Below are 40768 nucleotides of genomic sequence, written 5' to 3'. Positions count from 1 at the left end.
CCCCGCAAGCCCACACGTCGCCGAACTCCTCGCCGTCGCCCGCCAAATCCTGACCGGCCTGATCAACGACCAGGTCGACCTCCTCGCCGACCTGCGCGAGCCCGTCGGCCGGCGCCGAAGGACAGGCTGACCGCCGGACCGAGGTATCTGTCGCTGGGTGTTCTAGAGTTGGCGGACAGCGATCGAGCGGGAGGACCACCGGGTGCTGACCAGCGTCTGCAGCGAGTTGTTGCCATGACTTCCGGCCCGCACGACAACAACCGACGATCAGCGCTTGACGAGCTAGGCCGGTTGCTGGCCGAGATGCCGACGACGCCATCGCTCGCGGTGTGGGCTGTCGAGGCACCGGTGCCCGGCTTCGTCAATCGGACCGAGCTGGTCGAGGAGATCAGCAGTCTCGCCAAGTCCGAGCGCCACGGGCCCGCCGTGGTCGCAATCCACGCGCGGGCCGGGACAGGCAAGACGGAGCTGCTTCGGCGCTGCGCGGCGACTCTGGACGACCTGTTCGACATCGCGATCTGGGTCGATCTCGGTGGCACGGTCAACCAGGGCAGGCTCGCCCCGGAGGACGTGCTGGGCGGCGTACTCGTGGATCTGTGGCAGGAGCCCGGTCAGATCCCGCATGACCTCCGCGGCCGGCACCGGCGATTCCTTGCGCTGACGGCAGGAAAGCGTGTCCTGGTCCTCGTCGACGGCGCGACCGATGCCGCACCGGTTCGGATGCTGGTCCCGAACTCTGCCCAGGCGCTGGTGATCGTGGCCGGCGAAGTCCGTCTCGACGAACTGGCTGGGGCGGTCGTACGCCCGCTGGTCGGTCTCGACGACATGCATGGCTTGGAACTCCTTGCCGCGCGCGTCGGCTCGGACCGGATCACCGCCGAAGAGGCAGCGGCGCGTCGTCTGGTCAAGCTCTGCGACGGTTCACCGCTCGGCCTGACCATCATCGCGAACCGCCTGAACAGCCGGCCGCGGCTCAGACTCGCTCAACTCGTCGAGGAGCTGGATTCGGCCCTGTTCGCGCAGCGAGCAGCGCGACCGTCGCTGCCCGGCACCTTGACCTCGATGACTGCCGTCTTCGATACCGCCTACCACTGGCTCGACGAGAACTCGGCCAGCCTGTACCGCACGCTCGGCCATGCCCCCTCCGACCAATGGCCGGCCGAGGTCATCGCCGCCGTACCCGGGATCGACACGGACGAGGCAGTTGGCGTCCTGACGCAACTCGATCTGCTGCACCCGGTCGACGGCGGCTACTCGATGCCGTCACTGGTCGGCCTGCACGCTTCCCAGGCCGCGCTCGCCGAGGACGAGCAGTCCCTTCGCGACTCCCGCCGTACGGCGATCATCGACGCTTGGCTCGCCCTGGTGCAGGCCGCCGACCGGGCGGTCACCGCCGAGCGATTCCGTGTCTCGCCAACGCCATCCACCGCGCCGACGACGCCGTACCGCACACCGGGCGAGGCGATGGACTGGTTCGATCAGTGGCATCGCGCGACCGTCGAGGTCATGCGTGAGGCAGCAGCGCAAGGCCTGAACGCACAGGTCTGGCAACTCTTCGAAGGATGCTGGCCGTTCTACAGCAGCCGTAGCTACTACCAGGAATGGCTGCAAGCCGGCGACCTGGCTGTCACCGCCGCGAAGCTCTGCCAAGACCCAGCCGCAGAGGCCAGGGTGCGTTGTCTGCGCAGCCGTGCCTGGATCGAACTTGAGCAGTACGACGACGCCGCAGCCGACATCAGGGACGCACTGGCACTGGCTCGGCCGACCGTCGACAAACCTCTCATTGCCTCGGTGCTCGACTTCGAGGGTCAGGTCCTGTACCGAAGCGGCGACCCACTCGCCGCCCTGCCACGTTTCGAGGAGGCACTTCGCCTCAGCGAGGAGCTCGGAGATCGACGGGGCATCGCCCTGCAATCCCAGTTCTGCGGCCGTTGCCTCACTCAGCTCAGCCGGTACGACGAAGCATTGACGATGCTCGACCGTGCACTCGATCTGATCCGGCCGTTCGCCGACGACCGAGCGGTTTCGCGGATCGAACTGAGCCGGGCCGAGACGCTGCGTGGGCTCGGTCGGTACGACGAGGCCCAGGCCTCGCTCCTTCAAGCCGTCGCAAGTGGAGCGGCACTGGGCAAGACCGACCTCGTCATTCCCCCGCTCGAACAACTCGCCGATGTCGCCCACGCGAACGGCGACCAGCACGCGGAACGCGAGTACCTGCGCCGGCTCCTGGACGTGCTCACCGACATCGGCGACGTCGACCGCGGCGACCAGGTCCAGGCCCGGATCGAGGCACTCTAGGTCAGCTGAAACCGCAGCCCGACCGGCGGCTCTTGAGCACCGATCCGGACCTCGACGTCACCGACCGCCGCCCGGTGCAGCCACACAGCACTCGCGACTACGACCTCAACAGCGCCGCCCGCGACTACACGCACCCGCCGGCCTTCTCGTTCGGTCCCGACGAAGCCGTCGAAGACGGCACGGCACCCTGGATACCGATCCAGCAAAGCAGCGGGTGAGTGATCCGAGGTAGTGACAATGGCCGACGCGTTCTGCAGGCTCACCTCGTCGGCGTCGTCGAACGCGATGAGATAGCGCGATCCGAGCGGCCGCCCCAGTGCAGCCAGCGCCGCCGGGAAACGGTCGACGCCGAGGAGGTTGTGGCCGGATGGTGTGACTTCGACATGGAAAGCGCGAACGTCGGCCGCTGCGGGTCGCCAATCAGGAAGCCGCAGGCGCACCGGCGCCACGGTGGGATCGAGGCGCAGTACGTCGTACAGCTTCTCCTGCAGGAGGTACAACGACCGACCGGGCGCCGCGAACACGTCCGCCGAGGTCTCCTGGAGCAAGCTGCGGTCGACTCCGCTGATCGCGTCGCGGATCTGCGCCGCCAACGGCTGCTGGCCGTCGAGCCACGGCACGCCGTGCGACAGCCGCCGTACGGCGGAATCGTCCGGCGTGCTGTCAGTATCGAACCCACCCATCAGCAGTGGGAGCCCGAGGCCGGCCGCGTACACCGAGAGCGATCCCTGATCACCGACCACGGCATCCGCCGCAGCGAGTCCGAGCTGCCAAGGACCAGTCGGCGGGATCAGAATCAGACCGCAAGTAGTGGCCGTGCGCAACCAATGCCGAACCTGCCAGGGACTGTACGCGGCCCAGATGTTCGGGTGCAGAACTACTGCCACCCGATACTCGTCCCACGGCAGCTCGGCCATCAGCTGCGCCGGCAAGGTCGGCCATCGCGCCAGCAGTGAGCTCGGGCCCCAGGTCGACGTCACCGTCACGAGCTTGTGACGCGGCTCGAGACCAAGGGCGCTGCGGGTTCGTTCCCGGCGGTCGCGAAGCTCGGTCATGGTGTCGAAGGCAGGATCACCGGCGACGAACGTGCGATCGGCCAGCTCCGGCACCAGGACACGCTGATTCTCGTGCGACAGCCCGATCCACTCGGGAACGACCTCACCTTCGTGCCACAAGGCGCTGCGCGTCAGACCAGCAAGCTCCTTGACTGCGTACGGCGAGTACTTCTGGAATCCAGCCCCATGCGGCAGAAGCACCAACGGCCCACGCAACTCGTGCAGATCATCATGGTCGCTGGCCGCGATCACCAGATCGAACTCCTCGGCGACCGCTTCCTGCCAATCGATCATCAGTACTCCGAGGCCCTCCAGCACAGCAGGCACCTCGGCACCGAACCTGGAACCACGGCTCACCACGAACACCAGCTGTACGCGCGGATCGTCGGCAAACACCCCGACGACCTCGAGGACCCGGTTCAGCGAAGTGACCGTCCGAGCGACCGCCAACACCCGGCGCTCCACCCGCACGGTCTCCCAGCGCCCACTCACCTCACACCAGCCAACGGGCGTCCGACGGACGAGCGGCACTGACGACCGGAGCGGCAGCTAGCCGCGCGGAGGTATGATCGGCTCGCTCTCGGCACGCAACGAACGATACCGGCCCGCGATCTCCAGACTCCGCCGTACTTGCACAACCAACCGATCCAGCGCCTCGGCCAGTGCGGCCCGGGCCTCAGCAACCGCCGGCCGCATCCTCAGGTCGACGGCGTCTGCCCGTCCCGGCGACGTCGTCTCCCGAATCTCAACGGTCATTCGGGCCAGCTCATCAGCAGCGTGCACGACTTCTCTCAACGAATCACCGACCTTCTCGTCGGCATAGAACGCAACCCGCCGCGCCGGCCGCTCGAGATCGGTCAGCAACACGTTCGGTTCGCCGGCCGTAGCAGGCCACACCGGCAGCCTCAGTAGCTCCCCAACAGCGTCCTCGACCTCGAAGACCGCCAACTGCAGCGCATCCCGATTGAGCCGCCGCCGCTCCGTCCGACGGTTCATCATCGACAACCACCATGGCACCAATGCCCCGAACGCCACTCCGGCAAGCCCGATCAGACTGCTACCCCACCACGGCGCCCCGGTCTCCATAGTCGGCAAAGACTATCTCGATCGGTGAAAACCGTCACGGTGCCGGGTTGTTGATGACTCAGGAATGCTTAGGTTAGCCTCACCTCGTGTTTCCGCCGCAAGCCCGGCCGTCCACCGGGGCTTTTCCGGTGTCCGCTGCTGCCGATACCGACCACCCTGCCCTCATCGATGGCGTCGGGATGCTGACCTATGCAGAGCTGACCGAGCGCGTCGATGCGCTGGCGGGCTGCCTGCCGGAGGTCCACACCGGGCGCCGGCTGGTGCATATTCCGCTCACGGCTCGGCGCGACGTGGTGCTTGGCTACCTCGCTGTGCTCCGGGCCGGGCACGTCGCGTTGGTCACCCCACCCGAGGACGCCCAGATCACGGCCGCCTACCCACCGGACGTCTGGCTGCGTGCTGACGGCACCTTCAGCGAAGGTGTCGAGGCACAGCATGAGTTGCACCCGGAGCTGGCGCTGTTGCTCAGCACGTCCGGCAGCACGGGCTCTCCCAAGCTGGTGCGACTGAGCCACAGCAACCTGGCCAGCAACGCGGACGCGATCGTGGCGGCGTTGTCCATCAGCCCGGCCGACCGGGCTGTCACGTCGCTTCCGTTGCACTACTGCTTCGGCCTCTCGGTGCTGCACGCCCAGTTGCGGGCCGGCGCTACGGCGGTGCTCTGGGATGGTTCGGTGACCGATTCGGCCTTTGCTGACGAGTTGCGCAGGTGCCGGGTCAGCTTGCTGCCGGCCACACCACATGTGGCCGATCTTCTCGACGTACAAGGGGTTCTCGACGAGCTGCCCTCGCTGCGCCTGCTCGCCCAGGCCGGCGGTGCGCTCCCCGCTGCGAGGGTCCGCGAGCTGGACGCGCGTGGTCGTGCGGGCGGGTGGGCGCTCGCGGTGATGTACGGACAGACCGAGGCGACCGCGCGGATGGCCGTTCTGCCGCCTGAGTTGGCCGGTGCGTACCCGGACGCCGTGGGCTGGCCGATCGCAGGTTCCGCTTTCCGACTGGACACGGCGGGTGTCGAGCAGGCCGACGGAGCGGTCGGAGAGCTGGTGTTCACCGGGCCCGGCGTGATGCTTGGGTACGCCGAACACCCCGACGACCTCGCACTCGGCCGGATGCAGACTGAGCTGCGAACCGGCGACCTGGCCACCATCGACGACGCCGGACTGGTCCGGATCGTGGGCCGACGCTCCGACCACGTCAAGATCATGGGGATCCGGATCGATCTCGGTCAGGTCGAGCGTGCGCTGCGCGCTGCGGGCCTGCACTGCTGTGTCACCGGCACCGATGATCAGCTGCAGGTCACCTACACCCCGTGCGGCCGGACGCCGAACGCGGTCCGGGACAGCGCCGCAGCGGCCTCCGGACTCGGCGCCTCGGTGGTCTCGGTACATGAAGTGCCCCAGCTGCCGATCCTGCCCAACGGCAAACCCGACCGGCGCGGCAGTGCCGCGTTGCACGAGCCAACGAGCGTGGCGAGCGATTCGGTGCTGAGCGTGCTCGCACCGCTGATCGGCCGTGGAGACATCGACCTCGATCGGTCGTTCGCGGAACTCGGCGGCGACTCGTTCAACCACGTCGCCGCGTCACTCGGCCTGACCCGACTGCTCGGCCACCTGCCCACCGACTGGCACCATCGACCGGTCCGCGAGCTGATCGATCTCGCGGCCCAGCGCGGTGCCGAGCCGAGACGGCGCGCTCTGACCCAGCGCGTCGAGACGACGGTGCTGCTGCGCGGCGCGGCCGTGATCACCATTTGCGGCAGCCATGTCGGGCTGTTCCGGCTCGCGGGTGGCGCGCACATCCTGCTCGCGGTGGCCGGGTTCCTGTTCGCCAGGTACGTCCTCAGTGCCCAGGAAACGACCGAGCGGGTACGTCGAACCATCCGCGGCGCGATCGGTATCGCCGTACCGTCGGTTGCTGTCGCCGCCGCGATGGTGTTCGGGTTCCAGTGGATCCATTGGTCGAGTCTGGCGTTCGTGCATTGGCTGGTGCGGCCCGGTGAGATCAACATCTTCTGGTTCGTGGAGGCGCTGCTCATCGCCTCCGCCGCCACCACCGCCGTACTGGCACTCCCCCGCGTGCGTGCCGCCTATGCGGCCGATCCGTGGCGGGCCGCGATGGCGGCGCTGGTGCTCCTGCTCATTCCCCGCTACGTGGTCCCCGCGCTGTTCGACGGCCCGGTGCGCGGTCTGCCCGGCACGGTCGCCTGGCTGTTCGTCGCGGGAATCGCGCTGGCAGTCGCCAGCACCTGGCAGCGACGCCTCGTCGCGGCAGGCGTCGCGGTGGCCGCCACGGTCGGCTTCTTCCCCGTCTGGGAGCGGACCCTGATCATCCAGGCAGGCCTTGTCCTGCTGGCCTTTGTGCCGACCGTGCCGGTGCCGCGACCGCTGGTCCGGCCACTCGGCGTGCTCGCGGCGGCGTCGTTGCACATCTATCTCGTACAGTTCCAGGTCTTTGCGTTCTTCGACTCCCCGGTCGCCAAGTTCACCGCCGCACTCGGCATCGGGCTCGTGTTCTGCCTCATCAGCACCGCTGTCTTGCGCCGGCTCCCTGCATTCTCCGAGAAAAGGACTGCCCAATGCGTCGTCGTACCTTCCTGACCGGCCTCGGGGCCCTCGGCACGATGGGCCTGGTGGGGTGCGGCTCCAAGTCCGGGGACGAGTACACCGCCGACCCGGGCTCGCTGCAGGTGTACTCCGCGCAGCACGAGAACCTCACGAAGGCCTGGGCCGAGGCCTTCACCAAGGCAACCGGGATCAAGGTGCAGGTCCGCAAGGGGTCCGACTCCTCGATGGGGCACCAGATCGTCGAGGAAGGCTCCGGCTCCCCCGCCGACGTCTTCCTCACCGAGAACAGCCCGGCCATGACGCTGGTCGAGCGGAACAAACTGCTCGCCCCGATCGAAGACGCGACCCGGGCCCAGGTCCCGGCCGGCCTCAGCCCGTCCTCGAAGGCCTGGATCTCGATCGCGGCCCGTTCCACGGTGCTGGTCTACAACCCTTCCAAACTGGCCGAGGCCGAACTGCCCAAGTCCCTGCTGGACCTGCAGAAGCCGGAATGGAAGGACCGCTGGGCCTGCGCGCCGGGCGGTGCCGACTTCCAGGCCATCGTGGCCGGAATGCTCGCGGGCCAGGGCGCGCAGAAGACGAAGGACTGGCTGGACGGCCTCAAGAACAACGCCCGGCCGCTGCAGAACAACATCGCCACGATGAAGTCCGTCAACGCCGGCGAGATCCCGTGCGGCGTGATCTACCACTACTACTGGTACCGCGACCAGGCCGGAACCAAGGAGGGCAGCGGCAACACCAAGCTGCACTACTTCAAGCACCAGGACCCGGGAGCCTTCGTCTCACTGTCGGGCGGCGCGGTGCTGGCCGGTGCGAAGAAGCCCGACGAAGCGCGCAAGTTCCTGCGGTACATCACCAGCCCGGCCGGGCAGAAGGTTCTCGTCGACTCGCAGTCGATGGAGTACGCGGTCGGCATCGGGGTCTCCTCGGCACCTGCGCTGCCGCCACTCAGCACCCTGCAGGCGCCTCCGGTCGACCCCTTCACCTTGAACTCCGACGAGGTCAGCAGATTGATGACGGATGCCGGCATTCTCTGACCTCCAAGCCGAACCGACCACGCCGTACGACGAAGCGCCGGCCGTGCAGGCCCACCGGTCCGTGCGGGCGCCGTGGCTCGTGATCGGCGCGGCTCTGCTCGTCGCCGTACTGGTCGTGTCGCCTTTGCTGGTCGTCTTCGGTCAAGCGGCAGCCGCGGGCACAGCTGAGGCGGCGCGCCTGTTGATTCGGCCGCGGACCGCGGAACTTCTCCGAAACACCCTGGTCCTGGTGGCACTCGTCGTACCGGCGACCGTCGTCCTCGGATGTGGCGCGGCCTGGCTGGTCGAGCGGACCACGTTGCCCGCGCCCGGAGTTTGGCGCACCTTGCTGCTGATGCCGCTGGCGATCCCGGCCTTCGTGAGCAGCTATGCGTGGACCTCGGTGCTGCCGTCGGTCCAAGGGCTCAGCGGCGCCGTCTTCGTCACCACGCTCGCGTACTACCCATTCGTCTTCCTCCCAGCGGCCGCCCTGCTGCGCGCGCTGGATCAAGGACACCTTGATGCCGCGCGCTCACTGGGTGCATCGGGACTGACCGCACTGCTCCGCGTTGTGCTGCCGCAGCAGCGTCCGGCCATCGCCGGTGGTGCACTGCTGGTCGCGCTGCATCTGCTCGCCGAGTTCGGCGTGCTGCAGATGATGCGGTACCCGACATTCACGACGGCGATCCTGCAGCAATTCGCCGTCGGGTTCAGCAACGCCGCCGGCAGCCTGCTCGCGGCGGTCCTCGTCCTGCTCTGCTTGGCTCTGCTCGCGGCCGAGGTGCCGCTGCGCGGCCGGAGGCGGATCGCCCGGCTCGGGTCCGGAGCCCGGCAGCGGCCCGTCGCCCACCGGCTCGGCCCGTGGTCGGTCCCGGCGCTCGGCGCGCTCGCAGTTCTGGTCGGTCTCGCCGTCATGGTGCCCGCCGTGATCGTGCTGCGCTGGCTCGAGCGCGCAATCGCCGAGAGCGCCGTGGATCTCGGATCGTTGCTCGCGGCAACCGGATCGAGTGTCGGGCTGGCCTTGCTCGCCGGACTGGCGACAACACTCGCCGCGCTGCCCGGAGCCTGGCTGCTGCATCGCTACCCGTCCCGGCTCGCCCTGGGCCTGGAACGCGTGACGTACGTCGCCAGCGCGCTCCCCGGCGTGGTGATCGGCCTTGCCCTGGTGACGCTTGCGGTGAACTGGGCCCGGCCTGTCTACCAGACCGCCGCGCTCGCCGTCGCGGCGTACACGATCCTGTTCCTGCCCCGAGCGATGGTGGCCTGGCGATCCGGCCTGGCCGCGGCACCAACCGAGCTGATCGAGGCGTCGCGTTCGCTCGGCGTACCGGGGCCCGGTACCTTTGCGCGCGTGGTGCTGCCGCTCGTCCTCCCGTCTGCCCTAACCGGCTTCGTCCTCGTGTTCCTCGCGACTGTCACCGAACTGACCGCGACGCTGCTGCTCGCCCCGACCGGGACCGAGACGCTCGCGACGGCGTTCTGGTCGGCGAGCGATGAGCTCGACTACGTCGCGAGCGCACCGTACGCCGCAGCGATGATCGCCCTGTCCGCCCCGCTCACCGTGCTGCTGCGCCGTCAGATCCTGGACCAGCGATGACCAGCGCCGGCATCACGATCAGCGACCTCACCGTCGGGTACGGCGGCCCGCCCGTCCTCGACGGCGTCAGCCTGCAGGTCCGCCCCGGCGGCACCCTCGCCGTACTCGGACCGTCAGGCAGCGGCAAGACGACACTGCTCCGCGCGCTGGCGGGATTCGTCCGGCCGGCCACCGGCCGGATCGAGATCGGCGACAAGCTCCTCACCGACGGGCAGGTGCTCGTCGCACCCGAACGACGCGGAGTCGGCTACGTCCGCCAGGACGGCGCGTTGTTCCCACACCTCGATGTCACCGGCAACATTCTCTTCGGACTCACCCGGTCCGAACGCCGCCGCGCCACCCAGGTCGGCCCGCTGCTCGAACTCGTCGGCCTGTCCCCAGACCTGGCCAAGCGCCGACCGGACGAACTGTCCGGCGGCCAGCAACAACGCGTCGCACTGGCCCGCGCGCTCGCCCGCGAACCCGCCGTCGTACTCCTCGACGAACCGTTCTCATCCCTCGACACCGCGCTGCGCGCTGCCACCCGTGAGGCCACGCTCACCGCCCTCCGCGAACGCGGCGCCACCACCGTCCTGGTCACCCACGACCAAGCCGAAGCGCTGTCCTTCGCGGACCAGGTGGCCGTCATGCTCAACGGCCGGTTCGCCCAGATCGGCAGCCCGGAAGAGGTCTACGACGCCCCGGTCACAGCCGAGGTCGGCGCATTCCTCGGCGACATCATGCTGCTGCCCGGATGCGCCGACGGCCGAATCGTCGACTGCGTCCTGGGCAAACTCGATCTCGCCGAACCCAGCACCGGCGAGGTACTGGTCATGGTCCGGCCCGAGCAACTCACTCTCGGGACCCCGTCAGGCCTGACCGCACGGGTCGTCTCGGCCGCCTACCACGGCCCGGACGCCATGCTCCGCCTCGACCTGACCGACACCGCAACCCGCCTGGTGGCCCGGGTACCGGGCCACAACGCACCCCACCCCGGCGACCTGGTCGGCATCGCCGTACCAGGCCCGGTCCGCTCATTCCCCAAACCCGGCCTCCTTCGACCTCAGCACGCTGCGGATGAGAATCCTCAAGCCTAGTTGGGCTATCTCACTCGCCACAGGCGTGATCCCAGCGCCGCGAGGCCGAGGAGCGTGGGGATCGCCAGTGCGACTGGCAGGGCCCCGCGGGTGTCCAGGCTCTGCCGCTTGGCCACCGTCACGTGGACAGGCGAACTGACGGTCAGCGGCCCGCTCTTCGGGATCACTACGACGTACACGGCGAAACGGCCGCTGTTGACTGCCTGGAACTCCCAGTCGAGTTGTGCCCGCGACTCGGCGGGTACCGGTTGGGTGACGTCCTGCGTCCAGTCCTCCAGGTCGACGTACACGCCGTCCAGGCTGGTCACGTTGAGGTGCGCGATCGACCCGGCCGGTGCACTGATCCGGGACTCCAGCATCAGTTTCTGGCCGGTGACGGCGCTGAGCTGATCCGGGTTCATCGTGATCACGGGTGCCGGCGGCACCGCGAGCATCAGCACGGAAGCGAGCAGAGCCAGCGGGATCATGTCGAACTCACTCCTGCGTTCAGCTTGATGATGTTCGGGCCGGTGACGATCAGGACCGCACAAACGGCCGCAGCGAGCATGGCCGGCGAGGTCAGGTAGCTGAGGTCTTGGGTCCAGCTGCGGTGCTGGACCAGGACCTGAGAGATGTAGTGCAGAGCGGATCCGATCGGATTGGCCCGGGTCAGCAGCTCACCGATGCCGGTCTTCGGTAGCGCCGGTATCTGGGTCGGAGCGAACAAGCTCAGCAACACCAGCAGGCTGATCGCCAGGCTCGTCTTGTTCGAGTTAGCGCCGGCGCTGATCAGCAGACCGAGGCCGCCCAGCCCCAGCGCCACCAGGGTGCCGACACCAAGCGCCAGTACTGCAGCGGTTCTCGCAACGGCGACCCCACGCCCCAGGACCCACAGGTAGGGAACAGCGACGGCCAGACACGCCAGCCACAATGTCATGGCCGCGGCCAACTTGCCGGCCACGATGTCGCGCCTGCCCACCGGGGTGAGCAGCAGGGCCTCGAGCGTGCCGCGTTCGCGCTCACCGCTGATCGCGTCGGCGCTGACCAGCAGGGTGAGCAAGACGCCGACGGACAGCGCCACCTGCAGCGTGAGGTTGACGGCCTCTCGTTGTTCGAGGAAGTTCATCGCCCGGTTGGTAGCTGCCAGATACGTCATCGCACTGAGCAGGACGCTGAAGGCGAACAAGAGCAGCGGCCCGCGTCCGCCAACCCACAGATCGCGGCACTCCTGGCCGGCGACAACCCGCCAGTTCCCCGACCGGCTTCGGATCTCGCTGACGGGCGCCTTGCTGGTGGTCAAAGCCATGGCTGACCCTCCTCGGTGAGGCTGAGGAACGCATCGCTCAGCCCGGTGGTCCCCGCGGTAGCAACGACATCGGAAACGGTGCCTTCGGCAAGCAGTCTTCCGCGGTGCAGGATCAGCAGGCTGGTGCAGATCTGCTCGACCTCGGTCAGGGTATGAGTGGACAGCACAACGGTCGCGCCGCGCGTGCGCGCGATGTCCCGGACGGTCACCAGTACTTCGCGCTGACCGGCCGGGTCGAGGCCGAGCGTCGGCTCGTCGAGGAAGACCACCTCTGGATCGTTGACCAGGGCCCGGGCGATCCCGAGTCGTTGCCGCATCCCCCGGCTGTACGTCGAGATCCGCGATCCGGCCCGATCACTCAGGCCCACGTCAGCGAGCAGCCGGTCCGAGACGGTCGCGGCCTCGCTCCGTCGGAGCCCGAACAGGCGGGCCGAGTAGCGCAAGTACTCCCGGCCCGTCTGCCGTCCCGGGTAGCCCGCGCTCTCGGGAAGGACGCCGATCCGTTCGCGGATCGCGCGCTGGCGATCGCCGGGGACGCCAGCGACGGAAAACGAACCTCCGCTGGGCCGCAGGATCGTGGTCAACAGCCTGATCGTCGTCGTCTTGCCTGCCCCGTTGGGCCCGAGTAGACCGATGATGTCACCCTGCCGGGCAGTGAAGCTCAGCTCGTCCACGGCGGTCCGCGCGCCGTACCGCTTGCTCAGACGGACTACCTCGAGACTCGACATGGCCCGACGGTAGGACTTCGGTCCTGAACCCTGCCTGAACGCCTCATTCAGCCGCCGTTCAGTCAGAATGAATCAGAATCACCTCCAAGGAGGAGGTACCCGAATGCGGGCGTTGGTGGTCGAGGACGAGCTCCGGCTGGCCGCAGGTCTACGGACCGGACTCCAGGCCGAGGGCTTCGCCGTCGACCTCGCGCTGACCGGTACGGACGGGCTCTGGCTCGCCCGTGAGCACAGCTACGACGTGCTGGTGCTCGACCTGATGCTCCCGGAGATCGATGGTTTCGAGATCTGCGCCCGGTTGCGGAGCGAGAAGATCTGGACACCGATCCTGATCCTGACGGCCAGAGACGCTGACACCGACCAGATCAAGGCCCTCGACATCGGCGCCGACGACTACCTGACCAAACCCTTCGCGTACGCCGTACTGGTCGCGAGGTTGCGCGCCCTGGTCCGGCGCGGCGCCGCCGAACGCCCGGCCGTGATCGGCGCCGGCGATCTCCGGCTCGATCCGGCCGCCCGGCGGGCCTGGCGCGGCGACGCCGAGCTGGAGCTGACGGCGCGGGAACTTTCGCTGCTCGAGTTCCTGATCCGGTCGCAGGGGGTGGTCGTTTCGAAGCGGACCATCCTCGACCATGTCTGGGACTACGACTTCGAGGGCGACCCAAACATCGTCGAGGTCTATGTCCGGCGGCTGCGCAACAAGCTCGACCGGCCGTACGGGAGATCCTCCATCGTGACCCTGCGCGGCTCGGGATATCGGCTGACGGCCGATGACGACTAGCGAGCCGGTGCGATGACGGTCCGCGTGCGCGTCACGCTGGCCGCCGTACTGGTGGTCGGTCTGGCGCTGGTTGCCGGGGCGTTCGTGCTTGTCGCCCTGCTCGGGTCGGTGCTGACCGATCAGGTCTGTGCCGATGCCAGCGAGCGAGCAGCCCAGCTTGCGTCTGGTTCGGCCGGACTTCCCGGTACGGCGGGCAACTCGCGACCGAGTGAGCTGGTTCAGTGGGTGGATCGCTCCGGTGCCGTCGTCGGTGCGCCCGGTGATCTCAAACTGGCCGACCCCGGAAATCGTTGCGTAGCAATCGAACCTCCGGGCTTCCACGACGACTTCGTCTTCGCGGCGGCCGCCGTACAGTCGGGCGACGCTTCGGGGCCGGTTCAAGTGATCGTGGGTAGACCGCTGGTCGACGTACTGGACTCGACCAACTTCGTCACCCGGGTGTTGCTGGTCGGCCTGCCGTTGATGCTCCTGATCGTCGGTGGCGTCACCTGGGTGGTGGCCGGCCAGACCCTCGCACCGGTGGCCGCGATCCGGCGCGAGGTCGACGAGATCTCCGCCACCGAGCTGCACCGGCGCGTCCCGTCGGTGCACACCAGAGACGAGGTCGGCCGGCTGGCCGCGACGATGAACCGGATGCTCGACCGCCTGGAGCGAGCCCAGGACGGCCAACGACGATTCGTCTCCGACGCGTCCCACGAACTTCGCTCGCCGATTGCGTCGATCCGCCAGCACGTCGAGGTAGCACTGGCCCACCCCGACCGGTCGACCCTCGCAGATCTGGCCGGGACAGTGCGCGCCGAGAGTCTCCGGATCCAGCGCCTGGTCGACGACCTCCTGCTGCTTGCCCGCGCCGACGAGCAGAATCTTCCAGTGCACAAGGCCCCAGTCGATCTGGACGACCTGCTGTTCGACGAGGCACAGCGGTTGCGCACGGCAACGACACTCACGATCGACAGCACGGCCGTGTCAGCAGGTCAGGTGATGGGCGACGAAGCGTCATTGCGGCGAATGATTCTCAACCTCGGTGAGAACGCCGCCCGGTACGCAACGAGCCGGATCCGCCTTGCCCTCCAAGCAGATGGCGCCGAGGTGGTACTCACGGTCGCCGACGACGGGCCGGGAATCCCACCGCCGGACCGCGACCGCGTCTTCGAGCGCTTCGTCCGGCTCGCCAACGCCCGCCAACGAGACGACGGCGGCACCGGCCTCGGCCTAGCCATCGTCGCCGAAGTCGCACACATGCACCACGGCACGGTCCAGGTCCACGAAACCCCCGCCGGCGGCGCCACCATCGCCGTACGCCTACCTGCAGTCTCCTGACAACCTGCCACGGCGGCCGACCGGCCTGGCTGGGTGCCCGGGCGGTGTGGTCGGCGAGTGTGGGCAGTGGGCGGTCGAGTGCGGCCTCCGTGTCGTTGTCCATCGTTTACCGACGGCCTTCTCCTCGCAGTCGAGGCGGGGCTGCCTGTGTGATGCGTCGACCGAAGCCACCGTGGCGCGGATGATTCGGTGAGCGGGCGGCGGACCGCCAGCACTCACCAACTCCGCGGAGCCTGCTTGATTCACGCTCAGCACACCCTCCCCGGACGCCCCAGGAACGAGTTGGTGAGTGGCACAGGTCCGCCGCAGGCAGCGTTATGGAGTTCGATCACGCAGATCCGGCTCGAGGTCGAGGCGTGTGGTTACGGTGCGTGTTCGGCCTCGGACACACAGAATCACCAGGATCCGCGAGCGCTCCAGCGCCTCCCGAAGCCTTCTTCATTGGTACGGCGCGCCCCCGCTCCGGGCACGCCCGCTCCTGCGGCGCGGACACGCGGCGTGCTGTACTGGGTTGCCGTGGCCGGCCGAGAGTGCGCGGCAACATAGTTGACGGCGCCTGTGACGCTGCCCACAGCGGTCACCAAGAGACAGACGCGGCTCGCCATGGCCCCTTCCCTCCCTCCCCGGTGGGCGACAAGTCATCCAGCGATTCGGAAATGTAGCGTTCACCCGACCGGCCATTGTGCAGCCAGGCAACGGAAGTTAGCGTGAACATCTCCGCCCTTCCATGCAGTGTGAGCCCTGGGGAAACCACTCATGCGCAGATCGATCCTTGCCGTCCTGACAACCGTCGTCCTGACCGCGGCCGGTGTCACCGCCACTGCTCCGGTGGCCGAGGCTGCGGTGAATTCGTTTTCGGTTCTGACCTACAACGTGGCTGGGTTGCCTGACGGGATCTCGTCGGGTGATCCGGAGACGAACACTCCCCTGATCAGTCCGCGGCTGGCCGAGTACGACGTGGTGACTGTGCAGGAGGACTTCAACTACCACGCCGCGCTCTACGCGGGTGACAATCATCCCTACCGTACGGCGACCAGTGGCGGCGTCCCTTTCGGGGACGGGCTCAACACCTTGTCGCGGTTCCCGTTCGACGACTTCGACCGGGTCAAGTGGTCGAAGTGCAACGGCACGGACTGTCTGACTCCCAAGGGATTCAGCCTCAACCGGATCCGGCTGGCCGAGGGGGTGTACGTCGATCTCTACAACCTGCACCCGAATGCGGGGACCGAGCCGGCCGACCTGGTGGCCCGCCGGGCCAACATCACGCAGCTCACCCAGTTCATCGCCGCCAACTCGGCCGGCAACGCGGTGATCGTGATGGGTGACACCAACACTCGGTACACCAGGACCGAGGACAACATCCGCGAGCTCGTCAGCGGCGCCGGCCTGACCGACGCGTGGGTTCAGCTTGTCCGCGGCGGCCAGGCTCCGCCGCTCGGAAGTCCCCCGCTGGTGTGCGACCCGAACGCGGTGACCAACTCCTGTGAGGTGGTCGACAAGGTTCTCTACCGCGGCAACAGGTTCATCAACCTCACCGCGACCCAGTACAACAACGAGAATCAGAAGTTCCTCGACAGCGCCGGCAAGCCGTTGTCGGACCACTATCCGCACCTGGTGCGCTTCAACTGGTCCCTCAACGACCAGCTCCGGATGAGCGACCAGTACGGCGGCCCGCACGGAACGCCGTTCACCGACGTGGATCGCGTCGCCGGTGTTCGATCCGTGCAGCTGAGTGGCGGCGCGCGCCTGGACCGGGTCGGGCTGACGCTGGCGAACGGGACCGTCCTGAGCCACGGCGGCAGCGGCGGGACGCCGGTCGAACTAACGCTCGCCCCGAACGAACGCATCGTCCGGATCACCTTGACGCAGGGCAAGTACAACCAGCGCACCCGGCTCTTCTCGGCGGCCATCCTCACCAGCACCGGCCGCACTCTGTCGGCCGGCACTCCGACCAGCGACTCGGTCACCTACACAGCTCCGGCCGGATGGCAGATCACCGGTTTCACCGGACGATCCGGTGACGGAGTGGACAAACTCGGCGTGATCTACCAGCCCTGACGGGCGAAAGGGCACCTATCCAGATGACTGACACGACCGATTCCCGCGCAGCGACCGGTAGTCCACGGCGGACCTTCCTGCGCGGCGCGGGACTCACAAGTGCCGGTGTGGCCGCAGCAAGTTTGCTCGGCACACCGGCCGAGGCGGCGCCGCGCGAGGCCGGCCGCCGGCCGCGACGCGGTGGCTACCTCTGGCTGGCCGGTGACCATCACCTGCACAGCCAGTACAGCAACGACGCCATGTTCCGGGTCGACGACCAGGTCCAGCGCGCGATCGATCACGGCCTCGACTGGATGGTGATCACCGATCACGGCAACGCGGCCTTCTCGTCGTACAGCGTGCCGATGCTCGCCGCCGACGTCCGGGCGGCGCGCAAGGCCAATCTCGACGACATCCTGGTCTTCCTCGGCATGGAGTGGAACATGCCCGGCGCCGAGCACGCCACCTTGATGCTTGCCCCGGGCAAGGACGAGGCCGCGTTCCTGAACCAGTTCGTCAGCAAGTACGACGCTCGCGTCACGAACAGCCGAGACGGAACTCCGGCCAACGAGGCCCTGGCGATCGAAGCCATCAAGTTCCTGTACGGCGGCGTGCGCGACGGGCGGATCCCGGACGCCCTCGTGCTGGCGAACCACCCGTGCCGCCTCGGCATCGACTCGCCCCACGAGCTTCGCGCCTGGCGCGACGCCGCTCCCGGCATCGTCCTCGGCATGGAAGGCGCGCCCGGTCACCAGGCCGCCGGGCTCCCGGCTCCCGGAATGGGGCGCGGCCGCGGCCTGTACGACAGCGCGCCCAGCACCTACTCGTTCCCAGGCCTCCCCAAGGAGGCGTACCGCACCCACGGTGGCTTCGACTGGATGACGGCGACGGTCGGTGGCGTCTGGGACTCACTGCTCGCGGAGGGCAAACCGTTCTGGATCACCGTCAGCTCCGACGGCCATCAGGCCTGCGGCGACTGGGTGCGGAACCCGGTGGACCCACTCGACCAGAGCTCCTACGACACCACGCCGTACGACGAGAGCGGCCGCACCTTCATGACCACCGGCAAGTTCCCCGACCCGGTCGGTGTCGGCCGGCCGGTCACGACGTACAGCGGCTTCCCGCCCGGCGCCTACTCCAAGACCTGGGTCGGGGCGACCGGTCGCGGGCATCGCGAGGTGATGAACGGGATCCGCGCCGGCCGGATCTGGGCGTGCCACGGCGACCTCATCTCCGGTCTCGACGTCCGCCTGCGCTCCATCAGCACCGGCCAGGAGGCCCCGCTCGGCGGAAGGATCAGCGCCAGGCGCGGGTCCTCGGTCCGGTTGTCCGTCGAGATCGAGCTCACCGAAGGCGGCAACTACGCACAACTCCATCCGGCCCTGGCCCGCGTCGACCTCATCATGGGCACCGTGACCGGCCCGGTGACCGACCCCGACACCATGACCGCGCCCGGCGCGCGCGTCATCAAGTCCTGGGACGTCACCCAGACCGGCGGCACCCTGACGCTGTCCCACACCGTCGAGGTCGACGGGCCTTGCTACTTCCGGCTCCGCGGTACCGATGGCAAACGCAACGCACCCGGCCCGTACGGCGCCTCTGTCGACCCCGCCGGACCGGTCATGGACGTCCTCGGCAACGCCAACCCCTGGGAAGACCTCTGGTTCTACGCCAACCCCATCTTCGTCGACACTCGAAGGGGTTAGTTCCCGCGGCAACCTTTTGCAGTGCCTGTGACCACTAAGGGGCGGATCGGGCCGCTCCGGCGTCTGGATCCGTCTTCCTCCGGTGAATGACAGGCAAGGAGTACATCCCCCATGGACAACCCCACGCGCCGCGGGCGTTACCGCGGCCGCTGGACCGCCGCTGGTCTGCTGGTCGGCGTGCCCGCCATCGTCGTGCCGTGCCTCCTGTTCGCGCAGCAGGACTCGCAGGCCGCGACGATTGATGGCAACGCCTACTATCAGCTGGTTTCCGTGCGCAGCGGCAAGGTGCTCGACGTCAACGGCTTCTCCACCGCCGACGGCGCCCGTATCCAGCAGTGGACCGACCAGCACACCGCCAACCAGCAGTGGAAGCTGAGGTCCACCGGGAGCGGCTACTACGAGCTGGTGAACCGCAACAGCGGCAAAGTGCTTGGCATAGCGGGCGATTCGACCGCCAACGCGGCGGCCGCCGAGCAGCAGACTGACAGCTCCTCCACCGCCCAGGAGTGGAAGCTCAGTGAGGTGAGCGGTTCTGACGCCGTCACCTTCACCTCCCACAAGAGCGGCCAGCTTCTGGACGTCTTCGGAAACTCCACCGCGGAGGGCGCTGCAGTCATCCAGTTTCCCGGTACGGGCGGCACCAACCAGCAATGGAAGCTGGTGAAGTCGGAGACGACCAGCTCCGGACCGTACGCGTGGAAGAACGCACCGGTGGTGGGCGGCGGATACGTCACCGGTCTGGTGTTCAACCCGCGCGAGAAGGGTCTCCTGTACGCGCGCACGGACATGGGCGGCGCCTACCGCTGGGACACCGCGGCCGAGCAGTGGATCCCGCTGACCGACTGGGCCGGCGAGCAGGACTGGAACCTGCTGGGCATCGATGCGGTAGCCACCGACCCCGTCGATCCCAACCGGCTCTACCTCGCGGCGGGCACCTACACCAACGACTGGGCCGGCAACGGCGCGATCCTGCGCTCCACCGACCGGGGCCGCACCTTCCAGCGCACCAATCTGCCCTTCAAACTGGGCGCCAACGAGCCCGGCCGCGGGGCGGGCGAACGGGTCGCGATCAACCCCGCGGACCACGGCACCCTGCTGCTGGGCACCCGCAAGAACGGCCTGTGGCGCAGCACCGACTACGGCGCGACCTGGAGTCAGGTCTCCTCGTTCCCCGTCAAGGACGGGGCGAGCAGCGGAGCGGGCATCTCCTTCGTGACGTACGGGGCGACCGGCAGCAACACGGTCTACGTCGGCGTCAACGACAACGCCACCTCCCTGTACCGCTCCACCGACGGCGGCAACAGCTGGCAGGCAGTTTCCGGGCAGCCCACTGGCCAGGTGCCGCAGCACGGTGTGGTCTCCGGTGACGGGTCGCTGTACCTGACGTACAGCAACAGCATCGGCCCGATGGACGCGACGGCGGGTTCGGTGTGGAAGTACAGCGGCGTGTGGAAGAACATCTCGCCCTCGCAGGGTGGATACGGATTCTCCGGTCTGGCCGTCGACGCGCAGAAGCCGTCCACGGTGATGGTCACCACCCTGGACCGGTGGTGGCCCGAGGACGAGGTCTACCGGACCACTGACGGCGGCACGACCTGGAAGGCGCTGGCGGACAAGTCGCAGCGCGATGCCGCCGGCGCTCCGTACGTCGGCAGCGGCACCGGGCACTGGATGACCGCGCTGGCCATCGATCCCTTCGACTCCGGGCACGTGCTGTACGGCACCGGCAACGGCATCTGGCGCAGCAAGGATGCCAACGCCTCCGACAGCGGAGGCACCAGCCACTGGGCTTCTGGGGCGCGGGGGCTGGAGGAGACCTCGCTCGCGGACGCGATCGCCCCTCCCGGCGGCGCCACCGTCATCACCGCCATGGGCGACCAAGGCGGCTTCCGCCACGACTCCCTGACCGAGGTGCCCGCCGGACGGCTGAAGAACCCGCTGATGAGCAGCAGCACCGACATCGACTTCGCCCAGTCGGCGCCCGCGCTGATGGTCCGCGTCGGCACTGGCGGCGCGCAGGACGGCGCCTACTCCACCGACGGAGGCAGCAGCTGGAACGGCTTCACGGCAGAACCGGTGGGCAGCGCGAACAGCGGCCATGTGGCGCTCGCGGCGGACGGCTCCACCATCGTCTGGACAGAGGCCGACCAGGCCCCGTACCGCTCGACCGACAAGGGAGCAAGCTGGTCGAAGGTCAGCGGCCTGGGCACCGACGCCGTGGTCGTCGCCGACCGTTCCACGGCGAACACCTTCTACTCCCTCACGGGCGGCACGCTCTACGCCAGCACCGACAGCGGCGCGACGTTCACCACCCGCGCAACCAACCTGCCAGCCGGCCGACTGACCGCCGTACCGGGCATCGCAGGTGACCTGTGGATCTCCGGCGGCGGCAAGGGGCTGCTGCACTCCACCGACGGGGGTCGCACATTCACCACACTCACCTCGGTGCAGTCCGCCTCCGCCCTCGGCTTCGGCAAGGCCGCGCCGGGCACCACCTACCAGGCCCTGTACCTGATCGGCACCGTCAAGGATGTCACCGGGGTCTTCCGCTCCACCGACAAGGGCGCCACCTGGGTCCGCATCAACGATGACGCCCATCAGTGGGGCAGCATCGGCGGAGTCGGCGTCATCACCGGCGACCCCGACACCTACGGCCGCGTCTACATCGGCACCAACGGACGCGGTCTACAGTACGGCGACCCGTCCTGACCTACACCCAGTGAGCGACCGCCAGGGCGCCGGATTCGAGGAGGATCACACCATGAGACGCCTGATCGGGGGCTCGGTCGTGCTCGCCACGCTCTTGCTCCCCGCAGCCCCGGCGGTCGCGGCCGGGAGCGGCGACATCACGCTCGACATCCTGGCGAACCGGAACGTCACCCTGACCGGTGACGCGGTGGTGAACGTGCCCGAGGGAACCACGACGTACGACGGGGTGATCCGCGGCGAAGGAAAGCTGCGGATCGCCGGCAACGGCACCTTGATCCTCACCAAGGACAGCGACTTCTCGTTGCCCAGGGCAAGGCAACGGCAAGCGGTCCGGATCCTCGGCGGCAACCATCCGTACGTCGTGGTCACGCGCCCCGATCCGCCGGCGATCGTCGTCGACAAGGGCGCGACTCTGCAGTACGGCAACGGCGGCGGCACCGGACTGATCGGCAGATTCCCGTACGGCACGCCCGGCTACCAGCTCAACCAGGACAACATCGAGGTGAACGGCACCCTGCGGTTGTCGCTCACCCGGTCCTTCAACCTCGGCACGATCAGCGGCTCCGGGCTGATCAGCCAGCCACGATTCCTCTGGGGCACCCTTGATCTGGCGGGCACCAATCCGTTCTCGGGCGTGATCGACAACGGGACCCAGGCGGCCGCCGGCAAACCGGAGACCACGGTCGCGCTGCCGAACGCCCGGGCCATCCTCAACCAAGGCACCTGGACCGTCGACACCCCGCTGAACCAGACCGTGACCATCCGGCAGAACTTCTACCAGCGCGAGTACGGCAGCGATATCAACGTCCAGTCCCGCCCCGGCAGCAAAGTGATCCTGACCGGTCAGTACAGCTACTCGGACCGGGGCGGCAGCACCAACCCGTCGCTGAGCGACCCGGCGATCAACTGGCGGAAGATCCCGCACGACCTGAACAAACGCGGCACCAACATCAAGGGCGCCAACGTCCAATGGGGCGACGGCAGCACGCACAAGATCTTCATGCCCGGCACCGCGGACACGGTCTACATCAACCTGCTGGCCGCGCGGTCCCGCTCCAAACTCACCTTCGCGTACAACGGCCCGGTCACGCTCGGCGCCCCGATCGGCGGCGGGGTGTTTCACGACACCCTGAAGTCGCCGGGCGCCGGCGACATCGTGATCAAGTCGGTCCGTGGCAACGACGTGACGTTCGCCGCCGACCAGTACTACGACGGCTCGACGACGATCGAGAAGGGTGCGACTCTTCGCCTCGGAAGTGGACGGCCCGGAGGTGACGGCAGCCTGTTGACGAAGGCCGCGTCGTACCGGATCGTCAACCAGGGCTCGCTGGTCGTTCGCAACGCCGGCAAGGCGATCACGCTGTCGAAGATCAGCGGCACCGGTTCACTGACCCAGGCCGGCGCGGCGACGACTCGCCTGGCCGGGGCGCTGACCTACACCGGCAGCACCACGATCTCGCGCGGGGTCCTGGCGCTCACCGGCGGCAGCCTGACGTCCAGCAGCGCCGTGACGCTCACCAAGTCCGGCGCCAAGCTGGATCTGACCAAGGCGGGCAACCAGACACTCCGCAACCTCAGCCAGGCCACCGGCACCACAGTCCAGTACGGCGATCGTGCCACGCTCACCTTGAGCCGTCGGTCCAAGCTCTCCGGCACGTTCCTGGGCGGCCGGCTCGTCAACGTCGGCACCGCCGGCGGGACGTTCGCCGTCAAAGGCGACTTCGCGCAGACTCCCGACGGCCGGCTGTCCGCCCGAGCGGACGGTGCGCCGGTCCGCGTGTTCGGCAGGGTATCGCTGGCCGGAAAGCTCGACCTCACTCCACCGGCGCACCTCACCAAGGAGACCCTGCTGATCGCCAACGACGGCGCCGACCCGATCGCCGGCGCGTTCACCGACCTCCCCGAAGGCGCCCGGGTCGCGGCGTACCAGATCACCTACCAGGGCGGCGACGGCAACGATGTCACGCTGAAACCCGTCAAGGCGAACGCAACCCTCGACCAGCCCACCGCCCACAACACGCCCCCGGCAACCACGACGGCGGCCGACGGCTCCTCCCTCCGCCTCCCGGCCGCAGCCCTCGCGCTCCTCGCGTTCATCATGATCATCGTCCGCCTCCGACGCCGCACCTCTCGAGGACAATCCGGCCACCGCCCCAGACCGAGCTTGTGGAGTAGCCATGGACCCCGATGACTCCAAGTCCCCTCTCTTGCATCGGCGGTCATTGCTGGCCGCATGCACCGCGTTGCCGGTGCTGGCGGTCACGGCACCTCCGGCGGCAGCGCTTGGGCTCCACGGCGACGGCGGTCTCGACCTGGGTGACCACCGCGAACCGCACGCTCGCCGCGGACCCGACCATCACCATGGCGAACGGCTCCTTCGACACCCAGTTGCCGCCGTACAGCATCAAACCCTTCATCACTGGTTGACGGCTCCCTGGATCGACAGCCAGCTGAAACTGAGGAAGCTCTGCAACTGACGGGCCAAGAGGGGGCCGAGCTCGCCCCAGCCCCGCCCCCTCCGGCCCCGTGCGGGGATCCCCACCCGCCGCTTGCCGCAGCCGCCCCCGACTGCCGCAAGCGCATGGTCACGCTAGCAACACGAAGCGTTGCGTTGGCGGGTTCGTTAGATGACTCACAACGGCGCGCTCGACACGCCTGATCCGGCTTGCGCGACGCCTCATCCGATGCAACCGGAGAACTGCTTCAGCTTTCACATTCCTGTATACACGTCGATTCCGGCGACGAAGGTTGCCACTGGCAAAGATCGCGCGCTGGTCGCTCAGAGGCCCCAGAGGGCGGTTACGTGTCTGGCGTCGGTGCCGCAGCAGCCTCCGATGATGGACAGGTTGGGCAGCATCGGCTTCAGTTGGTCGTGGGTCGTGGTGAGTAGCCGGAGGTCGCCCTCGTCGAGTTGGGTGGCCTCGTCGAGTTCCGCATGGCTCTTGGTGGAGGCATTGCACCGGAGGCCGGCAATGCGGTTGCGCCACGGGCCTTCCTCGGCGAGGGCATGCGACACGTGGACTGGATGGGCGCAGTTGACCAGGAAGTAGTCCGGGCCGCCTTCCTCGTCCACAGTGGTGACCGCTGTCTTCAGCGAGTCACCGGACGGCAATCGTCCGTCGGTCTCTACGGTGAAGGTCGGTCTCCAACAGGCCGTCGGTGACCACCGGCCGGCCGGGCAGCTGTGCGCTCATGGCTTCCCCATCATCGTGGCGGCCGGAGGACCGCGAACGGGTCTGTGACGGTGAGTTCGCGGGTCACGAACTTGTAGACGGTGGCCGGGCGTCCGCCGGACTGGCCGGAGCTGGCTCGCCGATCGGTCGGGTCGATCACGTGCCGGCGGGTCAGGACGCGGGTGAGATTGGTGGCGCCGAGCTGGTAGCCCAGGGCCGCACCGAAGAGATCCCGCAGCTCCGCGATGGTGAACTCGAGCGGAGCCAGCGCGAACCCGATGTTCGTGTACGAGAGCTTCGCGCGCAGCCGCCCGGTCGCAGCGTCGATGAAGTGGTGATGGTCGAACGCGGTCCGCGGCAGTTCGTCGACCGGATGCCAGGCCGTGTCGGACGGAAGGTCCGGCTCGACGTCGGACGGAACCAGGCCGAGATAGCCCGTGGCCAGGACCCGGGCCCGAGGATCGCGGTCGACGCGACTGTGGGTGGCCAGCTGCTCCAGATGCGCGACGTCGCGGACATCGACCTTCGCGGCGAGGTGCCCGGTGATGGCCTCCCGGAACCTCTCGGTGGACTCGACGCCGCCGCCGGGAAGGGCCCATCGGTCCCGATGCGGACTCCGGGCGCGCTTCCACAGCAGGACGCACAGCCTGCCGTCGCGGACGGAGAGGACCACCGCGAGCACTTCGTGGGGGTAACTGGGGAAGTTAACCCGATCACCTTCCTTGGTTCCCGGCACGTCGACGATGGTACCGTGCACCTAGTTATCGTCTCAGAGGCGAAAACCTTTCAAAGGATATCGACGTGACTATTGCCGAGACCCGAGCGACCCACTGGCAGGACGAGGTACGCCGCCTCGCCCGCGAGCGAGACGCGGTGATCCTCGCCCACAACTACCAGGAGCCGGCGATCCAGGATGTCGCCGACCACGTCGGCGACTCGCTCGCACTGTCCCGGATCGCGGCCGGGACCGACGCCGGCACGATCGTCTTCTGCGGCGTGCACTTCATGGCCGAGACCGCCAAGCTGCTCAGCCCAGACAAGACCGTGCTGATCCCCACCGCCCAGGCAGGCTGTTCGCTGGCGGACACCATCGACGCGGATCAGTTGCGTGCCTGGAAGGCCCAGCACCCGGGGGCCGCGGTCGTTGCCTACGTCAACACCAGTGCGGCGGTGAAGGCGGAGGCCGACGTCTGCTGCACATCGTCCAACGCCGTGGAGGTCGTCAACTCGATCCCCCGCGATCAGCCGGTGCTTTTCCTGCCCGACCAGTTCCTCGGGGAGCACGTCCGGCGGCAGACGGGTCGGGACAACATCGAGGTGTGGATGGGTGAGTGCCATGTGCACGCCGGTATCAGCCCGGTCGATCTGCGCGCCCAGGTCGCGGCCAATCCCACGGCCGAGGTTCTCGTGCACCCCGAATGCGGCTGCGCGTCGTCGACGATCTGGCTGGCCGGGCGGGGTGACCTGCCGGCCGAGCGGACCCACATCCTCTCCACGGCCGGGATGCTGGAGAGCGCCCGCGGTATGAAGGCCGAGACCGCCCTCGTCGCCACGGAGATCGGCATGCTGCACCAGTTGCGCAAGGTGAATCAGCACACGACGTTCGTCCCGGTGAACCCGAAGGCGTCGTGCCGGTTCATGAAGATGATCACCCCGGAACTGCTGGTCCGATGCCTGCGCGAGGGCCGCGACGAGATCCAGCTGCCGAGCGAGATCACCGAGCGGGCCAGGCGTTCGGTCCAGCGGATGGTTGCTATCGGCAAGGCTCCGACGGCCTGATGACCCCCAGGCCCACCACCGACGAAGGGATGCTCCTCATGCAACCAGCGACAGCAACGATTCTGACCGCGGTCCGGGCCGCACTCGCCGAGGATCACGCGGCGGACGACGTGACCACGCGGTGGAGCGTCCCGGCGGCGCTGCACGTCGAGGCGACGATGATCGCCAAACAGCCGGGACGCGTCTGCGGGCTGTCCGTCGTACAGAGTGTGTACGACGAGATCGACCCCACCGTCGTTGTCCGGCCGGCCGTTGCCGACGGCGACGCAGTCGTTCCCGGACAGCCACTGGCGTCGATCAGTGGCCCGGCACGCTCGATCATCACCGGCGAGCGGGTCGCGCTGAACTTCGCCCAGCGGATGTCGGGTGTCGCCACCCTCACGTCGGCCTTCGTGGCCGCGATCGGCGGGCACGACGTGCGGCTCCTCGACACCCGGAAGACCGCACCCGGCCTCCGGGCGCTGGACAAGTACGCCGTGACCTGCGGCGGCGGGACCAACCACCGACTCGACCTCGCCACCATGGTTCTCCTCAAGGAGAACCATCTCGCCGCGGCCGGCGGAGTCCGGTCGGCCGTGCGCCGAGTCCGCGATGGCATGGCCAGGGAGGGCCAGGAGCTGGCCATCGAGGTCGAGGTCACCACCCTGGCCGAAGCCCGCGATGCGCTCGACTGCCAGGTCGAGTGGATCCTGCTGGACAACATGCCCACCGAGGACGTCGCCCTGACTGTGAAGGAGCGCGACGCATCAGGGTCCACCTGCCGACTCGAAGCCTCCGGCACCATCACCCTGAACACGATCGCCGACATCGCCGCCACCGGCGTCGACGCACTCTCGGTCGGCGCCCTCACCCACTCCCCCACCGCACTCGACATCAGCCTGCTGCTCAGGTCTTGGTGAGTTGCCAGCGTTGGCAGGGGCCGTTCCAGTAGTGCCAGACGATGACTCGATCGGTGGTGGCGCGGACGCATTCGGGGACGTCCATCATGTGTCCCGTGTCGGCCTGCTGGAGGGTGTAACTGCCATCTGCGGCCGGTTCTATCCGCCAGCGTTGGCAGTCGGCGGCGTCGATGTCGAAGGGAACGAGTTTGCCGCCGGCGAGCCGGGAGCAGCCTTCGACCTGGACGGCCTTGTTCGTGGACGGGTCGATGATCTGGTAGACGTCGTCACCGAGCGGCTTGAGCTGCCAGCGCTGACAGGGGCTGCCCGGCACCCAGACCCACATCCGGATGCCCTTCGCCGGGTCACAGTCGGCGATGTCGAGCACGTAGTCCATCGACGGCGAGTCGATCGTGCGCATCGTCCGGATCTTGTACCGGCCGTCCAGTTGAGGAGCGTTCAGTGCTGCCCGGAGTACCCACTGCTGTTCGGCTCCGGTGGCGCAGGGACGCTGGATAAGCTTGGCTCCGTTGGCGGTGCCCGCGGCCGCGATCGCCGCACACTTGCCGCTGTGCCCGAAGCGTAGCCGGAAGACGGCGTCGTAGCTGCTGCCCTCGACATAGTCGAGCAGGACCTGCTGATTGCCGGTGCCGACACACTTCCACTGAACGATGGGGGTGTCGTCGGCTGTGCTCTGGTTTCCCACGTCGAGACAGCGCGGCTTCACGTCGATCGCGGCTCCGTTCACGTGCGCGGGCTGTACCTCGTACTGCTCGGTGCCGGCCACCGGAACGATCCGGAAGCGCTGGTACAGCTTGTTCGTGCAGTCACCCTGCTGGAGCGGCGCGGGATCGGTCTGGCTTCCGCCGGCCACCTCCATACATTTGGCGCTGTGCCGGGCGACCAGCTCGTAGGTCCGGGCTTCCAGGTCGAATCGCGGACCTGTGCTGGCCCCAACGTTGTTCTCCTTCCAGCTGGGGACCGGCGCGCTGAACGCCGTACCGGTCGAGCGCAGCTGGAAGACCTCACGTCCGCCACCGGTGAGTGAGGTGATCAGCGCGGCGTCTTCCTTGCCGTCCTTGTCGTAGTCCCCGACCTTGAGCAGCGTCGTGACCGGGTCCCAGCCGGTCCCGGTCCACCAGTCCTGCAACTGGAAGGCAGAACCGGTCGAGCGGAACACCCGCAAGGCGGTGCCGGCGCCGTTGTCGTAGATCGACACCACGTCATCTTTGCCGTCGGCATCGATATCCCCGACCACCGGATGACCCTTGTCGAAGCAGTAGTCGCCGTCGTAGCCCGTTGTCGCCGCGGCGAACCCGGTTCGGGTCGATCGGTAGGTCTCGATGACGGTCCGGCAGGTGGCGGTCTTCTTCAGTACGACGAGGTCGTCGGCCTTGTCCGCGTCGATATCGGCCACGACGAGGTCGCTCAGCGCCCAGTCCCCCGAGCCGGCGGCAGTCTGCAACCACTGTGCCGGTGCGCCGAGATTGCTCCCGGGGAACACGAGCACCCGCCAGTTCTGATTGCCCGTGTTCAGCTGGACGACGATGTCGGAGATCTCGTCGCCGTCGACGTCGCCGGCGACCACCCGGGCAGACACGATCGTCCAGCCGGCGGTCTCACTCGTCCAGATCGGCGTCGACGGTGCGTCGTACCGGTCACCGTCGGACCGCAGCAGGTACAGCCCGACCCGGCGACCCGGCTCATCGCGGAAGAACGCCAGGTCCGCCCGGCCGTCGTTGGTGAAGTCGCCTTGAACAGGCCTGGTGCGCGACAGCGCGAACCCGCCGCTGTTCTCACTATCCCAGGCCATCGTGCCGGTCGTGAAGGTGCCGCCGCGGCTGGTCAGGTTCCAGACGCCGGTCCGTCCGGAGCCGTGGTCGAGGACCAGATTGACGTCGGCGGTGCCGTCGCCGTTGACATCGCCGCGGACCTTGAAGGTGTTGGGGTTCGACTGAGCCAGTAGCAGCCACGGCTGGGTCGGCACGCTCCGATTGCCGGCCCGGTCGACCGCACTGACCCAGAGTCGGCGCGTGCCCGACGGAACCGTGACAGGCAAGCTGGCCGTTCCGTCCGGACGGGCCTTGATCCGCAACGTCATCTTCTCGCGGGTGAAGCCGTACGCGAACTCGGCCACATCCGTGTCGCCGGCCGCCGCGGTGAGCTGGATGATGCCGACCTCACGAGCAGGCCGGCCAGGAGCGCCGTTGGGAAAGTCCGTCGACGAGATGGCCGGTGTCGACGGCGGCCGCGCATCGATCCGGAAGTAGCACGGTGCGCTGGCGGTTCCGTACTCGAGGTTGTCGTTCGGCACCTTGTCGTCGCTGCGAGCGGTGAAGTAGTAGGTGCCCCCGTCGACCAGCTCGCCGGCCGGCACGGCCGACCAGCTGAAGGCGGCACCGTTACCGGTCAACGGTGAGTCCTGGAGGTACTCCGAGCCGCCGTCGGAGGCGCGGAAGATCTCCAGCCGGTTCGTCAGGTTGTCGCCGTCCGGGTCGCTCGCGACCGCCGAGAACTGCGGGCTGACCGTGTTGATCACCGCCGGGGCGACGGCCGTGCCGCACGGCTTCGGCGAAGTGAAGTTCACCCGGATCGGAACCCGAGGTGCGTTGTTGTATGTGACCACGATGGCCGCCGTGCCCCCGAAGAACTTCTTCCACTGCATCGGGTCCGTCTCGTTCGGCGCCTTCAGGCCCAAGGTGATGGTCTGCTCACCACGGTCGGCGATCTCCTGAACGACGTTGTGCAGGTCGGTCGACAGGAACCCCATCGCGAGGTCCGGTTCATGTCCTGTCCAGGCGCTCCCCGAGGCCACCGCCAGCTTCTTCAGCCAGTGATTGCTGGTGTTCCTCCAGGTGACCGCCTCCGCGCGACTGATCGGAAGCGTCTGCCAGAGCTCGACGGGAGTATCCGTACCGCTCGGGCTGTGGTCCAGCGTGATGCTGAACTTCGCGTCGATCACCCGCGCGCCGGCGATCCCCGCCGTACTCAGCTGGAACAGCGAGCGGTAGGTGTCGGTGTCGGCGCCGTAGGCTTCGCCGACCTTGGCGCCTTCGGCCCGGTCGAAGTTCCAGTACGACTGATCGAGATGGTCCTCGTCGACGTGCGTCCACATGTCGCCGACGAAGCCGGCCCACGACGGATCGATGGACAGCGGGAACTTCGTGTCCGCGCCGGTCAGCAACCGCTGATCCGGGACCACCGTCAGCACTCCGGAGCCGAGCTCGACCGGCAGCCGCGCGTGCCGCCTGGTGGTCTCGGCACCCGCCTCCCACATCGTCGCCTGACCGGAAGCGAAGACCACCCGGCCTTTGCCGTCGGTGGCGACGGTGGTGCCGTCGGGCTTGGTGGACACCGTCAGCCCGTCACCCTGCACGGGGAATCGCAGCTTCCGCAGGGCGGGGTTGAGGGCGGCGGTCCGGTTCTTGACCACCAGAACCTGGGCGAACCCGGCGGGCTCGGACCGCAACTGCAGGTCGACGCCGGGAAAGACGTCCTGGTACGTCGCCGTGTCGCCGTGCAGGACCGGTTTCGGCAGCGGGGCGGGCCAGCTCATCCGCAACCGGGCCCCGTTCTTGCCGATCGAGACCAGGCCCGAGCCAGGGCCACCGCCCGACAGGACCAAACCGGTCCCCGCCGCGGCCGGACGGACCGAACCGCCGGCGCCGAAGCGAAGGGTGTGATCGACCGGGGTCCAGCCCTTCGCGGTGCGGACCCGGACCGGGCGTGCATTCTCGATCAGCGTGTGATTTCCGTCGGGATTGACGAAGACCCGCCGGGTCTCGGTCGTGGACCCGGTCAATTCGACGCTTTTTCCGGTGCGTTTCGCCTCGGCCGCCGGCCCGTCGGCTGGATCAGCCCGGACGATCGCTGCCGGTCCGGCGTGATCCGTGGTGGTAGTCGGCGTGCGCGCCGCGGCCAGGCTCGGTGGCAGCAGGGCAAGGATGGCGGAGATCGCCAGCAGGTGGGCAGTTCTTGCCTGTCGCATAGCAGTCTCCGTCACCGCCGGGTGGATGGGATCGCAGACATGCTGGCAGTTCCGCGGCGGACCGAGAAGCATTTTGGTCTGCGCTAAATTTCTCGCGAAATACTCGCGATCGACGAGTTACTCGTTTCGACGTCGGCTAAAAGTATTGCGGAAATGACCGTTGAACCGATTCAGTGGAGACCATTTCCGTCCCAGGAGGTCTTTCCATGCCCCAACGTCGACGACATCTGCCCAGAGCCACGCTGGCGTGCGTCGTGGTGATCAGCCTGCTCGTGAGTACGCCGGGCATGTCCGCCGCGGTCGACCGGCCCACCAAGCAGGATCCGAAGGCAGGCTGGCAGGCCCGTAAGGACCGGCCGCTGCCCGTCCAGGGAGTCGCGGCCAAACGGGGAACGGCGGATCGCGACGCGGAGAGAACGGTGACCAGCATCCCGGCGCCGGTCTGGCCGAAGGCCGGCACGGCCGAGGTGAGCATGCCGCCGGCTCAGCCTGCGAGCGAGCAGAACACCTGGAGCGCCGTACTCAGCGGACGAGCTCAGCAGGCCGATCCCGGCCCGGCCGCCCGGGCCGGCGTGCTGCCGGTCCGGATCGGCCGGCCGGGGTCGAAAGGCGGCCTCAGGAACCCGGCTATGACCGCACCCGGCGCCGTACCGGCGAAGGTAGCGGTCGAGTTGACCGGCCGAGTGGGCGACGAGGTGCGGTTGAGATTGCGGCGCACCGATGGCGTCCGAACGGCCGGCGTTGTTTCCTTGCGGCTGGACTACAGCAGCTTCAAGCAGGCTTTCGGTGGGGATTGGAGTACTCGTCTGCGGTTGGCGTCGGTGCCTGCCTGTACGGCGACGACGCCGGGCAAGCCCAGTTGCGCGGCAGTCCCGCTGCCGACTCGGAACGACGGCTCCGGCGAGGTGTCGGCCGACGTTCCGGTGGGTGCGGAGTTCACCACGTTCGCCTTGCAGGCCGCGCCGTCCGGTCCGTCCGGCGACAGCACCACCACCTCGCTGAGCCCGACGGCGACCTGGCAGGTCGGCGGGTCATCCGGTGACTTCTCCTGGGCGTATCCGATGCAGGTTCCGCCGAGTCTCGTCGGCCCGAAGGCGGAGGTCTCGCTGGCGTACTCCTCAGGCAGTGTCGACGGCCGCACGACCGCGGGCAACAGTCAGTCGTCCTGGGCCGGCGCGGGCTTCGACCTCGCACCCGGTGGTTCGATCGAGCGCCGGTACGCCTCCTGCGGGGTGAAGTCGGAACAGACCGGCAACAACGGCACCACCGCGGTCGGCGACTACTGCTGGGCAACCGACAACGCGACCTTCAGCCTGAACGGCGCCGGCGGCGAACTGGTCCTTGACGACCAGACCGGTGTGTGGAAGTCGCGGTCCGACGACGGCGTCACCGTGGAACGGCTCACCGGCGCCGACAACGGCGACCTCGGCCCGGACAGCGGTGCGGGCGCGAAGGGAGAGTACTGGGTGCTGACGGACAAAGCCGGCACCAAGTTCTACTTCGGTAAGAACAAGTTGCCTGGCGCAACCACTGCCGCACAGGACACGAACTCGGTCTGGACCCTGCCCGTCTTCGGCAACCACGCGAGCGAGCCGTGTCACCAGACGGCCTTTGCCGCCTCGCACTGCCAGCAGGCGTATCGGTGGAACCTCGACTACGTGGTCGATGCGTTCGGCAACACCATGAGCCTGTTCTACGACGTCGAGAAGAACAACTACGCCCGTGCCGGTACGGCGACCTCGGTCAGCCAGTACACGCGGGCCGGGAACATCCGGCGGATCGAGTACGGTCAGCGCGACGGCCAGGTCTTCGACAACGCCGCCAAGGTGGCGGCTGTCGAGTTCACCACCGCCGAGCGCTGCCTGAAGCCGTCGGGCTGTATCGCCTCGGACTACCCCGACACCCCGCTCGATCTCGAGTGCACCAGCACCACGAACTGCGACAACAAGTTCTATCCGTCGTTCTGGACCAAGAAGCGGCTGGCCAAGGTGACCACGCAGGTCTGGCGCGGCACCGCCTTCGCGCCGGTCAGCTCCTGGTCGTTCCGGCACGTCTACCTGGACCCTCAGGACGAAGGCCGATCGCCGATGCTCTGGCTGGACGGCGTCACCAACGTCGGTCTGGTGGCCGGACAGACCACCTTGCCCGAGACGACCTTCAGCGCGGTGATGATGCCGAACCGGTTGCTGGATTCCGGCTCTGCCGGGCAACCGAAGCTGAACTGGCCCCGCATGCAGACCATCACCTACGGCACCGGTGGGCAGATCGCGGTCGGCTACCTGCCGCCCGACTGCAGTCTGCCGGGCAACGTCCCGGCGCCGGACCAGAACAACAAGCGCTGCCAGCCGATCAAGTGGACGCCGCAGAACCAGGCGGAGCGTGAGGACTGGTTCCACAAGTACGTGGTGAACCAGGTGACCGAGAGCGATCTGGTCGGCGGTACGACCGGAACGGTCACGACACTGGAATACCTGACCCCACCGGCCTGGCGCTACGACGACGAGGACGGCCTGGTCGAGATCGGCAAGAAGACCTGGTCGCAGTGGCGCGGGTACGAGAAGGTCAAGGTCATCACCGGCGACGGCGTCGACGGTCCGCAGCAGGTGAAGGTCAACACCTACTACCGCGGCATGGACGGCGACAAGCTGCAAGCCGGCGGAACGAAGGACGTCCAGGTCACCGACTCCACCGGCGTGAAAACCGATGACGTCAACGCCCTGTCCGGCAAGTTGCGGGAGCAGGCGACGTACGAAGGCACCACCCTGGTGGAGCGATCGATCACCGCCCACTGGGTGTCGCCCGCCCGCGCGACGCGGGTGAAACCGTGGGGAACGACCACGGCCAACCAGGTCGACGAGCAGGCCGTCGCTCAGGACGAAGCGGTCGGCACCGGCTGGCGCAAGAGCGCCTCCGCCAACACCTTCGATCCGGTCAGTGGCCGGTTGGTGGCCAAGACCGATCGCCGGGACCTGGCGACCCCGAACGACGACGTCTGCGTCCGGTACGAGTGGTTCAGCAACCCGGCCCGAGGGATCAAGGAACTGCCGGCCCGCGAGCAGACGGTGAACGTGAGCTGTGACAAGCCGTGGACGAAGGACAACGTCCTCGCCGACGAGAAGACCGGCTACGACGCGAACACCGGGGCGAAGGTCGCGACGCAGCGGCTCGCCGGCTTCGACACCGCCGGCAAGGAGATCTACCAGACGACCAGCACGTCGACGTACGACGTCTTCGGCCGGGTCAGGTCCAGCACCGATGCCAAGAGCAACCTGACGAATGTCGAGTACACCCCGACGGCCGGCGGGCCACTGACCAAGACGAAGACCACGCAGCCGAACGGGCAGACCTCGACCACCGAGCTGGAACCGGCGTGGGGTGAAGAGACCGTCGTGATCGACCCGGCCGGTCGCCGGTCGGCCACCAAACGGGACGCGCTCGGGCGGGTCACCGAGACCTGGCTGGCCGGGAACACCACCAGCGTGCCGAACCAGAAGAACGAGTACCACGACGGCCAGGGCAAGGCCGGGATGGTGACCAGCACCTCGCTGCGCTCGGACGGCAGGGTCGAGGTCAAGCGTGAGTTCAGCGACGGCCTGATGCGTCGCCGGCAGACCCAGGAGGAATCCGCCGACGGGTTCGGCCGAGTGGTCACGGACTACATCTACGACTCGCAGGGCCGGGAGGTGAAGCAGAACGGCCCGTACTACAACGACGCCCCGCTCGGCCTGGAGATCGTCAAGCCGGTGGACGAGAAATCGCTGCCGGCCCAGAAGCTGACGACGTACGACGCCCTCGGCCGCGCGAAGACCGAGTCGTTCCAGTCGGTCGGGCAGCAGCTGTGGAATCGCAAGCACGACAACGCGACCGGGGTCGAGACGATCGAGCCACCGGCCGGTGAGCAGGCGACCACCCGGGTCACCGATATCCAGGGCCGTCTCATCGAGCTGCGCAGCTATCACGGCAGCACGGCGACCGGCGTCCCCGACAAGACGTCGTACACCTATCACCCGGCGGGTCAGCTGGCCTCGGTGACGGACCCGGCCGGCAACATCTGGAGATATACGTACGACGTCCGCGGCCGCAAGGTCAGCGACCAGACACCCGACCAGGGCGTCACCACTTACACCTACAACGAGCTCGACCAGCTCGAGACGTCGAAGGACGCCCGCGGTGTGACGCAGACGTACACCTACGACGCGGTGGGACGACCCAAGACCACCACTGTCGACGGCACGCTACTGAACGAATGGACGTACGACACGATCAAGGCGGGCTCGCTGACCAGCGCGACCCGCTACGTGAACGGGCAGCCCTACCGGCTGCAGTACACCGGGTACGACGAGGCAGGGCGGCCCACCGGCCAGCAGATCGTCCTTCCGGCGACCGAAGGCAACCTCGCCGGGACCTACAGCACGAGCAGGACCTACACCGAGGACGGTCAGCCCAAGACCTTCACCGTGCCGGCTGTCGGCGGTCTGCCGGCCGAGACGCTCACCTACGAGTACGACAAGCGCAGTAGGCCGATCACGTTGACCGGCGCGGACCGCTACGTGACGGAGACCGACTACACGCCGTACGGCGAGACCAGCCGGATCAAGATGGAGCGCGGCGCCAACTGGGCCGAGCAGCTGTTCGACTTCGAGGAGGGAACGCACCAGCTGAAGGGTGCGGGCATGGTCACCCCGAACGGGCTCGAGTCGAATGTGCAGTACTCCTACGACGCCGCCGGCAACATCACCGAGATGACCGACACCCCGACCACCCAGGCGGTAGCGGACAGGCAGTGCTTCGACTACGACTACTACCGGCGGCTGACGCAGGCCTGGACCCCGGCCGGTGGCAACTGCGACGCAGCACCCAGCCAGACCACACTGGGTGGTCCGGCGCCGTACTGGCACAGCTGGACCTTCGACGTGACCGGCAACCGGAAGACCGAGAAGCGGACGACACCCACGGGCGAAACCGTCAGCACCTACGAATACCCGGCGGCCGGCCAGGCGCGGCCCCATGCCGTTCAGAAGGTGACCACTACTGGCCCCGGCGTGAACAAGATCGACCAGTACACCTACGACACGGCCGGCAACCTGAAGACCCGGACCCAGGACGGCACGGCCGACAGCCTGACCTGGACCGGAGACGGCAAGCTGGACACCGTCGCCGGAACGGGCAGGACAACCAAGAACATCTACGACGCCAACGGCACCCAACTGCTCCGCAAGGACGCCAATGGCACGACCCTGTCGCTCGGTGACACGGAGCTTCTCCTGAAGCCCGACGGATCGCTGGTGGGAACCCGGTACTACTCCTTGGGCGGCCAGAAGGTGGCGATCCGCACCGGCGCGACCAAGCTCACCTGGGTCAGCAGCGACCACCACGGGACGATGAACGTCTCGGTCGACGCGGACAGTCTGGCGGTCCAGCGACGCCGGATGACGCCGTACGGCGAACTCCGCGGGGCGACGCCTACCTGGCCGGGCCAGCGTGGCTTCGTCGGTGGTCTGCAGGACGTGTCGACCGGATTGGTCCAGCTGGGCGCTCGCGCCTACGACCCGAAGCTCGGCAGATTCATCTCGGTGGATCCGGTCACCGATGTCGAGGATCCGCAGCAGCTGAACGCCTATGCCTACGGCAACAACAGCCCGGTGAGCTTCAGCGACCCGGATGGCCGGCGGTATGTGACCGAGACGGTGACGATGATGCGCACCGTGATCAAGACGGTCTACAAGCGCATCGTCGAGCAGAAGCAGATCCTCGAACGCAAACGGGTGTTCGTCCGGGTGCTCTCGGCCGCCCAAAGCGTCCTGAAAGCGGTCGGTCTGCACGCGCTGGCGCAGATCCTGGGGTACTGGATCACGGTCGAGATCAAGCGGATGATCAAGATCCACCGAACCATCAAGGAACTGGTCAAGGTCCAGGAACGGGTGACCAGGAAGCTCAAACGCTGGGTCGGTGACGCCGAGTCGAAACAGCTCGACGCGCTCCTGAAGAAGTCGACCGACATCCTGGCCGACGCGGCCCGGCAAGTGGCCCAGACCGTCGCACGCTGGTACGCGAGCCAGCGCGGAGTCAACAACCAAGGAAAGAACGGCAGCGACGTCCTCGCGCTCGGCGGCGGCAAACTGCTGAGCATGGGAGGCCCGGACGGCGACGAGGAACTGAGCGACGAGGACCCGGAGCAGCCGGGCTGGTTCGAATGGCTGAAGACCTTCGGTACGGCCGGTGGAGCCGCAGGTGGCGCGGCCCTCTGTGCTCCAGCGGCGCCGGTCACCGGCGGGGCCGCACCATGGGTGTGTGGAGCAGCCGGTGGCAAGGGCGCCAGCGACCTCTTCGACTGGATCTGGGACATGTCCACGACAACTCCGGCGGAGGCGAAGCGCGCGAAGGACTTCAGCGAGAAGACGCAGCAGCAAAACGAATGGTGCCACACCTACAACGGCTGCTGACACCAGCATGATCCAGACGGGTGGGCCGCGTCGCGCGGTCCACCCGGTCAGTCCTGGTGATCGGCGCGGTGACCCGCGAGCAGCAAGATGCCGAGCTGGGTCACTTCGTGGCGGACTGTTGCGCCCACCCGGCGCGTGGTGATGAGGCCAGCTTCGCGCAGGATGTGCGCTTGCTGGCTCGCCGCCCCGGCGGAGACCTTGCAGAGCCTGGCCAGCTCGTTCGTGGAGCACCCGTTCACCGCGGCTTCCAGGGCGGCAGCCCGAGTGGAGCCGAGTAGGGCGCCGAGAGCATCCCCGTGGTCGTTCGGCTCCGCCGGTGCCTGCCGCAGCATCCCCGGAGCGTGATTGATCGGGTACACCAGGATCGGCTTCAGCCCCGGGTCGTCGAGCTTGATCGGAACCCGCCAGCAGAACGCCGACGGCTGCAACTCGATGCCACTCCCGTCGAGGTAGAAATCGCGGTCGTCCATGTCGAGGACCTGCAGTACGGGGTCGGCCCAGCGAACCCGGGGGTGCAGAGTCGACAGCAGCCGCTCCACCCCGTGCCGGGCCAATGCCTCACCGCGATGGGCATGGTCGGCTGACACGTGAGTGCCGATCGACTTCCAGTACGGCGCGATCGCGGTGTCGTGGTAGGTCCGGATGGCTCGGCCGATGTCAGGGGACGATTCGGCAAGCGTGCGGACGTTCGGGGAGTAGCCCTTGGGCGGTGTCAGTTCCAGCAGCAGCCGCAACTGGTCCGGCGCCACCCGGGCCCGGACATGGCGACGCCAGTCCCCGAACACCAGTCGGCCGTCCTGTTGCTGCAGCATCTGCAGGCTGAGCAGGACCTCCCACAGCGGTGCAGGCTTTGCGGATACCGTGGTTCGCGTCAGGTCACGCGGCGTGAAATGAATGCGTAGCACGGCGCCCTCCCGGACACTGACATTTGATCGCCGGAACACTTTGCGCCCACCGGCTTTCAAATCGCTTTCAGCTGGTGGGTGGAGGGTGGTGTGGACGTGGTTGAGCCGTGAGAATCAGGCCGTGATCCGGATCCACTTCACCGCGGCGGACGTTGGGCGGGTGACCTTCCTCCCCGAACCCGAGCCGCTTCGGCAGGCGGCGCTGGCCGCTCGTGCGCTCGGTGCTGGTCAGACATCCGCCACGGCTCGGCGGTGGCGGCGGGTGGCCGCGAGCCGGGTTCGGCCGGCGATGGGGCCGCTGTTCAAGCTGATCTCGCCGACCGGGCAGTTTCCGGGCTTCCTCACACCGCAGGTGGACAGAGCCGGGCTGGAATCGGCGATCGAGTGTCTGCTGGAGACACCGGCAGACTTGATGCGCGCCGAGCTCGCACCGCACCTGCCGGCTGAGATTCATCCTTATATGCGAGCGCTCCTGCGTGGCCGGGCTGATGCGCGTCGCGCGCTGGGCGGCGCCGTCCGTGAGTTCCACCGGCTCGTGGTCGGACCGTCCGCGATCGACCTGGGGCGCGCTCACGCGGCCGACCTGGCCATTCGCTCGCGGACGGTCCTCACCGCCGGTAGCGAAGCGCTTCTTGCGACTCTGCATCCGAAGGTCGCCTGGCAGGACGGCCTCCTCAGTTTCACGATGCCATTCGAGTACGACGTGAAGCTGGCCGGCCGAGGCCTGAGGCTCTGTCCGTCACCTTTCGTCTCGGAGTGCCTGATCTTCGACGAGCCCGCAGTGGCTCCGCTGCTCGTCTACCCAACTGTCGCCCTGCCCGCGGTGGATCCGGACGAGCAGGATTCGGCCGATGCCCTCGCCGAACTCCTTGGACGCACTCGCGCTGCCGTCCTGCGAACCCTCGCCGCCCCCGCCGGCACCGGCCAGTTGGCCCGCCGGCTCAACATCTCCATCGCCTCTGCCTCCGAGCATGCCCGCGTTCTGCGCACCGCCGGTCTGCTGACCACCGACCGATCACGGGGCACTGCCCACCACTCGCTCACCCCCATCGCTGTTCAGCTGCTCGGCATGGACTGCTAGTTCAGACCCGGTACGACGGAAACGGTGTACGGCGGTGTCCCTGGGGCATGGTCGAGCTGGCTGTTCACCCACAGCAGGCGGCCGCGATCCCGCGCGATCGTGGTCGGGGTAGTTCCGGCGGCGCCCGGTGCCGAATCGGCGAGGATCGTGGCCTTTGACCACGTGCGATCAAGCCGGGCCAGCCGGGTGACATAGCGGCCGTTGCCGGCGTTGTGGACGACGTACAGGTGCTGTCCCTCGAGCAGGTAGCCGTCGCCCGAGAGAACCCCGTCGGCCTCGACCGGCCGCACCACGCGCGAGGCGATGTCGACGCGATAGGTGAGGTCCTGACCTTGTTCGCCGACGAGCAAGGTGCGGCCGTCGGGAGTGCTGACGATGCCGTTGAGGAAGTACGGCTTCGGAGAGATCTGGTCACGCGTGATCCACGGCTCGAGCTCACCCAGCCCGTGCCGGGTGATCGACGCTCGCCAGATCTGGTTGTGCGCCGAATCGGTGACGTAAACGGCGTCCTTGGTGAAGGCGAAGTCGTTCAGGAACGAGCCTGCGGCTGCCGACCGTGACGCGAGCAGCCGGCCGCGGGCGTCGTACCGGAAGAGCCGCCCGGTGCTCGCGCCGGCGACAAGGATCCGGCCCCAGCGATCCACGTGGACGCCGGTCGCCTGCGTGCGGCCGTCGGCCCCGCCTGGCAGAAACAGCTGAAGCCGGGCACTCCGCACCGAGCCACGGTAGACCGCGCCCGTCCCGACACTCGTGACGTAGATGGTGCCGTCGCGCGTGACCTCGATCCCCTCGGGCGTGTCACCTGGCGTCTCCGACACGACGTACGTCGATGGGCGATGCGGCTCGTGCCAGGGGCGCGCGGCCGCCGCTGTCGAGGTGGTCGACGTGATCGCCAGGACTGCAAGAACGATGAGTTTTCTCATCCGCCCAGCCTCGATTCCCGCTCGGCGCCCGGCGACCGCTTTCGGCCCAGCCCGAAGGGATCTGTCGACCCGGGGCGTGGCAGAGTGTGTGAGTGCACGCGATGCGCCGTTTCGGGCCTGATCCTGATAACTGGGTACGTCGTACTTCCGCCGATCACGATGTCGTCGTGGTCGGTGCGGGGCAGGCCGGCCTTGGGATCGGGTTCGCATTGCGGCGGGCTGGGATCGGCCGTGCCGCTGTCATCGACGCGGCGGCTCCTGGCGAGGCGGGCAGCTGGATGACTACCGCACGGATGCACACGCTGCGCACTCCGAAGAGCTGGCCGCAGCCGGAATACGG

General features: G+C 68.0%; 25 protein-coding genes and 1 pseudogene (1 of these 26 running past the window's edge). 16 read left to right on the top strand and 10 right to left on the bottom strand.

From position 1 onward, the window contains the following. Positions 1–234 precede the first annotated feature (234 nt). Positions 235–2298, top strand: a complete 2064-nt coding sequence (locus tag ABD231_RS39415) for a tetratricopeptide repeat protein (RefSeq protein ID WP_344164639.1) — start codon at positions 235–237, stop codon at positions 2296–2298. Here ABD231_RS39415 and ABD231_RS39410 read toward each other — a convergent pair. Continuing rightward, a complete protein-coding gene (locus ABD231_RS39410) occupies positions 2295–3845 on the bottom strand; it encodes a hypothetical protein (RefSeq protein WP_344164636.1) in 1551 nt (516 codons plus the stop codon). The two genes, ABD231_RS39415 and ABD231_RS39410, sit on opposite strands and share 4 nt — an antisense overlap. A 57-nt stretch (positions 3846–3902) precedes the next feature. Further along, the gene (locus tag ABD231_RS39405; RefSeq protein ID WP_344164633.1) at positions 3903–4352 is read right to left on the bottom strand and encodes a hypothetical protein; all 450 of its coding nucleotides are present in this window, start codon (positions 4350–4352) and stop codon (positions 3903–3905) included. A gap of 173 nt (positions 4353–4525) precedes the next feature. On the opposite strand from ABD231_RS39405, the gene ABD231_RS39400 reads away from it, so the two are divergent. Genes ABD231_RS39400 through ABD231_RS39385 form a run of 4 tightly spaced genes read left to right on the top strand, consistent with a single transcriptional unit; the run spans position 4526 to position 10692 of the window. After that, entirely contained in the window at positions 4526–7036 is a 2511-nt protein-coding gene (locus ABD231_RS39400; RefSeq protein WP_344164630.1) for an AMP-binding protein, read from the top strand. Further along, on the top strand, positions 7015–8040 hold the full coding sequence (locus tag ABD231_RS39395) for an iron ABC transporter substrate-binding protein (RefSeq protein ID WP_344164627.1): 1026 nt from the start codon (positions 7015–7017) through the stop codon (positions 8038–8040). Before ABD231_RS39400 ends, ABD231_RS39395 begins: the two co-directional genes overlap by 22 nt. Beyond that, on the top strand, positions 8024–9616 hold the full coding sequence (locus tag ABD231_RS39390; protein ID WP_344164625.1) for an ABC transporter permease: 1593 nt from the start codon (positions 8024–8026) through the stop codon (positions 9614–9616). The genes ABD231_RS39395 and ABD231_RS39390 overlap by 17 nt, the downstream gene beginning before the upstream one ends. Next, on the top strand, positions 9613–10692 hold the full coding sequence (locus tag ABD231_RS39385; RefSeq protein WP_344164622.1) for an ABC transporter ATP-binding protein: 1080 nt from the start codon (positions 9613–9615) through the stop codon (positions 10690–10692). Before ABD231_RS39390 ends, ABD231_RS39385 begins: the two co-directional genes overlap by 4 nt. A 5-nt stretch (positions 10693–10697) precedes the next feature. On the opposite strand, the gene ABD231_RS39380 is transcribed toward ABD231_RS39385, so the two are convergent. The 3 genes from ABD231_RS39380 to ABD231_RS39370 are packed head-to-tail and all read right to left on the bottom strand — an operon-like array spanning position 10698 to position 12705. Beyond that, positions 10698–11159, bottom strand: coding sequence for a hypothetical protein (locus ABD231_RS39380; RefSeq protein ID WP_344164619.1), 462 nt, complete (start codon positions 11157–11159; stop codon positions 10698–10700). Then, positions 11156–11977 (bottom strand): ABC transporter permease, encoded by an 822-nt coding sequence (locus ABD231_RS39375; protein WP_344164616.1) that lies wholly within the window; start codon positions 11975–11977, stop codon positions 11156–11158. Before ABD231_RS39375 ends, ABD231_RS39380 begins: the two co-directional genes overlap by 4 nt. Then, positions 11968–12705, bottom strand: a complete 738-nt coding sequence (locus ABD231_RS39370) for an ABC transporter ATP-binding protein (protein ID WP_344164613.1) — start codon at positions 12703–12705, stop codon at positions 11968–11970. Before ABD231_RS39370 ends, ABD231_RS39375 begins: the two co-directional genes overlap by 10 nt. Positions 12706–12808: 103 nt before the next feature. On the opposite strand from ABD231_RS39370, the gene ABD231_RS39365 reads away from it, so the two are divergent. The 6 genes from ABD231_RS39365 (at position 12809) to ABD231_RS39340 (ending at position 23449) form a co-directional block, all read left to right on the top strand. Further along, positions 12809–13486 carry a response regulator transcription factor gene (locus ABD231_RS39365; RefSeq protein WP_344164610.1) on the top strand — a complete coding sequence of 226 codons (678 nt, stop codon included), beginning with the start codon at positions 12809–12811 and terminating at the stop codon, positions 13484–13486. Positions 13487–13498: 12 nt separating this feature from the next. Continuing rightward, on the top strand, positions 13499–14806 hold the full coding sequence (locus tag ABD231_RS39360) for a sensor histidine kinase (RefSeq protein WP_344164607.1): 1308 nt from the start codon (positions 13499–13501) through the stop codon (positions 14804–14806). Positions 14807–15562: 756 nt separating this feature from the next. Continuing rightward, entirely contained in the window at positions 15563–16864 is a 1302-nt protein-coding gene (locus ABD231_RS39355) for a jacalin-like lectin (RefSeq protein WP_344164604.1), read from the top strand. 23 nt (positions 16865–16887) lie between these two features. After that, complete coding sequence (locus tag ABD231_RS39350; RefSeq protein WP_344164601.1) at positions 16888–18549, top strand: PHP domain-containing protein; 1662 nt, start codon at positions 16888–16890, stop codon at positions 18547–18549. Between the two features lie 111 nt (positions 18550–18660). Then, positions 18661–21258 (top strand): RICIN domain-containing protein, encoded by a 2598-nt coding sequence (locus tag ABD231_RS39345; protein ID WP_344164598.1) that lies wholly within the window; start codon positions 18661–18663, stop codon positions 21256–21258. 52 nt (positions 21259–21310) lie between these two features. Beyond that, positions 21311–23449 carry a hypothetical protein gene (locus ABD231_RS39340; RefSeq protein ID WP_344164595.1) on the top strand — a complete coding sequence of 713 codons (2139 nt, stop codon included), beginning with the start codon at positions 21311–21313 and terminating at the stop codon, positions 23447–23449. Positions 23450–24037: 588 nt separating this feature from the next. On the opposite strand, the pseudogene ABD231_RS39335 reads toward ABD231_RS39340, so the two are convergent. Both ABD231_RS39335 and ABD231_RS39330 read right to left on the bottom strand, forming a co-directional pair. Next, positions 24038–24385: pseudogene (locus tag ABD231_RS39335) on the bottom strand (homocysteine S-methyltransferase family protein); the annotation flags it as partial. A 77-nt stretch (positions 24386–24462) separates the two neighbouring features. Then, positions 24463–25167, bottom strand: coding sequence for an NUDIX hydrolase (locus tag ABD231_RS39330; RefSeq protein WP_344164592.1), 705 nt, complete (start codon positions 25165–25167; stop codon positions 24463–24465). 59 nt (positions 25168–25226) lie between these two features. On the opposite strand from ABD231_RS39330, the gene nadA reads away from it, so the two are divergent. Together nadA and nadC are read left to right on the top strand one after the other, a co-directional pair. Next, positions 25227–26210, top strand: coding sequence for a quinolinate synthase NadA (gene nadA / locus ABD231_RS39325; protein WP_344164644.1), 984 nt, complete (start codon positions 25227–25229; stop codon positions 26208–26210). Positions 26211–26248: 38 nt separating this feature from the next. Continuing rightward, positions 26249–27109, top strand: a complete 861-nt coding sequence (gene nadC / locus ABD231_RS39320) for a carboxylating nicotinate-nucleotide diphosphorylase (protein ID WP_344164589.1) — start codon at positions 26249–26251, stop codon at positions 27107–27109. Here nadC and ABD231_RS39315 read toward each other — a convergent pair. After that, on the bottom strand, positions 27096–31076 hold the full coding sequence (locus ABD231_RS39315) for an RICIN domain-containing protein (RefSeq protein WP_344164586.1): 3981 nt from the start codon (positions 31074–31076) through the stop codon (positions 27096–27098). The two genes, nadC and ABD231_RS39315, sit on opposite strands and share 14 nt — an antisense overlap. 206 nt (positions 31077–31282) lie before the next feature. Here ABD231_RS39315 and ABD231_RS39310 point away from each other — a divergent pair, with 206 nt between their 5' ends. Next, a complete protein-coding gene (locus ABD231_RS39310) occupies positions 31283–37519 on the top strand; it encodes an RHS repeat-associated core domain-containing protein (RefSeq protein WP_344164583.1) in 6237 nt (2078 codons plus the stop codon). A gap of 47 nt (positions 37520–37566) precedes the next feature. Here the strand turns inward: ABD231_RS39310 and ABD231_RS39305 are convergent, their stop codons facing one another. Beyond that, on the bottom strand, positions 37567–38424 hold the full coding sequence (locus tag ABD231_RS39305) for an ArsR/SmtB family transcription factor (RefSeq protein ID WP_344164580.1): 858 nt from the start codon (positions 38422–38424) through the stop codon (positions 37567–37569). A gap of 121 nt (positions 38425–38545) precedes the next feature. On the opposite strand from ABD231_RS39305, the gene ABD231_RS39300 reads away from it, so the two are divergent. Further along, positions 38546–39505 (top strand): ArsR/SmtB family transcription factor, encoded by a 960-nt coding sequence (locus ABD231_RS39300; RefSeq protein WP_344164577.1) that lies wholly within the window; start codon positions 38546–38548, stop codon positions 39503–39505. Here the strand turns inward: ABD231_RS39300 and ABD231_RS39295 are convergent. After that, complete coding sequence (locus ABD231_RS39295) at positions 39502–40428, bottom strand: SMP-30/gluconolactonase/LRE family protein (protein WP_344164575.1); 927 nt, start codon at positions 40426–40428, stop codon at positions 39502–39504. The two genes, ABD231_RS39300 and ABD231_RS39295, sit on opposite strands and share 4 nt — an antisense overlap. A 101-nt stretch (positions 40429–40529) precedes the next feature. Between ABD231_RS39295 and ABD231_RS39290 the strand changes: the two genes are divergently transcribed. Then, on the top strand, positions 40530–40768 hold the 5' portion of the coding sequence (locus tag ABD231_RS39290; protein WP_344164641.1) for a SidA/IucD/PvdA family monooxygenase. 1180 nt of this gene lie beyond the right edge of the window; 239 of the gene's 1419 nt are visible here — the first part of the coding sequence; it begins with the start codon at positions 40530–40532; its stop codon lies beyond the right edge, outside the window.

It is taken from the genome of Kribbella yunnanensis (genome assembly GCF_039529655.1).
Lineage (GTDB): Bacteria > Actinomycetota > Actinomycetes > Propionibacteriales > Kribbellaceae > Kribbella > Kribbella yunnanensis.
Note: the sequence above shows the minus strand (reverse complement) of the source record. Positions and strands in the feature narration are given on the sequence as shown.

Coding starts and splice junctions, on each gene's coding strand:
- ABD231_RS39415 (WP_344164639.1), top strand. CDS start 235: ATGACTTCCGGCCCGCACGACAACAACCGACGATCAGCGCTTGACGAG.
- ABD231_RS39405 (WP_344164633.1), bottom strand. CDS start 4,352: ATGATGAACCGTCGGACGGAGCGGCGGCGGCTCAATCGGGATGCGCTG.
- ABD231_RS39395 (WP_344164627.1), top strand. CDS start 7,015: ATGCGTCGTCGTACCTTCCTGACCGGCCTCGGGGCCCTCGGCACGATG.
- ABD231_RS39390 (WP_344164625.1), top strand. CDS start 8,024: ATGCCGGCATTCTCTGACCTCCAAGCCGAACCGACCACGCCGTACGAC.
- ABD231_RS39385 (WP_344164622.1), top strand. CDS start 9,613: ATGACCAGCGCCGGCATCACGATCAGCGACCTCACCGTCGGGTACGGC.
- ABD231_RS39380 (WP_344164619.1), bottom strand. CDS start 11,159: ATGATCCCGCTGGCTCTGCTCGCTTCCGTGCTGATGCTCGCGGTGCCG.
- ABD231_RS39375 (WP_344164616.1), bottom strand. CDS start 11,977: ATGGCTTTGACCACCAGCAAGGCGCCCGTCAGCGAGATCCGAAGCCGG.
- ABD231_RS39370 (WP_344164613.1), bottom strand. CDS start 12,705: ATGTCGAGTCTCGAGGTAGTCCGTCTGAGCAAGCGGTACGGCGCGCGG.
- ABD231_RS39365 (WP_344164610.1), top strand. CDS start 12,809: ATGCGGGCGTTGGTGGTCGAGGACGAGCTCCGGCTGGCCGCAGGTCTA.
- ABD231_RS39360 (WP_344164607.1), top strand. CDS start 13,499: ATGACGGTCCGCGTGCGCGTCACGCTGGCCGCCGTACTGGTGGTCGGT.
- ABD231_RS39355 (WP_344164604.1), top strand. CDS start 15,563: ATGCGCAGATCGATCCTTGCCGTCCTGACAACCGTCGTCCTGACCGCG.
- ABD231_RS39350 (WP_344164601.1), top strand. CDS start 16,888: ATGACTGACACGACCGATTCCCGCGCAGCGACCGGTAGTCCACGGCGG.
- ABD231_RS39345 (WP_344164598.1), top strand. CDS start 18,661: ATGGACAACCCCACGCGCCGCGGGCGTTACCGCGGCCGCTGGACCGCC.
- ABD231_RS39340 (WP_344164595.1), top strand. CDS start 21,311: ATGAGACGCCTGATCGGGGGCTCGGTCGTGCTCGCCACGCTCTTGCTC.
- nadC (WP_344164589.1), top strand. CDS start 26,249: ATGCAACCAGCGACAGCAACGATTCTGACCGCGGTCCGGGCCGCACTC.
- ABD231_RS39315 (WP_344164586.1), bottom strand. CDS start 31,076: ATGCGACAGGCAAGAACTGCCCACCTGCTGGCGATCTCCGCCATCCTT.
- ABD231_RS39310 (WP_344164583.1), top strand. CDS start 31,283: ATGCCCCAACGTCGACGACATCTGCCCAGAGCCACGCTGGCGTGCGTC.
- ABD231_RS39295 (WP_344164575.1), bottom strand. CDS start 40,428: ATGAGAAAACTCATCGTTCTTGCAGTCCTGGCGATCACGTCGACCACC.